Source organism: Hymenobacter frigidus (assembly GCF_014640435.1).
Taxonomy (GTDB): Bacteria; Bacteroidota; Bacteroidia; order Cytophagales; family Hymenobacteraceae; genus Hymenobacter; species Hymenobacter frigidus.
Genome location: NZ_BMGY01000003.1, coordinates 113935 through 171605 on the forward strand (window position 1 = coordinate 113935; position 57671 = coordinate 171605).

The following is a 57671-nucleotide window of genomic DNA, read 5'->3' on the forward strand; positions in this document are numbered from 1 at the left end:
TCTGCACTTCGTCGATTTTTTTGGAGTCATGCTCCGTGAAGAACCACAGGGTGCCGTTGGCTTCGGGCTCGTGCGTGAACATGGGCCGCGAGTGCAGGGTACCGTCGGGCTCGACAGTGGTCATCATGGCGATGCGGATGTCTTTGATTTTATCCACGAGTTTGGAAATGTCGTGGCTTACGGCGATTTGTTCGGCCATGGGAAAGAGTCGTTTCTGAAGGTGAAAATTCAGTTTTTGTTTACGGCCGGGTTGCCCGAAGGTTGGGAAGTGCCGGGCCCGCACTTTGCGCCATACCTTGCGTGGGTGAATTTTTTGGCCCATTTGCTGCTCTCCGGTCCGCGCGCGGCCCCCGCGTATTCCGACGTTCTGCTCGGCAACTTTATTGCCGATTCGGTGCCCGGCCGCCAGTTCGAAAGCTACGCTTCGGCGGTGCAAACCGGTATCCGCCTGCACCGCACCATTGATGCCTACACCGACCAGCACCCCATTGTGCGCCGCAGCACCCATCGCCTGCGCGAAGCTGGCCACGGGAAATATGCCGGTGTGATTTCGGATATGTTTCTGGACCATTTTCTAGCCCGAAACTTCCCTGCTTTCTCCCCTGAAACCCTGCTGGCCTTTACCCAGCGGGTGTATGCCCTGCTCACAGCCCGGCAGGCGGAGATGCCGCTCCGCGTGCAGCATTTTCTGCCCCATCTCACGCAACACAACTGGCTACTGCACTACGCCGACTTCGACGGCATTGCCAGTGCCCTCAGTGGCCTGAGCCGCCGGGCTACCCCCGGCTCGGGCATGGAAACGGCCGTAACGGAGCTGCAGAAGAATTACGGAGCTTACGAGGCTGATTTCCGGGAGTTCTTCCCGCAGCTTGAGCAGTTGGTGAGGGAGGAATTACAGTCAGAAACGTAACAAAAAGAACGTCATGCTGAGCGAAGTCGAAGCATCTCTGCCGCAGAAGTAATCATTTACTTACGCGGTAGAGATGCTTCGACTTCGCTCAGCATGACGTTCTGCTTTTTTCGTCAGCTGGCGCAATCAGCAACTTAGTGCTGGTGGCCGCCTTCGCCGTGCGCGTGGCCGTGGGCTAGTTCTTCAGCGGTGGCTTCGCGCACTTCCTGCACCTTGCCGGTGAAGTGCATCACCATGCCCGCCAGCGGGTGGTTGAAGTCCATTTGTACGGCCGTGTCGCCGATGCTTACCACTTTGGCTTGCATGTGGTTGCCTTCGTTGTCGGCCATGGGTAGGAAGTTGCCGGGCTGCAGCATGTCGTCGTCGAGCTTGCCGTCGATGAGGAAAACGTCCTTGGGGATTTCGACCAGCGCTTGGTCGTCGTATTCGCCGTAGGCCTGCTCGGGGGTGAGGCTGAACTGGAAATCGTCGCCGGCGTTTTTGCCGTCGAGCTGGATTTCAAACTCCTCGGGCAGGCCGCTGTGGCCAAAAAGGAAGACCATGGGCGAGTCGGCTTCCGCCGATTCAACCAATACTTTTTCCTGGTTTTCGTCGGTCACGCTGAGGTCGTAGGTGATGGTGACGACTTTTTTATCGCTGATTGCAGCCATGGGATGGAGGTCGGGCCGGTTGGGGCGGCCGTGAGAAGGAGGGTGGAACCAAAATTTTCAGGCAAGATAAGTACGTTGCGACGGTGGAAACGGCCGTCATTGCCGCGTTGCGCGACGCTCTACTCGTAATAACAGGCGTTAGTCCTGCAGCTCCCAGGCGGTGCGGTAGCCGCCAATACTTTCCACGTATTCAATAAGCGCCTTAAAAAATGGGTGCGCGCTCAGCGTCGAGGAGTCGCCGACGAGCAGTAGTTTTTTGCGCGCCCGGGTCATGCCCACGTTCATCCGGCGGATGTCGGAGAGGAAGCCGATTTCGCCGTGGGTGTTGCTGCGGGTGAGGGTGATGGCGATGATGTCGCGCTCCTGGCCCTGGAAGGAATCCACGGTGCCCACGCTGAGCTGGCGGTGCAGCATGAAGCCGCTGAGCTCGTCGTTTTCCTCAATAGCATCCTTTAGATAGTTAATCTGGGCGCGGTAAGGGGCTATTACCCCGATGCTGAGCGGGTCGCTTTCGTGGTCGGCGGGGTCGTAGGGTTCGAGTAGCTGGGCGAGGCGCTTGAGGAGCAGGTCGGCCTCTTCGGGGTTGGCGGTGGAGCGGCTTTCGGGGATGGTGATTTCGAGGAAGCCGAAGCCGGCGGTGTCGAGGAACTCCACGGGTAGGTCGGGGGCAAAGCGCAGGTCGTAGGCGTCGAGGCCGGCGTGGGCCACGGTTTCGTAGGCCGTCAGCTGGCCGTCGTAGAACTGGTCGGAGCTGAACTGCATGATTTGCTCGTGCATGCGGTACTGCACGGTAAGCATCCGGGCCGTGGCAGGCTGACGCTTGATGGCTTTCTCAAACAGCGTTTCGCGCAGGGCCCCGGCTTTTTCGCTTTTCACGGTGGGCGGCAGCTGGTGGTGGTCGCCGGCCAGTACCACGCGCTTGGCTTTGGCAATCGGAATCCAGCAGCCGGGCTCCAGCGCCTGGGCGGCTTCGTCAATAAACACCGTTTCGTAGGTGAGGTGACGGATGTTGCGGTTGCTCGCGCCCACCAGCGTGCAGGTTATCACCTGCACCGATTCTAACAAATCTTCGGTGATGTAGCGCTCCAAATCATCGGCCTGCTGAAAAAGCATCCGCGCTTCTTCCTTCAGCATTCTGCGCTGCTGCTGCTCTTCGTAGCCGAAGTTGCGCACGTGTTTGCTGGCAGTTTCGCGGTATTGGTTGGCCGTCTGGCGCATCGAGCGCATCTCGTTGTAGCTTTTGTGCGCCATCACCTGCGCATCGAGGGTGTGCTCGAGCAGCAGGTCGGAAACCCGGCTGGGGTTGCCTATGCGGATGACGTTGACGCCGCGCTCGGCCAGCTTTTCGGTGAGCAAATCGACGGCCGTGTTGCTGGGCGCGCACACCAGCACGCGCCGCTCGCGCCGGATGGTTTCCATTATAGCCTGCACCAGCGTAGTGGTTTTGCCGGTGCCGGGCGGGCCGTGGATGATGGCCACGTCCTGGGCCGCCATTACGTGGCGCACGGCGGCCAGCTGCGAGTCGTTGAGCGGGCTGGGGTAGAACAAGTCCGAGGCTTTTTCCTCGCGGAAACGGGCCTCTTTAGCTCCCAGAATGACGTCGCGCAGCTCGGCCAGCCGGTCGCCGTAAGCGCCCATCACCTTGCCCAGAGCATAGTCCATCTCGCGGTAGCTGACCTCGTCAAACGTGAGGTCAATACCCAGCTTGCCGCCTTCGGTCACCCAGTCGGGCAGGTCTTCCTTGGTGGTGGCGAGCAGCAGCTTGTTGCGGCGCACGCTGGTAATTACGCCGTTGAGGGTGGGCCGGTCGGTGGCCGAGCGGCCGGGCACGTTGCCAAACAGCGCGGCGTTCTTACCCACCTGAAACAGGTGCAGGCCCTGCTGCCCAGCGGGCCGCTCCAACTCCAGCACGACTTTGCCGCCGAAGCCAATGTCTTCCTGCGTGATGGTGACGGGGTACCAGGTGAGGCCGCGCTGCTGGCGCTCCTGAATGCTGGCCTTGGCGTTTTTGAGCTTGAATTGCACCAGGTCTTCCTGTTGCTCCAGCTTCATCAAGGTTTGAACTTGACGCAGCTCTTTTTCAAGGGCGTAGGGGTCAACGGGGGCGAAAGTGGGGACGGTATCGGACAAGAGAAAGCGGAATTGATTTCGTTAATCAGGATAACAACGAAACGGGGGAGAGAGTAACAAAAGCCGCGTAAGTTCAATAATGCACCGTGCGCTGCTGTTCAAGGTGTCACGCGAAAAAGTCGTCCGGGTCGGCTTGGCTCAGGTATTTCTGGAGCAGGGGCAAGGTGCCGAAATAGGGTAGCACGGTGGCCAAAAACCGGTCGGCTATCTCCGGACTGCTGGCGTAAACGACGAAGGTCTGGCCGCCTTCGCCAAATTCCAGCTCGTCGAGCAGCGCGGGTTGGTGCTCCTCAATAATGGTTTCGATGTGCTCGACCCAGGAATCGGCGGTGCCGCCAAAGCCGTAGTCCTGGAACAGCACATAATACTCCTCCAATCCGCCCACATCAGCGAAGATGACCAGCTGGTACTCGGGCGAAATGGGCGGCGGGGCGGGGGAGAGCTGAAACGGAAACGTTGAGGACATGCCGCGAAGGTACGGGGTGGGGCATAGCGCGGACTTTTAGTTCGAGGATAAACGAGTCGTCTGAGTCCGGATTCTGCGCGGACTAAAAGTCCGCGCTATTTGCTCCAGGTACGCACGTAGCGGCCCTGGGGGTCGTAGCGCTTGGCCTGCTGGGCCACGTCGAAGGCAGTATCGCGCACATCGGTGCCGGTGCCGGCGATGTACTTCCAGTTGCCCCAGTTGGAGGCCGCGTCGTGGTCGATGAGTTGGTGCTCGAAGAAAGCCGCGCCCCAGCGCCAGTCCTGGTGCAGGTCGTGGATGAGAAAGCTGGCGGCGTTCTGGCGGCCCCGGTTACTCATGAAGCCGGTAGCGGCTAATTCGCGCATGTTGGCATCCACAAAGGCGTTGCCGGTGCGGCCGGCGGCCCAGGCATCGAACACGGCGCGGTCGGGGCGGGTGGGCTTGGGCTGCTGGTCGCGCAGGCCGCGCCAGCGGAAGAAATCGGGGCCGGCCTTGTGGGCCAGCAGCCGGAAATAGTCGCGCCACAGCAGCTCCAGCCGCAGTTGCAGCGCGCCTTTGCTGCGGGCTCCGTGGGTGGTATCGTAGTCGTCGATAGCCGCCCAAATCTGGCGGGCCGAGAGGCTGCCATTGGCCAGCCAGGGCGAAAACTTCGTGCTGAAGGCTTCGCCCAGCAGCTGGTTGCGGGTGTCGTCGTAGCGGCCAATCAGGTGGCGCGCCACGGCGTAGTCGTGCAGGCGGGCCAGGCCGGCGGTTTCGCCCCCGCTCAGCGCGGGCAATGCTGAGCGGTGGTCGCGGGCCGAAACGGCGGGGGTGGGCAAGTCCAGCGCCGCCATCAGGGCCGCGGCATTGGGCAGCGGGGCTGGCACCAGGTCCGTTGGCAGCGGCGGCAGGCTTTTCGAGGTGGGCAGCGGAGGCCGCACCGGCGTGCGCGAAGCCACATCAAACCGAAACTTGCTGAACGAAAACGGCAGGTTTTGCACGTTGATGGACAGGTCGGCGGGGTGCAGTAGGGTCAGGGTTTCGAAGCGGCGTAACGGAATATCGGGGCCCAGCGCGTCGGTGAGGGCGTCCTCGGCTTCTTCCTCTTCGGTGGTGTGCTCGGTGCTGGCCCACACGGCTTGCAGGCCGAGCTGCCGGGCCAGGGCGGGCAGGGCTTCCTCGGGCCGGCCCACCACGAAATGAATATTTGAGCCGAGCGCGATGTAGCGCGCCTGCAAATCGGCCAGCGTTTCGAGCAGGAAAGGCAGGCGGTGCGGACCCACGCGGGGCAGGTCCAGGTAGGCATCGGGACCCAGCGCAACGGGGTCGAAGCAGTACACCGGCAGCAGGGCGGTGGCGGTGGATGGCAGGGCGGCCAGCACTTCGTTATCGTGCAGGCGCAGGTCGTTGCGCAGCCAGTAGAGGACGTTCATGGAAGAAAAATAGCGGGTTCCGTACCTAACACGCTGCCCGGCAATTCTTCTTTCCCAGAATGCAGATTTTCTTTTCGTCGTGCAGTTAAAAAACGGCTACTTCCCCCGCCGCAGTGCCACCAGCAGGCCCACGCTGAGCACGGCCAGCCCGGCAATGAGGGCATCGCGCACAAAGTGGCCCTGCTTGGCCTCGGTCACTTCGGCTTCGAGGTCGCGCATTTTGGTAAGGCGCTGTTTCTCGCGCTGGCGCAGGTTTTCGGTTTCGTTCTGCAGCTCGGATACGCGCTGGGCGGTGAGGTTGCGGTCGTCACGGCTGCTGTTTTCGATGTGCGTAGTGGTAGCCGCGAGGCGTACGGAAGTGGACTGGGCCGTTTGGGCCGTCTGGTTCAGCACATCCACGATTTGCTGGTCCTTATCGACAATGCCTTGCAGGGCGTCCACTACTTCCTCCAGGTCCTTTTTGGAAGGCTTGTTGCCGAACAGGCTGTGGCGCTGGGCGCTGGCGTCGGCGTACTGGCGCGTGAGGGTGGCGCGCTCCCGCAACAGGCCGGGCAAGGGGCTGTCGGTGGTCACGGCCGGATCCTGGCCGGCAGCCGACAGGACTGGCACCCAGGCGGCCATAACGCAGGCGGCCGCCGTCCGAAACACGGGCCGGAGCGCATGAAGTTGCGTTTTTAACGGTATCGATAAGACAGACATGTGGACTAGCGGAATAGGAGTAATGAAAAAAATCGGGTAATCAATAACCCTCGCCCGGCGCGGGCAGGGTAATGACGCCGTACCAAAACTCGTGCAAAGGTAGCCCCGGTGCTACTCGTTGGGCCAGCCGGTTTGCCCGGATTGCTGCGGCAAATCCGTTACTTTTATAGGCGCTGCCACTGATTTTCTACCCCGATGTCGACTCGTTACTATCCCCGCCTCGCTGCCCTGGCGGCTGACCCCGCCGCCGCGTCCGCCGACCAGCTGCCCAAGCTGCGCAAGCTGCTGGAAACCGTATTGCGCGACGACTGCAAGCAGCGGGAAGTGCCGTTTCTTGACCTCAACCAAGCCATTGGCCAGGTTACGTACGCGCACAGCCTGCCGCTGGGCTTGCGCAACCAGCTCCAGGCGTTGCGCCTCGCCGCCAACCTGGTTGTGCACGAAAGCTATGCCGGCACCCCGGCCGAAGCAGCGAGCGGCTTCGCGGCCGTGGCGGCGCTGGTACTCTACCTCACGGGGGAGGCGTACCCGGGGCCGTTGCTGCCCGTAGCGCCGGCTGCCTTCAGCGCTGAAACTGCCGAAACACCGACTGCTGCTTTGGCGGAAATCGCATTCGTCCCGGCTGCGGCTCCGGCCGGTATTGCGTGGCGGGTAAGGGTGCTGCACGCCGACTTAGCCACCGGGGAGCTGACGGTGGAAATGGCCATGCCTGCCAATGGCCGGCCCGGTGGCCCATTCCGCCTGCTGCTGCCTGCTGCTTATGAGAACGTGCTGCCGCTGGCCGCCGCCCTGCATCCCACGCTGCACCTCATTGGCCCGGTCGTGTTGGCCGATGGCAGCGTGCGCGCCCGCCGCGTGGTGCTCGAACCCGACTATTTGGTGAGCGTGACCACCATCGCGGAGTGCGCTCAAAAAGACGGCACCATCCCCGAGTGGGCCTTGTTGAATGCGTTTTTACCCGACGAAACCTCGCGCCCGCTGGTGGTCGGAAACCTGGTGAACCTGCTGCTTGATGAAGAGGTAAGCCACGCCGGAAGGAGTGAGGAATTGAGAGTTAAGAAAGCAGAATTTGAAATTCGAGCTCAGGATTTTGAAGTTGCGGAAGTGTTAAAAGAAGGGCCGAGTAAATTGGATTCCATCGAAGCGGAATTCAATCTGGAAAAATTCTTTCGGGGCCGCTTGTTCCGCTCAGCCCCGCTGGCCCTCAGCACCCTGCCCGAATTCCAGACCCGGACCGGCGTACCGGAATTGCTGAACGACCTGCGCCGCCATCACCGCACCCTGCGCGAAACCCGAACCCTGGGCTTCGTGGCCCAAAGCCGCACCGGCTACCAGCAGGAACCCCTGCGCCTGGCCGACTGCTTCCTCGAACCCACCTTTCTGTCGGCCACCTACGGCCTGCAGGGCCGTCTCGATTTGCTGCACGAAAGCGCCACCGGCTACGACCTGGTGGAGTTGAAAAGCTCGACCAAAGTGCCCCATGCCGAGCCCTGGAGCAATCACGCCGCCCAGGCCCAGCTCTACCGTTTGCTGCTCGAATCGGTGTTTGGGGCCGATGGCGAAACGGCGGGTCGGGGCCGCACCAGCATCCTGTATTCAAACGCGGCGAGTGGCCAGCCCGCCGTGCGCCGCGTCGACCAGGACCAGGACTTTATCGACCGCCTTATATCGGCCCGCAACCAATTGGTGGGCACCGAGCTGCAGCTGGCCCGCGCCACCGGCCCGCGCCAGACTGCTGCGCTGCTGGCCCCCGTGCTGCACCCCAACCTTGCGGCCTTGCCGCCCTTCGGCAAAGCCAAGGCCGAAAAAGTAGCCAACGCCTGGGCCGCCGCCGACCCCGTGGAGCGCGCCTATTGCCTGGAACTGGTCCGCTTTGCCGCCCGCGAAATGCGCCTGACCCTGCTCGGTGATGAGGCCCGGCCCGGCGATGCCGGCGGGCAAGCAGGCCTTTGGCTGCTGCCCCAGGCCCGCAAGCACCAGAATTTCAGCTTGCTCGATGACCTGGAATTAGTAGAAGACCACAGCAACGCCGACGATGATGCCCGCGACGGCCTGGGCCCGCACCTCGTTTTCCAGCGCGCCGAGGGCGGCCGCGAAGTCAACTTCCGGGCCGGCGACACGCTCATTTTGTACCCAAGGCGGAAAGTCCGCGCCGCCGCCGATGCTGCCGCCGCCAATTCACTCAGTCACTCATCCGCTCAGTCACTCAGTGTCTTGGATGCGCAGGTAGTGAAAGTCGTCCTCGCCGAAGACCTGGGGGCCGATGGCCGGGTCGTACTCAGCGTGCGCAACCGGCGCATGGCCCCGCGCTACCTGCACGGCCACTCGCACTGGGCCCTGGAGCCCGATACTTACGACACCTTCCGCCGCGAATGGGCCGGGCTTTCGTCCTTCCTCTGCCTGGCGGCCGACCGCCGCCAGCGCCTGCTGGCCCGCACCGGCCCGCGTCAGCCCGAAGGCTGGACCACGGAAACCGCGCCCGCTACCACGGCCGCCGAGGTAGTGGCCCGCGCCCTGGCCGCCCCCGATTGGTTTGTGCTGTGCGGCCCGCCCGGCACCGGCAAGACCCGCGCCGTGCTGCGCGAGCTGGCCGTGAACCTCTACAAAGAGGACAAGCAAGTGCTGCTGGCCGCCTATACCAACCGCGCCGTGGATGAAATCTGCGAGCAGCTGGTGCAGGCCGGCTTGCCGTTTATTCGGGTAGGTTCGCGGTTGGGCACCGCACCGGTCTACCGGCCGTACTTGCTCGATAACATGCTGCGCGACTGCAACAGCCGCCAGATGGTGCGTGGCCGGCTCACCACCTGCCCGTTCTACGTGGGCACGGTGGCCAGCCTGCTGGGCAAACCCGAACTGTTTCTGCTGAAGCAGTTCGACCTGGCCGTGGTGGACGAGGCCAGTCAGGTGCTGGAATCGCCAATGCTGGCGCTGCTGGCCAAAGTACCCAAGTTTATCCTCATCGGCGACCACCGCCAGCTGCCCGCCGTGGTAACGCAGGAGCCCGAAACCAGCGCCATCGCCCCGGAATGCGCCGAGCTGCTGCGCGCCGAGCTCGGCCTCACCAACCTGCGCAACTCCTACTTCGAGCGCCTCTTCCGCCGGGCCGAGGCCCACTGGCCCCACGCCCATGGCACCCTCGCCGACCAGTACCGCATGCACGAGGAACTGGCCGTGCTGGTTAATCAGGATTTCTACGACGGCCAGCTGCGTTGCCCCATGCCCTGGCAGGCCGCCCCGCTCGACCGGGCCGCCTGGCCGGCTCCAGTCGGTTCGTTTGCCACCGCACTGCAAAGCCAGCGGGTAATTTTCGTGCCCACGCGCCGCCAGCCCGAGGACTTGTCCATGAAGGAATCGGCGCAGGAAGCCGAGCTGGCTGGGCAGGCCGCCGCCTACGTAGTCCAGGGTTACGGCGATAAATTCAACCCCGAAACTACGCTCGGCATCATTGCCAGCTACCGCAACCAAGCGGCGCGCATCCGTGCCCGCCTGGCTCAGTTGGCCGTAGAGCTGGATTTGCCCGCCCTGGCCCAGGTCAGCGTCGATACCGTGGAGCGCTACCAGGGCAGCCAGCGCGAAGTCATCATCGTGAGCTTCTGCTGCCACCACGAGCACCAGCTCGAACTGATGATTTCGCCCGATGAAACCGGCCAGGTCGACCGCAAGCTGAACGTGGCCCTCACCCGGGCCCGCCAGCAGCTGGTGCTGCTCGGCAATGAGCAAATGCTGAGCCGAGCGCCGCACCACGCGGCGCTGCTGACGCGGGTAGGAGTGGTGGTCGCGTAAGAGCCGAACGCAACAACGTCATGCCGAGCCGAGGCTAGGCATGACGTTGTTGCGTCTGACCAGGGTCTCTATTTTACGTCCGTCAGCTCCACGTCAAAGCGTAGCACGGCATTGGGCGGGATGGACGACCCTGCTCCGGAAGAGCCGTAGCCTAAGGCCGAAGGAATTAGCAACTGCGCTTTCTCCCCCTTGCGCATCAGGGCAATGCCTTCGTCCCAGCCCTTAATAACGCGGCCAGTGCCCAAGACGAAACTGATGGGAACGTTGCCACGCTTTGACGAGGCGTCGAACACGCTGCCATCCATGAGCGCACCCGTGTAAAGCACCGATACGGTCCGGCCTGCGGTGGCGCGCATTTTGCTCGTATCAACCGCTACCGGCACGTAATACAAGCCGGAGGGCTGCCGTCGGGCATTGGTTATCTTATTGTCGCTGATGTACTTTTTGATTTGGTCTTCGTCGCTGAGCTCGTCTTTTTTGCACGCAGCAGTAAACAAGCCGGAAGTGGCCAGCAGCGCAACAAGCAAATAGCGGGATGCAATAGCAGGGAGTTGAAGTTTCATGTTCTGGGTTTTTTGGTAAAAATAAGTCATTCTTCGCTTGCGCTGCCTGATTTGCCAGCGGTAGATTTTGCCATTCGCTATGTTTGCTTGAATTCCACCCAACTGGACGGCTACTTGGTCAGTTCCCACGTCATTATGTCGACTGCTGCCTCACCCAAAATTATTATTATCGGAGCCGGTGTGGGCGGCCTGAGCGCGGGCATTAGGCTGGCGCGGCAGGGCCACGCAGTCCAGATTCTCGAAGCCCGGGACCAAGCCGGTGGGTTGGCCTCCGGTTTGACAGTGGGAGGCTTCACCTTCGATGCCGGGCCCTACATTCTGCTGGATAAGCCGGGGCTGGAATGGGCATTTGCCCACTTGGGTATTGCGGCCGGGGCATTGCCGCTCACGCCCATCGAAGCCGTGTACCACGTGCTGCACGAAGACGGTACCACCACCGCTTTCGACCGCAACCTGGAAGCCACGGCCGCTGCTTTTGAAGCGCAATATCCCGGTAGTGGGAAGCAGTACCAGGCTTTTGTAGAGAAAACCGGGGCCATTCACCGCAACGTGCAGCCGCTCACGTTTCACTCGCACCCCGGCGTGCTCGATGTCATTCGGAACGGCTCACTGAGCAGCGTGCCCTTCATGCTTAGCTCACTGGGCGGCGTGCTGGAAAAATCCGGCCTGCCGGCACCGGTGCGGGCGGGCATTGGCATCTGGACGCACATTGCCGGGCAGCCCATGGCGCAGGCCCCGGCCCCGATGGCCTTCGTACCCAGTCTATTTCACGGCGTGGGAGCCTACTACCCGCGCGGTGGTATGCGCGCCGTAGCCGAGCTATTGACGGAAACCGCGCTAGCCGCTGGCGTTGAAATCCGTTACGGCACCAAAGTGGCTGCCATTGAGGCTGACCGGGGAAGGACATCCGGTGTGGTGACCGCTGCCGGGGAGTTTCTGCCGGCTACGGCCGTCATGTCCGATGCCAGTGGCATTGGCACCTACGTGGAGCTGGTGGAGGATTTTCCCGCGCCGGAAAAAGAGAAGCTGCGGCAGCTGCCGTTGCAGTCGCCGGGTACCTGCGTGTATTTGGCCGTGAAGGGCCGTCGGCCGCCGTACTACGTGCGCTTCAAGCTGCGCGGTACCGGTTGCACGGCCTTCGTGCAGCCCGGCCTGCTGGCTCCCGAGTTGGCGCAGAACGGCTGGTATCCGGCCCGACTCATTTCCCCGCTGGCCCACGCCACGGCCGACGCCCTCGGTACCGAAGGCCAGCACCAACTCATGGACGAGCAGCTGGCCGAGCCTTGGTGGCAGGAAGGCATTGCCGAATACCGCGTGCTGCACCGGCGCACCACTTTCGAGTGGGGCCGCGACTATAACTTGTACCGCGACAGCATGAACCCCGTGATGACGGCTCAGCTCATGCGCAAAGGCCGCCTGGCGCACCGCAGTCCCACCATTAAAAACCTGTACCTGACCGGTAGCTCCACGCACCCCGGGCAGTGGGTAAGCTTCTGCGCCATTGCCGGCATCCTGGCCGCCGACTGCCTGACCCACGACCACCCCGTTCATGCTTGACACGACGCTGGAACTGCACCAGGGACACCAGCTGCGGGTAGCCCGCCTGGGCCAGGGCGAGGCCGTGGTACTGCTGCACGGATACCCCGATAATCTGCAGGTATTTAGTGCTATTGCTCCCGAATTGGCTATCGATAAGCAGGTTATTGTTTTCGACTGGCCCGGACAGGGCGACAGTGACGAGTGGCCCGGCGGCGCCACGCCCGTGGCGCTGGCCAAGCGCCTGCTCACGCTGCTCGATGCCTGGGGCCTGACCAAAATCCACCTCATCGGGCAGGACATGGGTGGGCAGCCGGCGCTGGTGTTCGCGGCCGCCTACCCCGAGCGCATCCGCAGCCTAGTGGTGATGAACTGCCTGGCCGGGGGCGACGCGCCCACCTCGTGGGAAATCCGCTGGCTGCGCCGTTTTGGGGTGAATAAATTGCTGCTGCGGCATCTGCCGTGGTTGGTGTTTCAGCGGGCGTTGCACACCTTTTTGCCTTGGGGCCGGGCCGGGCTGGCGGCTCCCTTGCGGCGCGAGCTGTGGCGCACATTCCGGCGGCCGGCCGTGCGCGAAGTGGTGGTGCGGATGTGCGCCGGCTACGAAGCCCAATTGCCGCGCCTGCCCGCCCGCTACCAGCAGGTGCAATGCCCCACGCTCATTTTGTGGGGTGAAAACGATAAGCATTTTCCGCCGTCTCAGGCACATTTTCTGGCTACCCAAATGCCCCATGCTAATCTGGAAATCATCCCAGGTGCCCCGCATTGGATGGTGCTGTCCCAGCCCGACGAAGTAGTGCGCCGGATACGTGCTTTCTACGCGCATTTGGAACAAGCTGAGCGCTAAAATCAGTCCTGACGAGCGGTTACACTAGTAATTGAGCGCGTACACCTCGCAAAACTGCCGCTCCGTGACCCACTGCGGCGCGGCGCGCATGGCAAAGTTGCGTAGCGCGCCGGCTGGCCCGGCCAGGTAGCCCACGCGCCCCAGCAGGCGGGAAGTGCGCACGATATGCCGGGCCTTGGCGCGGCGCAGCTCCTGCATGGCCGCAAACGCCTGGGCCGGGGCCTCCGGGTGCTGCTCCATAGCCAGGGCCAGGGTATAGGCATCTTCCACGGCCTGGCAGCCGCCCTGGCCCATGTAGGGCGTAGTGGCGTGCGCGGCATCGCCAATCAGGCAGGTGCGGCCCCGATGCCAGCGGGGCAGCGGGTCAAAATCCATGACTTCGTTTTTGATAATCGCGGGTTCATTGGCGGCCGCCAGAATAGCCGGCACGGGATAGGCAAAGCCCCGGAAAGCCGCCTGCAGCCGCGCCAGCAACCCGGCCCGCTCGCCCCCAAAACTGCCCGGCACGGCCGCAAACCAATCAACCAAGCCATCTTCGATTTCAGAAAAGCCAAACCGCAGCCCGTTCATCCAGGCTTCCCGAATGGCTTTTTTGAAGTGCGCAGCGAGGTGAATTTTCGACATGCCGCGCCACACCAGATGCCCCGTGCCGCTCGGCCGCACCCCCGGAAACAGGTGCTCGCGGATGGGCGAGTGGATGCCATCGGCCCCGACCACGAAAGCTCCGCGCAGCGTATTGCCGTCGGCAAACGTTACCGAAACCCCAGCGGCGTCCTCCACCAGATTTGTCCAGGTTTTGCCCAGTAACACGCGGGCCGGGTCGATTTCGGCCAGCAGAATCTGCTGCAGCGTAGCCCGCCGAATGGCCGTGGTGGAGTAGCCAAACCGCTGCCGGATGCGCGCCTGGTCGGTGCGCATGATGGGCCGCATCTGCCCATCCACTACCTCAATGGCCTGGAGCGGCACCCCGCCCGCGTTTATTTTGGCCGCCACGCCCAGCCGGTCAAATACCTGCATAGCGTTCGGAGCCATCCAAATGCCGGCTCCGAGTGGCAAAATTTGCGGGGCAGCCTCGCACACGAGGGCCGCAATGCCCCGCTGCTGTAGGGCGATTGCAGCCGTCAGGCCCGCAATTCCGCCGCCAATGATGATGCCCGGTAGCTGCATGTAGTGCGTGTGGTTGGGGCACTAAAGGTAGGCGGGCAACGCAATGCGAGAAACCGCTGCTGACTCATTTATTCACGAGTTGCTCTTCCGTCTTTACTTCACCCTGCACTATGCTTGGGTGCGTGCTGCCGCATTGGGCAGCGCAATTGCCTGGCGGTAGCTGCGTCAGGCTCGGAATGTTCCACCGGCTGCGCATCCAGGGCCTTGATGCGGGTTTGGTACTCGGTCGGCAGAAGGGCATTTTTCAACCATTGGCTCGCGGGCCACTGCTTGGTGCGCCCGTAAAAGGCCAGCGCGGGCCGCAGGAAGGCTCCGGATGGGAGTTGCAACTGCTGGCGCACTGCGGGCGGTACCACCCGGCCCTGAATGGCTCGCAACAGCTGGTAGCGGGGCCCACCCAAGTGCTTGCGGTACTGCTGGTACAAGTCGGTGGTGTAGGGGCTGACGGCCAAATCCTGCGCCAGGTGCTGTTCGCGGGCCAGCAACCAGGCGGGGTAAGATGGTGGCAAATCCGGGATGCCCATGCGTTGGCCCACGCGGCAAAACACCGCCGTGATTTCCTCGCATTCCGCCGTGGTTAGCGGCCGTTCCAGCACCTCAAATGCCTTGATGGAATACGCAATAAGCATAAAAAGCACGTCGCGGTACGCCCAATCGGGAATGGGCTGGCCGCGCTTGGCCTCCACGGCCCTGTGGATGGCGGCAATGGCATCAATGGCCCGCTCGGCCCCGGTACGGTCGGCAAACAGGATGCGGCGGGCGTAGTCCACCGTAGAAAACAGGCGGCCCAACGGGTCAGCGGGCAGGCGGCCGGTGAAGTAAAGCCAGTCCACGGCTTTGTTGAGGGCAAATTCGGCGGCCGCCCCGGCAAAGATGAACATCACCGTATCGGAAGTGCCCCAGATGCGGCGCACGATGGAATTGGGGGCAACGAAATTCGACATGGCAAAATTAACAGCACTTTGAAATACAAAGCCATTCAATAACCTTGAATGAAGCAAGCAAGTGGTAACTGGTACCAGTTAAGGCAATTGCGTGGCCTTGCTGCTGCTGCCAGCCTCCACTGCCACAACTACTTTCGGCCGCTTGTAGAAATACAGAATCAGCAGCGGTAGCAGCGTGAGCTCGGCCACTACGCCGAAAAGTAGCGTCAGGCCAATGAGCAGGCCGACGTAGAACGTGCCGTCGAACTTGGAAAAAAGCAGGGTGGAAAAGCCGCCCACCAGAATCAGCGAGGTAGTGATAACGGCTTTGCCGGCCAGTAAATACGTACGCCGCACGGCTTTGAAGATGTCGGGCTCTTTCCCCAAAATCAGCCGGAGCTTACTGATGAAGTGGATGGTGTCATCGACGGCAATGCCAAAGGCGATGGTGAAAATGATGCTCGTGCTCACCTTCATGTTCACCCCGGCCAGGCCCATTACGCCGGCCACGATGATGATGGGCAGAAGGTTGGGAATGAGCACGACCAGCGTCATGCGAAACGATTTGAACAGTACCAGCACGATGAGCGTGACCATGGCCACGTCGATGGCCATGCCCTGAATCATGTTCAGGGTCAGGTTTTCGTTGTTTTTGTCGATAAGATTGGATGAGCCCGTGAGGCGGGTGCGCAACACGGTGCTGTCGACGCTGGTGCGCAGGTAGCGGCGCAGCTGGTCGTTGAGGGCATCGGCGCGGACGCTGCCCACGTCGGCCATGCGGCCGGTGAGGCGGCCAGCCGTGCCATCGGGCAAGGCCAGCGCGCTGAATTCAGGCTTTTTGCGGAACTGGCGGAGCTTGCCGCGTAGGCTGCGCATTTCCAGTGTGTCGGCGGGCAGGCGATATTCGGCCAGGCCCCCGCCGTGCAGCGCCTTGCGCACCGATTTGACCAGCGTGACCGGCGAGGCGGCAAAGCGCAGGCCGTAGGTCTGGTCCAGGTAGCCTTCGATTTGCTCGGTTTGGCGCAGTACGGCCAGGTCGTAGATGTCGCGGCCGCCGGCCGGCTTCAACTCCAGCTCAAACGGGCGCACGCCGGCAAACTGGCGGTCGAAAAAGGCGAAATCCATGCGCACGGGGTCTTTTCTGGAAAGGTCGTCGAGCAGCATAGAATTGATGTGGACCCGCGTGGCCAGCCCAATGGAGGCCACCAGCACCAGCCCACTCACGGTGAACACCAGCCGCCGCCGCACCAGCACGATGCGGAAGAGGCGGCCTAGCACGCCGTCCCAGCTGTGGCCCTGGCGGCGGGGCTCGCGCAAGGCCGGTTTGCCCAGCAGCACGAGCATGGCCGGCAGCAGCGTGAAGCTGAGGATGAAGGCCAGAATAACGGCGACGCCAGTGAACAGACCGAAGTTGTGAATGGGCCGGATGGTACTGGTCATCAGCGTGAAAAAGCCCAGGCTGGTGGTGAGCGCCGACAGCCCCGACCCAAACCCCGATTCCTTGATGGTGACCCGCAGCGCGTCCTTCTTACTAGCCCCGTAGCCGAGCTCGCTCACGTAGCGGCTAATAATGTGGATGGTGTCGGACATGCCCACCACGAAGAGCATGAGCGGTAGTAGGGCCGTCATCAAATCAATGGTGACCCCACAAGCTGCCATGATGCCCAGGCCCCACGAAATAGTCCCCAGCACCACAATCAGTGGTAGCACCACGCCCCACCACGTTCGGAAGGTGAGCCACAGGAGCCCCGTGACCAGCAGCACCGACAGCGACATGAACACGACCAGCTCCCACTTCAGCCTATCCACAAATACGGACTGCGCCACGATGCGGCCCGCGAAATGCACCCGCGCCTCGGGGATGTTCAGGCGGGCCAGGCCACCGCGCAGGGCCGCGAATAGCGAGTCGCTAGGTGGCTTTTTGAGGTCGGGCGTGAGTTGAAGGACCAGGGCCAGGGCGCGGGCATCGGAGCTGAAAACGTTGCCCACTAGGCCGGGCGTTTGGTAAATCAGCAGGGAGTCGGCGGCGCGGCGGGCGGGGTCGGTGGCGTAGGTTTCGGGGTGCAGGTAGGGCAGGCTGAACACGCCCAGGCCCTCGACTACGGTATTGGCCAGGGTGGTGGGGGAGGTGACGTTGCGTACGTTGGGCTGCCGCCGGGCCAGCTGCGTCAGCGAATCAACCTGCGCCAGAAACGCCGGGTCGAACACCGTGCGGCCGGCGGGGGCTTCCACGCCCAGCAGCAGGTAATCGTTGTCGTTGCCGAAGCGCTTGGTGTAGCCCTGGTAATAATCCAGGTCGGGGTCGCCGGCGGGGTAGAAGTCGTTGAAATTGTAGTTGAACCGCAGCTGGGCCACGAAGTAGCCACTCACGGCCGTGAGCAGGCCCAGTACAATTAGGGTGAGGTGAGCGTAACGGCGAATTGACATCCGGGCGGCCAGCCGCCAGCCGCCGGCCGGGGCCAGCGCCCGGAAGGCAGCAATTGGTGAGCAAAAGGGGGAACTAAACCACGTACGGACCGGTATTGTAGTATGTGCCGACGCTGCGTACCTTAGAGCCTCAAAACCGCGCGTTTTCGCCTTTTGTTTCCCCACACCCCACTTCGTTTCCCATGAAAAAGTCCCTGTTCGCCATCGCCCTGTTTGCCTTCGCCGGCACCGCCGCTTTCGCCCAAGAAGGCCAGGCCAAAGTTGATAAAAAAGATAAAAAAGAAGCCTGCGCCATGAAAGGCGGCATGGCCGGTGGCTCGTCGTGCTGCATGAAAGGCGGCAAAACCGCCAGCGCCAGCGTGAAGCCCGTCGCCAAGCCCGCAGTAGCTGTAAAGCTGTAATTGCCCATCGCCGGCTTAGGCCGCCGCTGAGAAACGAAAAGCCGCTTCGGAAACGAGGCGGCTTTTTTATTCCTCATAATTTGCTGGTTGCCGGAGTTTCGTAGTCATACTCATCGCGAAGTGGAATGCGAAAATTGACTGGTGGGTGTAGAGACGCGACCCTTGAGAGTCGTTCAACGACAAGACGCGAACCGAAGGTCGGCGTAGCCAAGGGTCGCATCTCTACATCGTTCTCGCAGGCTGCTTCGTGACGAGTACAGCATCTTAGGTTAGGTATCGAGTTCTAAAGTCTTTCGCAACTGACTGTTTCCACTGAACCTTCCCCGCCGCCGATTGTAGCAATATCGCCAAATAATGCGCTTGCTATGTCGTCCGCCACTACCGAAATCCTCCTGTTGTTTCCCCATCAGCTCTACCGCGAGCACCCGGCCCTGCAAGCCGGCCGGCCGGTGGCGCTGCTGGAAGAGACTCTATACTTCACCCAGTTTCATTTTCATCAGCAGAAGCTGGTGCTGCACCGGGCCAGTATGCGGGCCTACAAGCGGCGGCTGGAGGGCCAGGGTTTTGCCTGCGAGTACGTGGAAGCCCGGCAGCCTACCGCCGATGTGCGCCAGTGGATTGCGCAGGCCGGGGCCAATGGCTTGCGCAACCTGCACGTCATCGACCCGGTGGACGATTTGCTGCGGCGGCGCATCGAAGCCGCCGCGGCCAAGGCCGAAATTACCCTCACGGTGCATCCCAACCCCAACTTTTTGAATGAGATGGGGGCGGCAAATGCCTTTTTTGACGGCCGCAAGAAGTATTTCCAGACCGATTTCTACGTGGCCCAGCGCAAGCAGCGCCGGTTGCTGTTGGAGCCTGATGGCCAGCCCACCGGCGGCAAATGGACGTTTGACACCGAGAACCGCGCGAAATTTCCCAAGGGTGAAACCGTGCCGGCGCTCACCTGGCCCACGCCCCCGGCCGAGGTGGCGGAAGCCATCGCCTACGTCGAAACCCACTTTGCCGACAATTACGGCCGAGCCCGTGATTTCCGCTACCCCACCACGCACGAGGCCGCCGAGGCCTGGCTGACCGATTTTTTGCAGCAGCGACTGGCCAAGTTTGGCGTGTACGAAGACGCGCAGGTGGCTCGCGAGCCGGTGCTTTACCACGCGCTGCTCACGCCGATGCTCAACATCGGGCTGCTTAATCCGCAGCAAATACTGGATGCCACGCTCGCGCACGCTGCCCGCCACGAGGTGCCTTTGAACTCGCTGGAAGGCTTTTTGCGGCAAATTGTGGGCTGGCGCGAATTCATCCGCATCGTGTACGAGCGGGAGGGGCGGCAGCAGCGCACCCGCAATTTCTGGGGCTTCGAGCGCAAGATTCCCAAGGCGTTCTGGACGGGTACTACCGGCATCGGCCCGGTCGATATCGTGATAAAGAAAGCCTTGGCCGGGGCCTACAACCACCACATTGAGCGGCTCATGGTGATGGGCAACTTCATGCTGCTCTGTGAGTTCGACCCCGACGAAGTACACCGTTGGTTCATGGAAATGTACATTGATGCCTACGATTGGGTGATGGTGCCCAACGTGTACGGCATGACCCAATTCGCCGATGGCGGCCTGATGACCACCAAGCCCTACATCAGCGGCAGCAACTACCTGCTGAAAATGGGCGACTGGCCCAAAGGCGACTGGCAGGCCACCTGGGATGGTCTGTTTTGGCGCTTCATGCATGTCAACCGCGACTTTTTTACCCGCAATCCGCGTCTGGGCATGCTGGTTCACACCTTCGATAAAATGAGTGAAGCCAAGCGCGATGCTCATTTGGCGCACGCGGAGGCCTTTCTGACGCAGCTCGATGCCTGGAATGAGAGTGAATAGCGTGGCCTTTTAGGCCGTGAACTTTCGGCCCTTGCGGGCGTTTGATAAAATTGAGCAACTGCATCCGGCGCGGACTAAAAATCCGCGCTACATTTCCACCGCATGAAAAACGCACCCATCAATTTCGACCACCTTTCTGAAGCTGATATCGACCGCATTATCGAAATGGGCTGGGAAGACCGCACGCCCTTCGAGGCCATCGAGCTGCAGTTTGGTCTGGCCGAAAAGGACGTCATCGCCCTGATGCGGCGGGAGATGAAAGCGTCCTCGTTTCGGATGTGGCGGCAGCGCATGGCGGGGCGCAGCACCAAGCACCAGGCCCTGCGCGAAGCGGGCATGGATACGTTCCGGAGCACCAGCCAGCGCAGCATTTCGATGAATAAGATTAGTAAGCGCCAGTAGGCGACAGGGGCGCCGGGGGCTGTCACGGCGCGGCGTTTTACCTTTGGCATCTTATGCGCCAATACCAAGACCTCCTTCGCCTAATTCTTAGCACCGGCACCGTGAAAACCGACCGTACCGGTACGGGCACCGTGTCCATTTTCGGCCCGCAAATGCGGTTTAATCTAGCCGAAGGCTTCCCGCTCGTGACCACCAAGAAGGTGCATTTGAAGAGCATCATCCACGAGCTGCTGTGGTTTTTGCAGGGCGATACCAACATTGCCTACCTCCGGGAGCACGGCGTGAAAATCTGGGACGAGTGGGCCGATGCCAACGGCGACCTCGGCCCGGTGTACGGCCACCAGTGGCGCTCCTGGCCCGACGGCCACGGCGGCCACATCGACCAAATCAGCCAGATTATTCAGCAACTCAAGACCCAGCCCGACTCGCGCCGCATCCTGGTTTCGGCCTGGAACGTGGCCGAACTGCCCGAGATGAAGCTGCAGCCCTGCCACGCGCTGTTCCAGTTCTACGTGGCCGATGGCAAGCTCTCCTGCCAGCTCTACCAACGCTCGGCCGACGTGTTTTTGGGCGTGCCGTTCAACGTGGCCAGCTACGCGCTGCTCACCCTCATGGTGGCCCAGGTAACGGGCCTGCAACCCGGCGAATTTATCTGGACTGGCGGCGACACCCACCTCTACAGCAACCACCTGGAGCAAGCCGAGCTCCAGCTCACCCGTGAGCCCCACGCGTTGCCCCAGATGCGCATTAATCCCGAAGTGACGGATATTTTCGGGTTTAAGTACGAGGATTTTCAGTTGGAGAATTACGAGCCGTGGCCGGCAATAAAAGCGCCGGTTGCCGTTTAGCGTCAGGTTTCGCGAAGTAAAAAAGTGAGTTCCGCGAGGTTAAAGCTTCGCGGTAGGGTCATTGCATCAAATGCGTAGTTAGTCTTTTATATAGCTTGCATAATACTGTTTTTCAATGCCTTGTATCTGTTTCTGATTGGTTGACACGAAATGGGTGCCACAAAAATGTTTTGATTAAAAAATGCCCTCAGATGCTGGAATTGAAGCACCGATTTTTTAGCCCAACAGTCAAAAGAGCTAAGTGTGCGTTTGGTGCAATCGCCCTACTTCGCGGGACCTGCCTTTTTACTTCGCGAAACCTCGCGCTAAAAAATCGGGGATTTCGGTCTGAGAAAAGTGGGATTGTCCGAGTTGAGTAATCTGGCGAATTGCCGCTGCATTGGAGACAAAAGCTGCATCAGCATCCAACAGCTGTTCTTTTAAAAATAAGCCCTCGCGGCACTCCGCGCCCGCCGCTTGCGCCACCCGCAGCACCTGGGCCCGGCGCACGCCTGCCACGCAGCCGCTTTCGAGCGCTGGAGTGAACAGCGCGTCATTTTTCATCCAGAAAATTGCGGCCGCGCCGGCCTCCGCTACGTGCCCGGCCGCGTTGCAGAGGATAATTTCATCAAGGCCGCGCCGCTGCCGTTCGTGCGCCGCCCGCACGTAGAGCCACGCCTGCGGGCCCTTGCAGAAGCTGAGCGGCGAGTAAATGGAATGGGTTTCCAGGGCGAAATCAGCCGTTGCAATGGGGGATTCATCGGCTACAAAAGGCTCGGCGGTGGCCAGCCAGTCGGCGGCATCAGTGGGGGGCGCGTAGCGGCCGCCGCCGGCGCGCCAGAGTTGCAGGCGCAGGCGGGCGGCGGGTAGGGCGTTGGCTTGCGCGAGGCGGGCCAGGGTAGTTTCCAAGGCTTCGGCGGTGGCCAGGGCCGCGGGCAGCGTGAGGTAGAGGGCGGTGGCGGCCTGCTGCATCCGGGCCAGGTGGTCGGGGGCGAGGCGCAGGCGGCCGGCGGTGAAAATCAGGGTTTCAAAGAAGCCATCGCCGAAGGCTAAGCCGCGGTTAGGCAGGGGCAGGGCAACGGTTGGCAGCAGGTTGTCGTTGAAAAGCAGCATGGGGCGCAAGGTAAGCCGGGGGTAGGACCGGCGCATAAAAAAAGGACGAACCAGCGGCTCGTCCTTTTTTCAACAGTGGAAGTAGTCAGACACAAGTGGTCAGTAGTCAGATTTCAGCCAATAATCTGATGTCCAAACTTTTCATGTCTGACTACCCACTTAGTTTGTTCTATTGCACCTGGATGCGACGCGCCACAAATCCTTCGGCGTAGCTCACCCGCAGCAGGTAGGTGCCTGCGGGCAGGTCGGCTACCGGCAGGGTGACCGGGGCTGCGCTTGTTAGTGCTTGGTGGCGCACGGTGCGGCCCAGCAGGTCGAGCAGGTCGAGGGCTTGGGGGCGGGCGCTGGCATCGGGGGCTACCGTGAGGTTGGTGCGGGCGGGCACGGGCCAGACTTCGGTGCGGGCGGCCACGGCACCGGGGGCCCGCATGGCCAGTACGTTGGGGGCCGTGATACGGGCCAGGGCCTGGGCCGACAGCCCGCCGAGCGTGCTGAACGAGCCGCCGACCACAATGGCCCCGTTCGGTTGCACGAGCAGGGCGCGTACGGAGCCGTTGGGCACCGCGGTGGGCCCGAACGAGGCATCGGCCGGGCCGGTGGCCAGCAGCCGTGCCAGGTTGGCCGGCAGCCCGGCACCCGTGAACGAGCCCCCCAGCAACACCCGGCTGTTGGGCTGCACGAGCACGGTGCTCACGAAGCCGGTGATGGTGGGGGGCACGAAGCCGGCATCGAGCGCGCCGTTGGGGTTTAGGCGCAGCAGGTTGGGGCGCGGGGTGCCACCGTAGCCGCCGAAGTTACCAGCCACCAGCAGCTTGCCGTCGGGTTGCAGCGCCACGGCGGAGAAGGGGCTGAACGTAATGTTGTCGAACGCCAGCCCCACGAAGCTGGGGTCGACGGCACCGGTGGCGCTTAGGCGCTGCACGGTGGCAACATCGGCTTGGCCGCCGCCTGGCTGGACGGTGCCGGCGGCCAGCACCCGGCCGTCGGGCTGCAGGGCCAGGGCCGCCACGCGCCGCAAGCGTGCGCCGCCGCTGCTGGTGGCCGGGGCAAACGAGGCATCGGGGGAGCCATCGGGCAGCAGGCGAATCAGGGGCGCGCCGTTGCTCAGGGGCTGGTTGCCGGCCACCAGCACCCGGCCGTCGGGCTGGAGCACGAGGCTGGTCGGGGAAAAGATATTAAATGTAGTAAAGGAGTTGTCGGCCCCCCCGGTGGTCAGCAGGCGCTGCACACCGAACGTCGTGGCCATCAGTACCCGGCCGTCGGGTTGCAGGGCCAGGGCCACCACGGACGCGGCCAGGGCGTTGCCGGCCGCAAACGAGGCATCGGGCGCGCCGCTGGCCAGGAAGCGGGCCAGGCGGCGCACCGGCTGCCCGTTGATTTCCGAAAAATTACCGCCGGCCAGCAGCTTGCCATCGGGCTGCCGCACCACGCTGGCCACCGAGCCGTTGATTTGCAGCACGGGCTGAAAAGTCGGGTTGAGGGCCCCGGCGCTCGTCAGTTCCACCAGTGAACGGTCGTAGGTGCCGTTGAAGTCGGTAAACGAGCCGCCCGTCAGCACGTTGCCGTTGGCCAGCAGAGTAATCGTGCGGGGCCTGCTATCCGGGCCCGGGCCCGCCTGAAAAGTAGGGTCGAGGGTGCCGTTGGGGTTGAGGCGAGCCACCCGGCCGTAGCCGCTCACGCCCGGCCCGGAGCGGCTCAGGAATACGATTTTGCCGTCGGGTTGTAGCTGCATGGCATCGCCCACGTAGCGCGCGGCCACGGTGCCGGCCGTGAGGCCCGCGGGCGGGGTGAAGCCCTGGTCGAGGGTGCCGGTGGGCAGCAGCCGAACGATGCCCCGGCCGTCGACGGTGCCGGCTATTTCCAAATCGCCGGCCGCCAGAATGCTGCCGTTGGGCTGCACCACAAGGTTCGTGACTTCGCTGTTTGGGCTGAGCCCGGCCGTAAAAGTGGGGTCAAGGGTGCCGTTGGGGTTCACGCGGACCAGGCCGTTGCAGGCCACGCCATTGTAGGTGTCGAAGTCTCCGCCGACCAGCAGCTGGCCGTTGGGCAGGGCCACGATGGCTTCCACGTCGCCGTTCTGGCCCACCCCGAGTCCGGCCGAAAAGGTGGGGTCCACGGCCCCGGTGGCCGTGAGCCGCACCAGCCCGCCGGCCGGGGTGCCGTTGAAGGCATCGAACAAGCCCCCTGCGATGAGCTGCCCATTGGGCAAAGGCAGAAAGTCGTCGACGAACCCCGTGAAGCTCCCGGATACCGGCCCCGTGCCGGGGTTGAAAGTGGTATCGGCGGTGCCGTCGGGGTTCACCCGGAGCAGGGTTTCGCGGGTGAGGCCGCCCACTGTGAGTGCCCCAAACGAGGAAGTGAGCAGCAGCTGACCGTTGGCGAGCAGCCGCACCCGGAACGCGCCGCTGGCCGCGCCCACGTTTTGCTGAAAGGCCGCGTCCAGGATGCCAGTGGGGCTAAAGCGGCTCAACGAGGTGGCTGCCGTGCCGTTGACCCGCCCGTAGATGCCGCTCACTACGCGCTGGCCGTTGGGCTGCTCCACGATGCTGAACACCCCGCCGGGCGCGTACACGGCGTTCGGGGCAAAAGTGGGGTCGAGGGCCACTTGCGCGGCGGCCCGGTGGCCGGGCGTGGGGGCAGCCGCCAGGCCAAGCCCGGCGGTCAACAGTAGTAGTTTTTTCATGAAGTCAGCAGGTGAAAAAATTGAAAAGGATGTAAACGCTATCGAACGCTCAAGTTAGTCAGCAGTCAGTGGTCATTAGTTAGTAGTCGGATTTTACTCGGTAATTACCCACTTAAACCCTTGCTGCCCCACTACTTGCCAGACTTGTTCATGAATAAGAAATGGTTGAAATTTTTAGCAGATTTTGACAACTGAACAGTCTTTTTTGCTTGACCAAGCCGGTATTCCTTGGCTCTTTAAGCAGCCACCGTTTTCGGCTCCAAATACGGCCTGGAAAACATCCGACTTTTTATTGAGGAACGAGTTTACTATTTAATTCCAACTATCGGCTCACACCAACGCAAACTTCTTGCCCGGCAACGCCCGCACCACGCCCCGAAACTCCAGCGCCAGCAGGAGCGAAGCCACGGTGTAGATGGGCAATTGCGCTTTCCAGGCCAGCTCATCCATCTGTTCTTCGCGGCCCCCGGCCGCCGCCAGCACGGTTATCAGCGCAAATTCGTCGGGCGTGAAATCCTCGGCTGAGTGAGTGGTTACGCGCTTGAACTTGCCCGACTGGTCTAGGGCCGCGTCCCAGTTCAGCAGCTGTTCCAAATCCAGCGGTTCGGCATACAGGGCGGCCTTGTTATTTTTAATCAGCGCATTGCAGCCTGCGGAGGCGGCCGAGCCCAGGTTGCCGGGCACGGCCAGCACGTCGCGGTCGTAGCTCAGGGCTAGCTCGGCGGTGATGAGCGCGCCGCCTTTAATGGCGGCCTCTACCACCACGGTACCATCCGAAAGGCCCGCGATGATGCGGTTGCGGGCCGGAAAGTTGTAGCGGTCGGGCGGCGTACCGAAGGGGAATTCGGTGAGCAGACCGCCCTGCTCGCGCATTTTTTCGGCTGTTTTTCGGTGCACGGCGGGGTAAATGATGTCGAGCCCGGTGGCCATCACGCCCACCGTGTCCAGGCCCTCCTGCAGAGCGGCGCGGTGGGCCATGATGTCGATGCCGTAGGCTAGGCCGCTCACCACCAGCGGCCGGTGCGGCAGCAGTCCTTTGATGATGCGCTCGGTTTGCTCGCGGCCGTAGTCGGTGGCCTGGCGGGTGCCTACGAGGGCCACGGTTTTGAGGGCGTTCAGGTCGGCCGTGCCCTGGTAGTAGAGGATGGCGGGGGCGTCAGGAATCAGCTTGAGGCGGCTGGGGAAGCGCTTGCTGGTATAAAAGATGATTTCGACCCCATCTTTTTCCGCCTTCTTTAAATCCGCTTCCGCTTTCCGAAAAGCCGCTTCGCGGTCCTTGCCCGTGAGGATTTTAACGGTGGCGTCGCCCACGCCGGGAATGCGGCGGAGCTTGCCGGGCGGCATCATCAGCACGTTTTTGGCCGAGCCGCCGTAGCTCATCAGCTGCCGTGTGAGCTGCGGGCCGATGCCGGGCAGCAGCGTGAGGGCCAGCTCGTGGAAAAGGGTGTCGTTGGTAGAAGGGAGCATCGGAAATTATTCAGCCGAATCCGGGTCAGCTTTGCCAGCGGCCTCCACTTCCTTCTTCAGGCTCATCAAAAACGCCCGCACTTTCTCCAGGCTCTGCACCACGTCAATCTTTTCCTTCAGCTGCGGGCCTTTTTGCTTGAGCATGTCGCGCGCGCCGGGGATGGTGTAGCCGCGCTCCTTCACCAGGTGGTAGATGGTGCGGAATATTTCGATGTCCTGGGGCGTGTAGAGGCGGTTGCCTTTCTTGCTGCGGCGGGGGCGCAGCTCGTCAAATTCGGTTTCCCAGAAGCGGACCAGCGACTCGGCCACCTTAAATTGGGCGGCTACTTCGCCGATGGTGAAGTACTGTTTCTCGATGCTGCGCTCTTTATAGGGCATATGGCTACCTTTGCAATTACCCCGAAAAGTACCTAAAAAATCGCATTGGCCGCTGTTTCGGTCGCATTGCCCTCTTTCTATGTCGCTCCCCACCGCCGCGCACGTGCGCCAGCAATTCCTCGATTTCTTCGCCAGCAAAGGCCACCACATCGTGCCCTCGGCCCCGATTGTGGTGAAGGACGACCCTACGCTGCTGTTCATCAACAGCGGTATGGCCCCGTTCAAGGATTATTTCCTGGGCAACAAGCCCGCGCCCTACAAGCGCATTGCCGACACCCAAAAGTGCCTGCGCGTGAGCGGCAAGCACAACGACCTGGAGGAAGTGGGCTACGACACCTACCACCACACCATGTTCGAAATGCTCGGCAACTGGTCGTTTGGTGACTATTTCAAGAAAGACGCCATCAACTGGGCCTGGGAGCTGCTCACGGACGTGTATAAGCTGGAAAAAGACCGGCTTTACGTGACGTATTTCGAAGGCGATGCCGACGATAAAACCGGCCCCGACACCGAAACCCAAAACCTCTGGCGCCAATACACCACCGACGACCGGATTTTGCCCGGTAATAAGAAGGACAACTTCTGGGAGATGGGCGACACCGGCCCCTGCGGACCGTGCACCGAAATTCACATCGACCTGCGCTCCGATGAAGAGCGCGCCGCCACGTCCGGCCGCGACTTGGTGAACGCCGACCACCCGCAGGTGGTGGAGGTTTGGAACAACGTGTTCATGGAATTTCAGCGCCTGGCCGATAAGTCCCTGGTGAAGCTGCCCGAGCAGAGCGTGGACACCGGCATGGGCTTCGAGCGCTTGATGATGGCCGTGTCGGGCGTGAAATCGAACTACGACACCGACGTTTTCCAGCCCCTCATCCAGTTCATCAGCAAAGAAGTAGGCGTGGAGTACCACGGCACCGCCCCGGCCAAGGTAACCGACCAGCCCACCACCGAAAACGAGAAAACCGACATCGCCATCCGGGTTATCGCCGACCACATCCGGACCATCGCCTTCACCATTGCCGACGGCCAGCTGCCGAGTAACGTGAAGGCCGGCTACGTAATCCGGCGCATTTTGCGGCGGGCCGTGCGCTACGCGTTTTCGTCGCTGAGTCAGAAGCAACCCTTCCTCTTTAAGCTGGTGCCGGTGCTGGCCGACCAGATGCGCAACATTTTCCCCGAGCTGAAAGCCCAGACGGCCTTCGTGCAGCGCGTGATTGAGGAAGAAGAAATTGCCTTCCTGAAAACGCTGGAAACCGGCCTGCGCCGGCTGGATGCCCTGGAAGAAACGGCCCGCGCCAACGGCAACCGCATCGACGCCAAAACGGCATTTGAGCTGAGCGATACGTTCGGTTTTCCGCTCGACCTCACGGCTCTTATTGCCCGCGAAAAAGGCCTGACTGTGGATGAGGAAGGCTTCCAGAAGGAGCTGGCGCAGCAGAAGAACCGCAGCCGCAACGCTCAGGAAACCGAGCAGTCGGACTGGACCGTGGTGGTCGAATCGGCTGAGCAGCCCGCTTTCGTGGGTTATGATTTGGATTTTGCCCCCGCCCGCATACTGCGCTACCGCAAGACCACGGCCAAAGGCAAAACCGAGTATCAGCTGGTGCTCGACCAAACGGCTTTTTACGCCGAAAGCGGTGGGCAAATCGGTGATACCGGTTTCCTGGAAGGTGATTTTTCCTCGCTGCGGGTGATTGATACCAAGAAGGAAAACGACCTCATTGTGCACACCGTGCTGGAGTTGCCGACGGACCTGACCGGCGAATTCATCGCCCGGCCCGATGCGGCCCGGCGCACTCAGATTCGCCAGAACCACTCGGCTACGCACCTGCTGCAAGCCGCCCTGCGCGAGGTACTCGGACAGCACGTGCAGCAGAAAGGGTCGTTGGTGAACGAGAAGCTGCTGCGCTTCGACTTCTCGCATTTTACCAAAGTGACCGATGGCCAGCTGCGTGAAATTGAGCAGATGGTGAACGGCCGCATTCGCCAGCAAATCCCGCTCGATGAGCGCCGCAACGTGCCCATTGCCGAAGCCAAAAGCTTGGGGGCGATGGCGCTCTTCGGCGAGAAATACGGCGAGTTTGTGCGCGTCATCACCTTTGACCGCGACTATTCGGTGGAGCTGTGCGGCGGCTTACACGTGCCCAATACGGGCACCATCGGCTACCTCAAAATCACGGCCGAAAGCGCCGTGGGGGCCGGCGTGCGCCGCATTGAAGCCGTGACCGGTGTCGGGGCCGAAGCATACGTAGACCAGCAGCTTGAGTTGCTGGCGCAGGTGCGCGAAACGCTGGGCAACCCGCAGCACCTGATTACCAGCATTGAGAAGCAAACCGAAGAAATTGCCACGCTCCGCAAGCAGCTTGAGCAGTTCGAGCAACAGAGCATTAACCAACAAAAGGACCAACTGGTAGGCCGGGTGAAAGACCTGAACGGCGTGAATTTCCTGGCTGCCGTGGTGCAGGCTGGCAGCGCCGATGCCCTCAAAACCCTGGCTTTCCACCTGCGTCAGGCCGTGCCCAACCTGGTGTTGGTGCTGGGGGCTGAAGTCGACGGCAAACCCCAACTGGCTGTGATGCTCGATGATGAAATCGTCAAAGCCGGCAAGCTCAACGCCACCACACTGGTGCGCGAGCTGGCCAAGGAAATCCAGGGTGGCGGCGGCGGGCAGCCTTTCTTCGCCACGGCCGGCGGCAAGAACGTGGCCGGGCTGGCAGGGGCCATTGCCAAGGCGGAGGGGTTAGTGGGCAACGCATCGGCTTAAAATTAGCGTAAGGAAATAGCGCTGCCGATAGCTCGATATTTTGGGTTGTCGGCAGTATTTCTTTTGTTTTACTCCACTCTTTTTCTGCTGCTCTCAGACAATGACTACTCAGTAGCTGAGAGCGTTATAATCCCTTCGTTTTTATGTTGCTTTTCCGAACATGCTTGTTACTGGGCCTGCTATTTGCTGGCAGACAGTTGCAGGCGCAGCATATTGCCTCACCCGGCACGCTGCTCAGCAAAGTGGAGTTTCTCAACGAGAATAGAACAGTGCTGCCGTCTGAAGTCGGCGCGGTTCTGCGAATTGAAACCACGTTGCGCGACAGTGTGAGTGGCACGGTTCGGAGCTACTAGACTTGTTCCTAAATAGTCTTTTTCTTTTTGGTCAGATGCCAGTTCCAGATACCACAAGCCAAGGCCATCACCCGGTCGTTGAAGGCCAGGGACTTGTTGCGGTAGACTTGCGTGACGCAGCCCAGGCGTTTGGCCCCGCTGATGGCGTGTTCCACCTTCACGCGGCGGCGGGCGTGGGCGTGGTTCTCGGCGCGTTGCGTATCGGTCAAGGCCGTGGCCGGTGTCTTTTTGCTGCGCCGGGGCTTGCGGTGGGGCAAGCTTTCAGGGGCCACGTCGTAGTCCCGGACCAGGCCCAGGTACCCCAAATCGGCCAGCCAGGCGAACAGGTCCAATAGGCCCAGGTTGACGTCCACTTCGTTTTTCAGCATCTGGTAGTCGTGGGTCGCCCCGCAGGTGGTCGGCCCCAGGTAGTGGATGTACCGGGTGGGGTCGGCGATGAGCGTGTTTTTACGGGTGGGCCTTTTTTTTGCCCGAGTAGTCAGCCGGCCGGTCCACCGCGGCGTGCGCCCGGCGGTAAGGTCGTTCGGTGGCGTCGAGCAAGAGCACCGGCACGTCGGCAAAGAGGGCCTGCATTTGGGCCAGCGAGTCGATGGCCCGCGCCGGCAGCACGCCCAGCGTGCGCAAGCAACGCTCCAGGGCCTTGGCCAGGCGATGGGCGTGTTCGCAGGCTTTGGAGCGGGGCAGGCCAAAGGTGGCCCCGAGTACGTCGAAGGTGGGGTAGGTTTTCAGGTAAAACAGGATGAATAATAACTTCTGTTCCGGGCTGGCCAGCACGCCTTTGCGCCCCCCGCCGGACCGGCGTTGGCGCGGCTGCTCCACCGAAAAGCACGCATCCGCTTCGGCCTGGCAGCCCGCCGTGAACGGCTCGGCCAAGGCGCAAAAAGTGACTAAATCCAACCCTGTCAGCGCCCGCATTTGCCGGTCATCCGTAATCGTATTTACATCAAGCATCCCCAAAAATACTATTTGGGAACAAGTCTACTACCTACCCTCAGGCAATCCTAAGGCCTCCACCTCTTTTGCTAATGTGCGGAAGTTTATTCGCCAAGGCAGCAGCAGCGAATACTACGAAAGTGGCCAACTTCATTCTCAAGCTACCTATGAGGTGGGCAAATGCGTGGGCGATTTTACCACATATTACCCCAATGGCACGCTGAAGCGGCGCGACCAGTACTCCACCGCGGGTGAGTTAGTCAAGGGGACGTGCTTCGGGCCCGACGGGCAGCCCATTGCCTACTTCGCTTATGAGCAAATGCCGGTTTATCCGGATGGAGCGGGCAATAGTGCCGCCGCTGCGCAGGCTATCGCGCAGAATGTGCGCTACCCCTCAATAGTCCTGCGGAACCAGTTGTCAGGCGTTATTAAGGTGCAGTTTGTGGTGGATGCTAACGGACGTGTGCAAAATGTGATGGCGATGGAACCTGCCAAGAACGAGGTGCCTAAAAAACAGTTGATGGCCTATAAAGCCCTCCAGGAATCGGCAATGAGTGCTGTGCGCCAACTCAAGCCTTTCATACCAGGCTATCGGGATGGAGTGCCTGTGGTTGTTTCCTACACGGTTCCCGTTACCTTTCGAATCCAATAGTACCTACCAGTTAGCCTATCGGCAGGATGCATTACGAGCTTCCACCAAGTACTTTATTTTCACACTCCCATGTCCACCTTCGCCTTAGTTCTGCTCGGCCTCGTCGTGCTCACTCTGTTTCTCAGCTACGTTATTGTGCCGCAGGGCACGGTGGCGGTCGTCACGATTTTTGGTAAATACCGGCGCATCATGGGACCGGGGCTGAATTTTAAAATCCCGTTTATCGAAGCGGTTTACAAGCGGATTTCCATTCAGAATCGCTCGTTGGAGCTGAATTTTCAGGCCATCACCATCGACCAGGCCAACGTTAATTTCAAGGCCATGCTGGTGTACGCGGCCTTCGACCAGAGCGAGGAAGCCATCAAGAACGTGGCCTTCAAGTTTGTGGACGAGACGAGCCTGATGCAGGCACTGGTGCGCACCGTGGAAGGTAGCATTCGGGCGTTTGTGGCCACACAGCGACAGGCCGCCGTGCTCAGTCTGCGCGGCGAAATTGTGCTCCACGTAAAAGACCAGCTCGACTCTACGCTCGAAGGCTGGGGCTACCACCTGATTGACTTGCAGCTCAACGACATCGCCTTCGACGAGGAAATCATGCGCTCGATGGCCAAGGTGGTGGCCTCGAATAACCTAAAAGCCGCCGCCGAAAACGAAGGCCAGGCCCTGCTCATCACCAAAACCAAAGCGGCCGAGGCCGAAGGCAACGCCATCAAAATCGCGGCCGAAGCCGAGAAAATCGCGGCCCAGCTGCGGGGCCAGGGCGTGGCCCTGTTCCGCACCGAAGTAACCAAAGGCATGGCCGCCGCCGTGCAGGAACTGGCCGATAACCACCTCGACGCCTCGCTGGTGTACTTCTCGATGTGGACCGAAGCCATCAAGCATTTCGCCGAGCAAGGCAAGGGCAACGTCATCTTCCTCGATGGCTCGAACGAAGGCATGAGCAAAAACCTGGAGCAGATGATGGCCATGCAGCAGCTGCATCGCCCAGTGCAGTAGGGCTGCGGGCCAACCAGGCGCATCAGTTGTCAGACCGAGCGCCACGCCGGACCTTGCGTGGCTTGAATGACGCCCAGGAGTCACTTGCCGCTACCTGTTCCTCGGGGATATGGTCCGGCGCGGCGCGGACGACCGATGGAGATGCCGGGCGGTGCGGCGTTACCTTTAAGGCCAAATAATCCAGTACCACCCCCGCTTTTTAGTAAGATGGACGAAGCTACCCTTGCCAAATACCAGCCCGTAATCGGCTTGGAAGTTCACGCCCAGCTGCTCACGCACAGCAAGATGTACTCGGCCGACGAGAATGAGTATGGCGTGGCCCCTAATACCAATCTGTCGGTCATTACCCTCGGCCACCCCGGCACTTTGCCCAAGGTGAACCGCACGGCCGTGGAGTTTGCCATGAAAATGGGCCTGGCCACCAATTGCCAGATTCGGCGCGACAACCTGTTTGCGCGCAAAAACTACTTTTACCCCGACCTGCCCAAGGGCTACCAGATTACCCAGGATAAGACGCCGATTTGCCACGACGGCCACCTCGACGTGCGCCTGCCCGATGGCACCACCAAGCGCATCGGGGTCACGCGCATTCACATGGAGGAAGACGCGGGCAAATCGATGCACCTGGCCGGCGAAACCGAAACCCTGGTGGACCTGAACCGCGCCGGGGTGCCGCTGATTGAGATTGTGAGCGAGCCTGATATTCGGACCGGCGAAGAAGCTTACGCCTACCTCACCGAAATCAAGAAGCTGGTGGAATACCTCGGCATCTGCGATGGCAACATGGAGGAAGGCTCGCTGCGCTGCGACGCCAACATTTCGGTGATGCTGCACGGGTCCAAGGAGTTCGGTGTGAAGGTGGAGGTGAAAAATATGAACTCCTTCCGCAACGTGCAGCGCGCCATTGCCTACGAAGTGGAGCGCCAGATTGCCATCATCGAAGCCGGCGAAGCCTTGGACAGCGAAACCCGCGGCTTCGACGCGGCCACCGGCACTACTAACGGCCAGCGCAGCAAGGAAACCCTCAACGACTACCGCTACTTCCCGGAGCCGGACTTGCCCCCGCTCATCATCTCCGACGAATGGCTGCACCGCGTGGCCGCCGAGCTGCCGGCCCTGCCGCAGCAGCTCTACTCGCGCTTTACCGGCGAGCTGGGCCTGAGCGATTACGACGCGTCCGTGCTGGTCGACCAGAAGGAAGTAGCCCTGTTTTTTGATGACCTGGCCCGTCTCACGCCCAATGCCAAAGCCGCCGCCAACTGGGTGATGGGCCCCGTGAAGTCCTACCTCAACGAGCGCGCCCTCACCATGGCCGACTTCCCGCTCGACGCCGCCCAGGTGGCCGGTATTATCGAGCTGATTGACGCGGGCAAGCTGAACTACTCAGTAGCCAGCAAGCAGCTGTTTCCGCACCTGCTGGAGCACCCCACGGCCAATGCCACCGGCGCGGCCGAGAGCCTGGGCCTGCTCACCCAGGCCGATAACGGTGAACTGGCCGGCCTGGTGCAGCAGGTACTAGACGCCAACCCGGCCAAAGTAGCCGAGTACCGCGCCGGCAAGAAGTCGCTCACCGGCATGTTTATGGGCGAGCTTATGAAGCTGACCGGCGGCAAAGCCGACCCCAAGCTGGCCAACCAGTTATTGCGCGCCGGCCTGGACGGCTAGGTGAGCAGTACGTCGTGCTGAGCGATGTCGAATTGGAGGTCGCTCAGCTGGACAGGTCATTTTTGGAACAATAATTTCTCCGGCCCGCGTTAGGCCTTTTTACGCACAGGCTCAAGCTTATGCCACAACCCATCACCATGATAAAATCTGTTTTCCTGGCCGCCACGGTGCTCGGCATGGCCAATGCCTGCCAGAACGCGGTTGCGGCCGATGGCTATGAAGTTTCGGGCCAGCTGAAAAACGCCCCGGCCGGCACGGTCGTCCACCTGTCGGAGCTCACCGCCAACCAGTTTGTGGAAAAAGGCCAGACTAAGACCGATGCTAGTGGCAACTTTACGCTCAAGGGCACGTCCGCCACGCCCGGCATCTACCAGTTGAAGCTGGACGAGGCCAACCAGGTGCTTTTGCTGCTCGACAACAAAACCCGGGTGCAAGTTGGCGGCGACGCCAAAAGCCTGCCTGCCACCTACACCGTGAAGGGCAGCAAAGACGCCGAAGTGCTGCGTCAGCTTTCGCAGGTGATGGAAGGCAGCAAGGGCCAGCTCGAAAGCGTGGGCAAGCGCTACAACGCGGCCGGGCAGGCGGGCAAAACCGAGGAAATGAAGGCTATCGAACAAGAATACTACACCATCCAAGGCCGCAACACGGCAACTATGAAGTCGCTGATTCGGCGCAATTCTACCGCCTTGGCGAGTGGCTTCGCGGTTGGGGCGTTCATGAATCCTGAGGAGCAATTTCAGTTTGTTGATTCGGTGAACACCGTGCAGCGCAAGGCCAATCCCAACTCGCCCTTCGTGAAGGAGCTGACGGCCCGCCTGGAGCCCATGCGCGCCACCGTGCAGGGCGCCATGGCTCCGGATATCAACCTGCTGACGCCGGAGGGCAAGAAATTGGCCCTAAGCAGCCTGCGCGGCAAATACGTACTCATTGATTTCTGGGCCAGTTGGTGCGGCCCCTGCCGCCAGGAGAACCCCAACGTGGTGCGTGCTTACAACCAGTTCAAGGACAAGGGAAAGGGCTTCACCATCTACTCCGTGTCGCTGGACCAGGACAAGGGCAAATGGGAAAAAGCCATTGCCGCCGATGGCCTCATCTGGTCCCACGTATCGGACCTGGCGGGCTGGAACAGCGTGGCCGGAGCCGCTTACGGGGTGAAATCCATTCCGCAGTCTTTCCTGTTGGACCCGCAGGGAAAAATCATCGCCAAAAACCTGCGTGGCGAGGCGTTGGCGGCCAAGCTGGCCGAAGTGCTCAAGTAGCAGCGATTACCGATTTCAAACGCAAAAGGCGCGGCTTAACTAAGCCGCGCCTTTTGCGTTGTTTGCCGTTCGGCAGCGCGTTGCACCGTTTCAGGCTTTGCCAAACATGCGTTGCAGGCCCGGCCAGAGGCGTTTTTTCAGGCTGACATCATACTCCACCAAATCAACGGTGGCGGAGGCCAGGTAGGAGAGACCCAAGCCGGGAAACTGGACTGGCTCATAAATCTGGGTATTGCGGATGGTGACATCCAGCAGGTTTTTGCCGAAGGCGATGATATCAGCCGCTGCCAGTTCTTTGCGCAGGTTAGCCAAGGCTACCGGCAGTTCCGCTTCCACGTTCACCAGCAGCACGTCTTCCATTACGTAGCCCAGTGCCTGCAGCATCTTGTTGAGAAACACGTTGCGATGCAACCGCAGGAATTGTTCGTGCGGCATCCGGAACAGCAGCACTACGCCCTGCATGTTGTTACCCAGCACGCTGAACGGCGTGAGCAGCACCGGCGGTACCGCGGGCGTTGCGGGAAAAGCAGCGCCTGCAGCAACGGGTGCTATCGCCGCCACCGCAGGCGCTGGACTAGCCACCGGCACTAGCTCTTTCGCCACCAGGCGCTCCAGTCCCGCCGAAGGCTTGCTAAAGGCCATGGACGGTTGGCTCGATAGCCGGGAAGGGGCCACAGCTATGGGGGCTAAGATGGGGGCTGCAGCCGGTGGTGGGGTGGGACGTGCCGGTTCGGCGGGGGTAGCTTTTGCCAGGGGCACTTGCTCCGCAACTGCGCTGACAACGCCCGCAGCAGCCGGCTCGGCCGGTATGTAGAGCGTCACGTCGGTGTAGAAATTTTCGAGAAAAGCCAGCTTTTTAGCAGTCATGACGGAGAAAGCTTGATTGTGGAATCGAAACGCGGTACCTGAAGCTACCAAGATACTAATGGCTTACCGGTACCTAAAATAAGCGTCCGGACTAATCCAGTGCAAACAACGCTTTCAGCTCCTGGGCCTCGGCGGGCTTCATTCGGCCGGCCAGCACCAGGCGGAGCTGACGGCGGCGCAAGGCTCCGTCGTAGAGCTTGATTTCCTCATCGGTTTCGGGCAGAGCTTCGGGTACATCGATGGGCCGTCCGGCTTGGTCGACGGCTACGAAGGTGAAAAAGGCTTCGTTGGTTTTCAGCTTCGTGCCACTGGGAATATCCTCGGCCCACACATCGATGTGCACTTCCATGCTGGAACTGAACGACCGCGTCACCTGGGCCTGCAGTGTGACCACGTTGCCCAGCCGAATGCTGTCGCGGAACGACACGTTATCGACCGAAGCGGTGACCACAATGCGGTTGGAGTGCTTTTGGGCGGAGATGGCGGCGGCGATGTCCATCAGGTGCATCATGCGGCCCCCCATCAGGTTATTGAGGGTGTTGGTGTCGTTGGGCAGCACCAGCTCGGTCATGATGACGAAGGAGTTGGAGACGGGTTTTTGCTTGCGCACGGTGTAGTTTGGGTAAATGGTAAGCGGCCGGCCCAACCGAATAAACCCCGGTAGCCTTGGCACAAAGGTACGGCCGCTAACAGGCCAGCCGAAAGGCTACAAAAAAGCCCCAACGGTACGCTGGGGCTCTCGAACCGTGAGAAAGCTTGCTGGTGAAAAGGCCGTAGCTTATTCCACCGTCAGCTTGCTGCTGTACGTTTCGCCGTCGAGCGAGATACGCACCACATAAATGCCGGCTGGCAGCGTGCGGCCAGCGGCCAGCAGAGGCAGGGTTTGCTGGCCGGCCCCGTAGGTCTTGGCTGGCAGCGTGAGCACATCGCGGCCGAGCAAGTCGGTCAGGCGCAGCTGGATTTTGGTGCTGGCCGTCAGGTTCACGTGCACGGCCGTGGCGTTGGTCATCGGGTTGGGGTACACGCTTATGCCCCGGCTGCTCAACGCATCGGCCTTGGTGGCCAGCGGGCTGCTGATGCGCAGGTTGTCCAGGTAGAAGTTGTTGCCCTGGGGCGAACCGTTCACTATTTGCAGGCGCAACTTAAACAGGCCGCTGCCCTGGTACTGGCTTGGAATCGGCACGGTAAGGTCCTGCCACTCGCTGCTGGATGCGGGCGTGTAGCCGTCAATCGGCGTCAGGCCCTGGGTGGAAAGGGACGCCGGGTAATATACTGTGGGGAGCGACCAGGTAGTGCCGCAATCACTGCTGAACGAAATGCGCAGCTGGTCGTTGGCGCCGGCCGTGCGAAGGGCGTAAGCGCGGGCAAACGTCAGCACTGTGCCCGCCGAAGCCGAAGCTAAGTTGATGTTGGGCGAAACCAACGTCGTGATGGTGCCAGCGGGGTAGCTGCGGTTGCTCACTACTAAATACGCACTGCCAGTGGCCGCCGAAAAAGCCGTCTGTCGGCGCCAGGCAAACGAGCTGGAAGCCAAGCCCGTACTGGTGACACCAGCCGTTTCGTAGTTGCGCAAGGAAGGGGCCGCAAAAGTATTGGGGAAGTTACTGTCCTCGAATGACTCAGCGTAGGGAGCCGTCTCGCCCCCGGTGGGGCCCTCCACGCGGATGTAATCCGTGCGGGTTGACGTGCTGCTGCCCACACCGTTGGACACCGTTTCGGTCACCGGGTAAATGCCGGCCGTGGCATAGCTCACCGTGACAGTAGGTCCGGTGGCAGTAGCGGGCGTGCCGCCGGGAAACGACCAGCCATACGTGATGGTACTACTAGTCGCGGTGGTGTTGTAGGAGTAGTCGCGCAGCGTGACGGGGGTATTGATGCAAACGCTGGTTCCCGTGATGGCGGCAAAAGCCGCGATAGGAGCACAGTTGGGAGCCACAAAACCATCGGTGGTACCGGTAGAAACCAGGTTCGCCGGGGTGGTGAGCCCCGTGCGGATGGTGTTGAGCACGTTGCGCATCAGGGCTTTCTGCCCTTGGGTAAACATGGTGGGGCAGGACGCGTAATCCATAAAATTCTGCACGTTGGCCAGGGTGGCGCAGGGCGAGTAGCTCAGGTCGCAGTTAAAAGTGCCATCGGTCGGCGGCGTGTCGGCCACGAAGTCCGTGCCGCTGCAGTTGCCGGTGCCAGGATTGTTGGTTTGGCCCCAGGGGTGCGACAAACCGAAATAGTGGCCGATTTCGTGAGTGGCCGTGCGGCTCAAGGCGCGGCTGGGGTTGCTGGTGCCCTGGTTCCCGAACCAGTCGCCGCGCACCACGAAGCCATCGCGCTGGGGCGTCGAGTTCTGCGGCAGGTTGGAATAGCCCAGCACAATGCCCCCCGCCGACGGGGTTCCGATGCTGCCGACCACCCAAATATTGAGGTAGCGGTCACGGTCCCAAATGGATACGGCCTGCACCGAGCCACTCTGGTTGTCATTAACGAGGTTGGGGGCGTAGTGACGGGTAATGCCCGTGGTGCAGCTGCCATTGGGGTCCACTTTGGCCAGCCTGAACTGGAAGCCCAGCGAGGCCGCAATTGGGCGGAACGGCGCTACCGTATTAGCCGTGTCGGCGTTCTGTTTCTGATAGTCAATGTTAAGTTGGTTAATAGCGCTGGCAATCTGTTGGTCACTAATGTTATTAGCGCCGCCAGAATGAATGACGTGGACTACCACTGGGATAGTCACATCGGGCGTGGCAGCCATGCCGCGCTGCTGCAGGCTCATGGTAGCCAGTTTTTGGTAGAGTGCCTGCTGCGCTTCTCTGGCACCCGGGTGCTCGGCAAAGTAGCGCTCCTGCTCGGCTACGGCCCCGCACCAATTACGGCCGCGCTCACTGGCTACATTTTGAGCGCTAGCTCCTAAACCCATCAGGGCCAGGGCTAGAGTCAGCACCGAGGGTAAAACTTTTTTAAACATATGGAGATGTTGGGGGAATAAAATGCCGGAAAAGGAGGAAGGGGGGAAACGGGTGGTAAACTCAAAAGCGGATTTAGCCAACGGATACGGCGCTCACCACTACCGGACTTATCAAAAACACACACGCTACAAGGTCAACTTCAGGAATAATTTCCTTATTCTACCACGAGCTTAGTGGCCCAACGTGCAGTTGCTGAGCGCAGTTCAATCAGGTAGATGCCGGGCGCAGGGCGCGGGGCACCCGCCAGCAGGGGCAGGGTTTGGCGGCCCGCCCGGCCCTGCAGGCGCGTGGCGGGCCGCACCAGGCGGCCCAGCACATCGGTCAGGCGCACTTCGACCATCCCCGCGAGGGGCAGCGTGAATTCTATTGCGGTTTCAGCCGTGAGCGGATTGGGAAAAACGAGGAGCGGGGCGCCCGCCGAATTGCTGCCGCGGCTGGCCAGCGTCGTGGCTGCCCCGATGGCCAGTTTGTCGACGTACAAATTATTGCCGCCGTTGCTAATCAGCTGCAAGCGGACCTGAAAACGGCTGGTATAGTAGCTGGCCGGAATATCCAGGCGCAGCTGCTTCCAGTCGGCGGCGACTTTAGGCGTGAAGCCGTACACGCGCAGCGTGTCGCGGGTGTTCAGGTCGCCCGGAAAGTAGTTGCGCTGATTCAGCCAAGTCAGGCCGCAGTCGGTGCTGAACTGCACGCTGAGGTAGTCGTTGGTCGTCACGGGGCGCAGGGCGTACGACCGGTCAAACGTGAGCACGGCCGGGTTGGCGGCCGAGTAGCCGCTCAGGTTAATGTTGGGCGAAGCAATGCGCGTTTGGGTGCCCAGGGGAACCAACGAATTGCTTACCGTGACGCAGGCGTTGCCATCGCTCGATTGCAGGCCGCCGGCCACGTTCACGACGCGCCGCCAGCGCGCCGCGCCCAGCGTGGAGCTGGACGACGCCTCCCAGTTGCGCAGGTCAGGAACCGCGAAGTTGAGCGGGAACGCGGCCGCCTCGAATGATTCTGCCACCGGGCCAGCCAGGCCCGCGTTGCCTCCGGTCACTTGCATCAGGCCGGCGCGGGTGGCGGTGCCACTGCCGCCGGCCGTGGTCACGGTCAGCGTTACGCCGTAGATGCCGCCGTTGGGATAAGTTACCACCGGGTTGGCCAGGGTGGAAGCAGCGGGTACGCCGCCCGGGAACTGCCAGGCGTAGCTCGCGCCACCGCCCGTGAGGGCAGCGTTGTAGGAGTAGTCGGTAAACGCTACGGACGAGCCTTCGCAAACCATCGTAGCCGCGGGCCGAAACGCCACTATCGGCGCGCAGGGGCCGCCCGCGAAGCCGCTATTGGTACCCGTAGCCAGCAGGTTGGCCGGGGTGGTGAGCTGCTGCCGGCAGCTCAGCTGGAGCGAAGCCCGCATCACGGCGCGCTGGCCCAGCGTGAACATGCGCGAGCAGCTCGCATAATCCATGTAGTTCTGGGTGTTGGCCAGCACGGGCTGGCCGGTTTGCGGGTCGGTGCAGGGCGCGAAGGCCAGGTTGCAGCCGCTTTGGGCCCCGGTGGTGGTGGGCGTATCGGCAATGCCGTCGCTCAGGCCGCAGTTGCTGGGCAGGCCCGGCGTGTTGCTGCCGCCCCAGGTGTGGGGCAGGCCAAAGTAGTGGCCAATTTCGTGGGTCATCGAGCGCACCGCCAGGTTGCCACCGCCCGAAGTGCCGATGCTGCCAAACTGGACGTTGCGTATCACAATGCCGTCCACGCTGCCGCCCGAGCAGGGCAGGTAGGCGTAGCCGCCGGCCCCGTTGGCACTGGTGCAAATCCAGACGTTCAGGTACTTGCCCTGGTCCCACTTAATGAGGTTCTTCACCCGGTCGTCGCCGATGCTGGTGTCGGTGGAGTACGTGCGGGTGATGCCCGTGGTGCAGTTGCCGTTGGGGTCCAGCTTGGCCAGCTTCATCTGGAAGCCGACGTTGGCATAGCGGGCCCGAAAAAACGGGATGACATCGGCGGTGTCGCGGTTGGTCTTGCTAAAATCCTCGTTGATAACCCGCATGGCATCCAGCACCTGCGCATCGGAAATGTTGCTGCTGCCGCCGTTGTGAATGATGTGCATCACCACGGGTACTGTCACATCGGGGGTGGCCAGCAGGCGGGCCTGGGCGGCGGGGCTCATCTGAGCTACTTCCCGCAAAAACGCCTTGTAGGCCTGTTCCGCGCCCGGCTGCCGGGCAAAGGCCGCCTGCTGGGCACTGTCGAAGGCGCAACGCAGACCGGTGCGGTGTTCGGGGTAGGCGCGGGTCACGCCTTCGGGCGTTTGCGCGGTGGCCGCGTGGGCCAGGGTTATCACTCCAACTCCCAGCAACCAGCGCCGGGAAGCGCGTAACATTTTCAGCATAAACAGAAAAAAAGTGTGCTTGCTTCTTGGCCGCCAGCGCGGGCTTACTGCCCCGCGCCCTTTGGCGTGGGGTTCCCCGGCGGGGCCTAACAAGAAGCAAGTTACGCGGTCATCGCCCGGCCAGCGCCATCGTGAATTCAGGTCGGCCAGCCCCCGGCCCCGAGCAAGGGCACAAACCGAAATTCCTCAAACTCCTCGCGCACGAATGCTTCCGGCCCCTCACGGGTCACGCGCACCATGCGTTGAGATTGGCTGTCGCCCACCGGAATCACCAGCCGACCACCTACGCGCAACTGGCGCAGCAAGGCCGGCGGCAGGCCCGGCGCGCCGGCCGTGACCAGAATGCCATCGAAGGGCGCGCGGGCGGGCAGGCCCAAGGTGCCGTCGCCGCAATACAAACTAGCTCCGCCCGCGCCCATGGCCGCCAGCCGCTGTCGGGTGCGCGCAAATAGCACTTCGTTGAACTCAACGCTGTCGACGTGGGGAGTGAGGCGCAGCAGCACCGCGCACTGGTAGCCCGAGCCCGTACCGATTTCCAGGACGTGGTCGGTGGGCTGCACGCCCAGGAGCTGGGTTTGGAAGGCCACCGTGTAAGGCTGCGAAATAGTCTGGCCCTCGCCAATGGGAAAGGCCTTGTCCTGGTAGGCGTGGGTTTCGAAGGCCGGCTCGAAGAACAGGTGGCGCGGCACGGCCCCCAGCGCCGCCAGCACCGGCTCGTTGTGAATGCCCTTTAGGCGCAGCTCGCGCACCAGCGCCCGCCGCTGGCCCTGGTGGCGGTAAGTGTCCGGAAGTGGTGAGATGGCGTGCAGATAAATGAGTGAACAAAAAGGAGGGAGCGAGGCGCGAGTGAAAAAATCGCCTCTTTGCCAATGTCAGCGTCCGACAACTACCCGCAGGCTCATACCTTTGCCAGGTGCGGTGCTCCTCCACAGGCCGCGAAAATACTACCCAATTTGTCGTTTTGCAGCTAATTCGCCGCTTTCAGTACATCAAGCTCGTGGCTGCCGACTTTGGCGCGGCGCTGGTAGCATGGATGTGTTTTTACCTCGTTCGCAAATATTTGCTCAACGAACTGACGGGCTACCGGTTCACCGAAGGTGCCTTGTTCGACCTCACGGGTTCGGCCGTGTTCATCGCCGTATTCTGGACCGTGCTCTACACGCTGGTGGGCGAATACCGCGATATCTACCGCAAGTCGCGCCTGGCCGAAATCATCCGGCTGGCGCGGGTGTCGGTACTCGGGGCAGTGGTCATCTTCTTCACGCTGCTGCTCGATGACCAAGGCGTAATGAACTACCGGGCTTATTATAAGACCTTTACGGCATACTACCTGCTGCATTTCTTCATCACGGCCATTTTGCGCACCTGGGCCGTGAGTAGCGTGCAGCGTCAGATTTATAAGGGCCGGATTTCATTTCCCACGCTGCTGGTGGGCTCCAATGCGCTGGCTTTGAATACCTTTCACGAGTTAGCTCGTACCAGTCGCCACCTGGGCCTGCGCCTGATTGGATTCACGCCCGTGGGCGATACCGTGGACCCTGAGCTCGCGGCGGAGCTGCCCGCCAACGGCCCGTACCAACGCCTGCCCGCTCTGGTGCGCGCGCTCAAAGTCGAGCAGATTGTTATTGCCCTCGAGCCCAGCGAGCACCGGCTTATTCAGGATATCCTGGCGCTGCTGGAAGGCACGCCGGCCCGCGTGAGCATTCTGCCCGACCTCTACCAGATGCTGCTGGGCTCGGTGAAGGTGAACCACTTATTTGGCACGCCACTCATCGAAATCAAGCAGGATTTGCTGCCGGTGTGGCAGGCGGTGCTCAAGCGGGTGATTGACGTGGGGGGCTCGGCGCTGTTTCTGGTCCTGGCCTGGTGGGTGTATGCCTTCACGGCCGTGATGGTGAAACTGTCCTCGCCCGGACCGGTATTTTACCGGCAGGTGCGAATCGGACGTAATGGCCTGCCGTTCAATATTATCAAGTTTCGCTCGATGTTCACCGACGCTGAGAAAACGGGCCCGGCCCTGAGCTCGGACTACGACCCGCGCATCACCAAGTGGGGCCGTTTCATGCGCAAGGTCCGCCTCGACGAGCTGCCCCAGTTCTGGAACGTAATAAAAGGCGACATGAGCATTGTAGGTCCGCGTCCGGAGCGCCAGTTTTTCATCGACCAGATTGTGAAAATCGCGCCCCACTACCGCCACCTGCACCGCGTGCGCCCCGGCCTCACCTCGCTGGGCCAGGTGAAATACGGCTACGCCGAAACCGTGGCGCAGATGGTGGAGCGGCTCAAATTCGATATTCTCTATATCGAAAACATGAGCCTGGCCATGGACTTCCGGGTCCTGCTCTACACGCTGAAGATTATCATGGAAGGACGGGGTAAGTAGGGTTGAGGATGACCAACGCTTCCTTCTTTTAGCACGCGTACCTTTGCCAGTGCCGGCCGGAACCATTCAAGCTCCGGGCGAATTGCACCACTTATGAATACCGAAGTAAAAGGACGCGTACTCGTCGCGATGAGCGGCGGAATCGACTCCAGCGTGGCCGCCGTGCTGCTGCACGAGCAAGGCTACGAAGTAGTCGGAATGACGATGAAAACCTGGGATTACGCCAGCGCCGGCGGCTCCAAAAAGGAAACCGGCTGCTGCTCGCTCGACAGCATCAACGATGCCCGCGACATTGCCGTGCAGCTCGGTTTCCCGCACTATATTATTGACATCCGGGACGAGTTCGGCGATTTTGTCATCGACAACTTCACCGATGAATACCTGGCCGGCCGCACGCCCAACCCTTGCGTGCTCTGCAACACCCACATCAAGTGGGACGCCCTGCTGCGCCGCGCCGACCAGCTTGGCTGCGAGTTCATCGCCACCGGTCACTACGCCAACATCCGCAAGGATGCCGAAACCGGCCGTTTTGTGGTGAGCAAGGGCTTCGATGAAAACAAGGACCAGAGCTATGCCCTGTGGGGCGTGAGCCAGGCCAGCCTGAGCCGCACGCTGTTCCCGCTGGGTGGCATGCGCAAAACCGAAATCTATGACGAAGCCCGCCGGCGCGGTTTCACCGAGCTGGTGAACAAGCCCGAGAGCTACGAAATCTGCTTTATTCCCGACAACGACTACCGGGGTTTCCTGCGCCGCCGCGTGCCGGGCCTGGAAGCGCGCGTGGCCGGCGGCAACTTCGTGACCAAAAACGGCCGCGTCATTGGCAAGCACGAGGGCTACCCGTTCTACACCATCGGGCAGCGCAAGGGGCTGGGCGTGGCGTTGGGCTACCCCGCATTTGTGCTCGAAATCCGGCCTGATACCAACGAAGTGGTGCTGGGCAACTACGAAGAGCTGGCCAGTACGGCCACGGTAGTGGGCAAGCTCAACATGGGCAAGCAGGCCAACCTCATCGGCCAGGGCCTGGTGCCGGCCGTGGTGAAAGTGCGCTACAACCACGACGGCGCCCCGGCGTTTCTGGAAGAAGTGGACGGCAAAATTCGCGTGTATTTCGAGGAGCCCGTGCACGCCATCACGCCCGGCCAGGCCGCCGTGTTCTACGACGGGCCGGACGTGCTGGGCGGCGGTTGGATTGAACGCCACGTAATCGGGGAATTCCCCTTACCTTTTACCGCTGCGGAAGCGACCCACTAGCGCTTTTTGCCCGTTTCTCCCCCTTCTTTCCCGCGCTTATGTTCCGGATGCTATCAACCTTAAATCAGTGTTTCAACGCTCGTCACTTCGCCTTTGCCGCCGCGGCATTGGGTCTGAGTCTGACGGGCTGTAAGGACACTGTGGAAGTATTGCCTGACTCGGGCACCGACTACTACCCGGTGGCAGTGGGCAACTTTTGGGTCTATGCCGTGGCTGATACTACCTGGAGCCTGGCTTCGCAGTCGACGCCCAGCGTGCGCACGGCCAGCGCCTTCCAGTTCAAGGAAACCATCACGGAAATCATCACCGACGCGGCCGGCCAGAAAGCCTACCGCCTGGTGCGGGCCAAGCGCCTGACCCCGGCCGATGCCTGGCGCAACGACAGTGTGTTCATTCTCAGCGCCAACTCCAAGTTCGTGACGCTGAACCGCAACAATGCCCGCACGCTGGAACTGGTTTTTCCGGTGAAGGAAGGTCGTTCGTGGAATTTTAATGCCTTCAACAATAACTCGAACGACACCATAACAGCCGAAACCCGCCAGTACAGTCGCATTGGGCAGCCATTTACTTCAAGGGTCGTGGCTGGCAATCCGGTCATTACGTACCCCGCCACGATTACAACCGAGAACACGGGCACGGCCAACCAGAATACGCTCCTTAAGATTCTTAACTACCAGCAAGTATTTGCCAAAAAAGTAGGGCCGGTACATCGCCGCCGCCGTTACTTGCTTCCTTTTAATTACACAGATTCACGTAATGGCAACCAGATTTACATTCCGGGTTCGTACTTCAGCGCTTCCGTCCGGCACGAAACTCTGATTGATTACGGCCCACGCTAACGCCACGGCGCTCACTCCTTTCCTACACGTTGCATACTATGGTTTTCTCTGCAAAAAAGTGGCTGGCTGCGTTTTCGATGGTAGGAGCGTGGGCTGCGCTGGCGGCCGCACCGGCCGCGGCTCAGGGTACGGTGCGGCGGCATTTGGTGTATTTCCGGGATAAAACGGGCACGCCGTATTCGGTAGCGCAGCCGCAGGCGTTTTTATCGGCCCGGGCCGTTGCCCGTCGCAGCCGCCAGGGCATTGCCGTGCTCCCGCGCGACCTGCCCGTAAACCCTGCCTACGTGAACCAGATACGCGGGCTAGCGGGCAGTCCGCGAGTACTATACACCTCGCGCTGGTTCAATGCCGCGGTAATTTCCTGCGATTCGACCACGCTCACCCGCATTACGCAGCTGCCCACGGTGCGCCGGGCCAGCACGCTCAACCGCCAGCTGGTGGCCAAGCCCGTGCCGTCGGCCCCCGTGCAGGTGCCCGATGTGGTGGCCCGCGGCACCCAGGCCACCCGGGCCCAATACGGCTCGGCCTACCGCCAGAACCTGCAAATCGGGGCCCTGGCCATGCACGACGCGGGTTTCCGGGGCGAGGGCATGCACATTGCCGTATTCGATGCCGGTTTCCCCGGGGTAAACCAGATTTCGGCGCTACAGCCCCTGTTTCTGCAGCAGCGGCTGGTGAGCACGCGCAATTTCGTGGATGGCGGCACCAGCGTGTACCTGCGCAACCCACACGGTACCAACTGCCTGTCGACAATGGCGGGCAACCAAACCGGGTTCTACATCGGTACCGCGCCCAGGGCATCGTATTCGTTGTGCATCACGGAGGACACCGGTTCGGAACACCCCGTGGAGGAAGCCAACTGGCTGGCGGCGGCTGAATTCGCCGATTCTAGTGGCGTCGATGTTATCAGCTCCTCACTTGGCTACACCACTTTCGACCCGCCCTCCGTTTCCTACACCTACGCCGACATGAACGGCCGCAACGCCATCAGCACCCGGGCCGCTACCATGGCCGCCCGCGTTGGTATGATGGTGGTGAATGCGGCCGGCAACGAGGGCGACGACCCCTGGCACTACATCTCGGCGCCGGCTGATGCCGATTCGATAATGTCGGTGGGAGCAGTCGACTCGTTGGGAAGCCACGCTTTTTTCAGCTCTTACGGCCCCACGGCCGATGGGCGCATCAAGCCGACCCTGGCGGCCATGGGCTTTGCGGCCGCGGTGCTTTCAGCCAATGGCTCGGCTTTCCGGGGCAGCGGCACTTCCTATGCCTGCCCCATTTTGGCGGGCATGGCGGCCGGGTTCTGGCAGGCCAACCCCACGCTGACGGCCCAGCAGGTAATTGCCGCCCTGCGCGCCACGGCTTCGCAAGCCAACAATCCCGATAACGTTTTGGGGTATGGCATTCCCAACTTCCTCACGGCCTATAACGTGCTGCACCCCAATGCGCCGCTGGCCACAACCGCCCGCCAACTGAACAGCGGCGAACCGCTGGGAATCTTCCCAAATCCCAACAAGGATGGCCCACTTACCCTAGTGCTGCCCGTGGTGCTGCGCGGCCATGCCCTGCGCCTACGGGTGTTCGATGCCCGCGGAGCAGTAGTGGTGCAGCAGGAGCTGCCCGCTGGCAGCAGCGGGGAGGTTCCGTTGCGGCTGGGGCGCTTAGCCAAGGGCGTATACACCTGCGAAGTAAGCGGAAACAGCACTCGGCGAACGGTCAAGTTTGTGCAGCAGTAACTACTGTTGAGAAGATTAAGAAAGGGTGCTTCGCGGCACCTTTTTTTATGTGGTTTTAGCGGGATATACGCTTGCGTATGAGGTCGTTTTTTTGTAATTTTAAAGCCTCAACACACCCCATTTTAGTGCAGTAGAATGTTGCAAATGATGATTACCAAGCGCATCGGGCGCCGCCAGTTTCACTTCACGGTGCAGGGCAGTAACTTTCACGAAACCGTGGCCGAATACGACCGACTCAGCTTTCCCGACGTGCCCACCTGCGGCCTTTGCGGCTCCGATAATCTGGACCTGACCAGCCGCGTGTCGCAGGACAAGTTCAAGTACACTTCCGTGAAATGCATCGACTGCCGGGGCGACCTCACGTTCGGCAAAACGCAGAAAGACGACCAGACGGTTTTCCTGCGCCGCCGCGAAAACGGCGACCTCGATTGGAAGGCCCTCGACAAAGCCGACAAATAATCTTTTGGCCGCTCCGTCGGTTATTCTTCCGTCAACGCGAACGGCACTCCGGCTTCAGGGTGCCGTTCTTTGCGTTTGGAAGCAGCGCGGCCATGGTTTGAGCCCGCCTGACGTTCTGAAATTTGCATAATCCGACTAACTCCGCTATTCATGTTCACTGGAATTATTGAGGCTTTGGGCACCATTGTGGCCGTTGAAAACCAAGGTAGCAACCGCCATTTCACCGTTTCCTCGCCCTTCGCGGCCGAGCTGAAGATTGACCAGAGCGTGGCCCACGATGGCGTGTGCCTGACCGTGGTGGCCGTGGATGCCGCCGCCGGTACGCACGTTGTCACGGCTATCGACGAAACCATGCGCGTGACCAACCTGGGCCAGTGGCAGCCCGGCCGCCACGTTAATCTAGAGCGCTGCCTGGCTGCCAACGGCCGCTTTGACGGCCACATCGTGCAGGGCCACGTCGACGCCACGGCCACCTGTCTGAGCGTGGCCGACCAGGCCGGGTCTTGGCTGTTTCGGTTCGGCCACGCGCCCGGCCCCGGCCGCCTCACCGTCGAAAAAGGCTCTATTTGCGTGAATGGCACCAGCCTTACCTGTTTTGAGAGCACCGATGAAGGCTTCACGGTCGCCATCATTCCCTATACGTACGAACACACCAGTTTTCAGCAGCTCAAAGCCGGGGAAACCGTAAACCTGGAATTTGATATTGTGGGCAAGTACGTGGCCAAGCTGCTGGGCCGGTAGCGGGTTGGGTTTACAGTTCGATAGCAACCGTTTAAGCAGTCGCGCACAAGTAACCGTAGTCAACCAAAAAGAACGTCATTCCGAGCTTGCCGAGGAATCTTGCCGGAGTCATCCGCGCCGCCCACTGGCGCGAGCGAGATTCCTCGGCAAGCTCGGAATGACGTTCTTCTTTATCCGGTTACTTATGCGTGGGCACTTAGCACCTTAAAATTTCTGTCATCCTGAGCGCCGCGAAGGACTTTACCACCGCTTGCCAGAATCAAACTGGCGTAGTGGTGGTAGGGTCCTTCGCGGCGCTTAGGATGATAAATGCTTAAAAAACCGAACCACTGAACAGCCGCAGATTACTAGTCAGGCTTAGGTAATGCCCCGTCGGACTGGCGGTGGCGCATACGCACAAATAGCGTGGCCGCGCCCCAGCCCAGCAGCCCGCCCACGGCGGCGCCACCCAGCACATCGGCTGGATAATGGGCTCCCAGGTACATGCGACTGTAGGATAGCAGCGTAGCCCACAGAATCACCAGCCACTTCAGCGCCCGAAAACGCTTGGCCGGCAATGCCAGGGCTAAAAAAACCGCTAGGGCCACCGAGTTGGCCGCGTGCGACGACAGAAAGCCGAACTGCCCGCCGCAGCCATCGGGCAGGTGTAGCAGCTGGGCCAGCTGCAAATCATGACAAGGGCGAAGGCGCGCAAACAACGGCTTGAACAAGCGGCTGGTGATGCTGTCAGCCAGCGCTACGGCCATAATAATCAAGGGCAAAACCAGCAACGCTCGCTGGCGGAAATAATAAATCAGCCAGCCAATGAGCAGCGCATAGGCCGGAAACCACACCGTGCGGTTAGAGGCGAAAACCATAATGGCGTCCACCACCGGCGTGTGGGCCCGGTTGATGGCCAGCAGGAGTTGGCGGTCGAGGGCTTGGAGGTAATTAAAAATTAAAAATTGAGAATTAAAAATGGGCATGATGGCAAGCCGGCGCGGCCGGGTTTCTTAATTCTCAATGAGGTAATTAAAAATTAAAAATTGAGAATTAAAAATGGGCACGATGGCAAGCCGGCGAGGCCGGAATTTTTGATTTTTAATTCTCAATTTTTAATTGATTCAGCCCAGCCAGTCTACGCCTTTGCGGAGCCAGCCCAGGGTATTCGCCTCGGGCGTGCCGGGCGCGGGCGGGGCGGGATTGTAGGCCCAGCCAGTGCGCGGGGGCAGGCTCATGAGAATGGATTCGGTGCGGCCACCGGTTTCGAGGCCGAAGCGGGTGCCGCGGTCAAAAGCCAGGTTGAACTCGGCGTAGCGGGCGCGGCGCTGGCTTTGCCAGGCTTCTTCGCGCTCGGTGTAGGGCAGGGCATGGTTGGCGGCCATCAGGCCGGTGTAGAACGGGCCGAACAGCTCGGCTACGTCGCGCATAAAGGCGAATAATTCTTCGGCGGTACCGTCCTGGCCCACCGTCAATCGGTCGTAGAAAATGCCGCCCACGCCCCGGGTTTCCTGGCGGTGCGGGAGGTAGAAATAATCGTCGGCCCAGCGCGTGAACTTGGGGTAGTAGGCCGGGTTGTGGCGGTCGCACACGGCGCGCAGCTGCGCGTGGAAGGCGTGGGCCTGGGCCTCGTCCACGTAAATCGGGGTCAAATCGATGCCGCCGCCGAACCAGGCTTCGCCGTTGCCGGCCTCGAAATAGCGCACGTTCATGTGGATGATGGGCACGCGCGGGCTGCGCGGGTGCAGCACCACGCTCACGCCGGTGGCGTAGAAATGCGGGTCGGGCATGTGCAGCTGGCGGGCGGCGGCCTCGCTCATCTCCCCCCAGACGGCCGAGCAGCCCACGCCGCCTTTTTCGAGGATGCGGCCGTTTTCCAGCACTTTGGAGCGGCCACCGCCGCCGCCTTCGCGCTGCCAGGTATCAGTAAGGAAAGTGGCCGGGCCAGCATCGGCGGTTTCGAGCTGCTGGCAGAGGCGGAGCTGGAAATCAGCCAGCCAGGCTTCAATTTCGGGGCGAGTGGTAGGGGAGGAAGCTGGGTTCACGAACTGTTGGCCGTAAGGGGCCCGGCAGAAATACCCTGCTCGGGAACCCGGAAGAGTGCGCAAATGAAGCGCAAAGCGGGATTATGGTGAGGCAAAGATACAGACGAGGGCGCGGGGCGTACTTTTGTGGAATCACCCGCTCCGTGTTTCCGATGTCCGATTTTGCAGCGCCCGCCGCTTCCGATACTGCTGACTTTTCCAATACCCGCGTGGCCGCTGCCGCTGCGGCTGCCGCCGTGGCCTTCACTACGCCCGCTGCTCCGGCCTCATTCCCGGCCGCTGATACCGGCTTGCTTACCCGCGCTTACCACCTGATGCACACCGCCGCCGAAATGGCCGCGCTCTACGAAGAGAAGAAAACCGTGGCCTCGCGCTACGTGCACGCCACTGCCCGGGGCCACGAGGCCGTGCAGCTGGCGGCCGCCTTTCTGCTCATCGAAACCGACTACGCCGCGCCATACTATCGCGATGATGCCCTGCTGCTGGGTCTGGGCCTGCGCCCGTATGAGCTCATGCTGCAGCTGCTGGCCAAGGCCGATGACCCGTTCAGCGGTGGCCGAACCTATTATTCGCACCCGTCGCTGCGGCGGGCCGGCATCCCGGTTATTCCGCACCAGAGCTCGGCCACGGGCATGCAGGCCATTCCGGCTACGGGCATGGCCCACGCGCTGGCTTATTTCGAAAGCCAGGGGCTGAATTACCCGCGCAATGGCGAAGCGGGCGTGCAGGCCGCCAGCAGTAAGCCCGTGGTACTGTGCTCCATTGGGGACGGCGCCATGACGGAGGGCGAAGTGGCTGAAGCCCTGCAAATGGCCATTTTGCATCAATTGCCCATTATTTACCTGGTGCAGGATAATGACTGGGGCATCTCGGCCACCGGCCGCGAAATGCGCGCCATGAATGCCTACGAGTTTGCCGCTGGCTTTCCCGGCCTGCGCCGCATTCAGGTGGACGGGGCCGATGTGGAGTCGTCGCACGCCGGGCTGGCCGAGGCCTTTGCCCACGTGCGCGGCCGGCGCGGCCCGGTGCTGGTGCACGCCAAATGCCCCTTGCTGGGCCACCACACCAGCGGCGTGCGCCGCGAGTGGTACCGCAACGACTTGGTCTCGCACCAGGAGCAGGACCCGCTGCCCCGCTTGCACCAGCGCCTGTTAACGCTAGGCGTGGCCGAACAGAAGCTCGATGAGCTGCGGGCCCAGGCCCGTGCCACCGTGCGGGCCGACTGGACTCAGGCCCTGGCGGCCCCCAATCCCGACCCCGCCACCTTTGCCGACCACGAGTTTGCCCCAACGGTCGTGACGGCCGAAGCGGGCGAGCGCAGTCCCGCCGGGGCCGAAAAAACCCTGATGGTGGATGCCGCGCTGCACACGGTAGACGATATTTTGCGGGAGTTTCCGGAGGCCCTGTTCTACGGGCAGGACGTGGGCGGCGAGCTGGGCGGGGTGTTCCGCGAGGCGGCGCTGCTGGCCAAGAAGTACGGCGATTCCCGGGTATTCAATACGCCTATTCAGGAAGCCTACATCGTGGGCAGCACGGCGGGAATGGCGGCGGTGGGGGCGCGGCCCATCGTCGAAATTCAGTTTGCCGACTACATCTGGCCAGCGCTCAACCAACTGGTTGAGGAGTTATCCAAGTCGTGCTACCTCACCATGGGCAAGTTTCCCATTCCGGCCCTCATCCGGGTGCCGATTGGGGCCTACGGCGGGGGCGGGCCCTACCATTCGGGTTCTATCGAGAGCACGCTGCTCACCATTCGTGGCATCAAGGTGGTGTACCCCAGCAACGCAGCCGATATGAAAGGCCTGATGCGCGCCGCCTTCCTCGACCCCAACCCGGTGGTGATGCTGGAGCACAAAGGCCTGTATTGGAGCAAGGTGCCCGGCACCGAAGAGGCCAAAACCATTGAGCCCGCGGCCGGCTACGTAATTCCCCTGGGAAAGGCGGCCATTGCGCAGGCTGCCGATGCGGAGAAGCTGCGCCGGGGCGAAACCGCGCTGGTTGTGACCTACGGCATGGGCGTGCACTGGACGCGGGCTGCCAGCCGCGACTTTCCCGGCCAAATCGAAATCCTCGATTTGCGCACCCTTAATCCGCTGGACTTTGAGGCCGTTGAGGCGGCCACCCGCCGCCACGGCAAGGTGCTCGTCCTCACCGAAGAGCCGTTGATGAACAGCTTTGCGGAAAGCCTGGCCGGGCGCATCCAGCGCCACTGCTTCGAAGTGATGGACGCGCCGGTGTTCACTCTTGGGGCAGCCAATCTGCCCGCCATTGCCCTCAACGTGGAGCTGGAAAAGCAAATGCTGCCCAGCGCCGCCAAAGTAGCGGTGGCGTTAGCAGAATTACTGGCGTATTAGCGAGCGGAAGCGTTTTGTCATCCTGAGCTTGCGAAGGACCTTCTCACCGGCGAACAGTTTACAGTAGCTCAACCGATGCGAGCGTGAGAAGGTCCTTCGCAAGCTCAGGATGACAGCCGCTCCTACCTGCTGCTCGCTGCTCGCTGTTCGCTAGAACGGGTAGCCAATGCCGAGGTTAAAGGCAATGGGATTGGCGCTGGTGTCGAAGTTGCGCAGGGCCCAGCGCTGGGTGGGCGGTGCGGTGGGGTCGTAAATCTTGGTGGCGACGTCGAGCCGCAGGATGAGGAAGGTAAAGTCGAATCGAACGCCGAAGCCGGAGCCCACGGCAATCTGTTGGTAGAACTTGTTGAACTGGAACTGAGCATCGGGCCGCAGATAGTTGCCGTCCTTGTCCTTGCCTTCCTGCAAGCCCCACACGTTACCAAAATCGGTGAATACCGCGCCTTTTATGAAGCTGTAGATGGGGAAGCGGTACTCGGCGCTACCCTCTAGCAGCAACTCTCCCGGTTGCTCGGTGAGGTAATCCCGGATGAGTTGCGGCTGCTTATTCGAATCAGTAATGAGGCGCTGGGGCGTGTAGCCGCCCGGGCCTAAGCGGCGTGGCGACCACGCCCGCAGGCTGGTGGAGCCCCCCGCGAAAAATGACCTGTCGTAAGGTATGATGAACTGAGAGGCCCCGGTGGACGGGTCGGGGGTACGGGTGAGGGCGTGGACCACGCCGCCGTTGAGCCGCCACACGAAGTAGGTGTTGGGCGTGAGGTGGTGGTAGCGGCGATAGTCGGCGCTGAAGCGGGCAAAATTGTACACGCTCAGGCTTGTTTTATCATACAGTGCTTCCCGGTAGAGGCCCCGGGTGAGGCCGCCCAGCTCGGCAAACAGGCGCAGGTAGCGGGCATCGCGGGTTTGGTTGAAGTCGTTGGAATTATAGAGGGAGGTGAAGCTGATGCTGGGCACAATCTGCTTGCTGAACGAGCGAAATAGCGATGAACCCTGCGTGGTACGGAGGGAGTCGAGCAGCACCCTGAAGAGACTATCGGTCCGGATGGTATTGACCAGGGTGATAACCACCGGCGAAAAAACATACTGGTGGAAAGCCGAGCGCTGCCAGATGTAGTCGTAAGTGAATTCGAAGTTGGAGCGGGTATATTCGGGCCGGTCCACGAAGGTTTCCGAGAGGGAGAAGCGCGTTTTGGGGCTGTAGCGGGTGAGGAATTTGTTGGGCCGGAAGGGAATCAGGAACTGCGGCAGCACAAGGCTGGCCGTGGCCCCAAGCTGAGTAGTGTACACGGCGGGCAGGCCGGCCACGCGGGTAAGCTGGCCTTCGAAGCCAGCCCGTACGCCCAGCTCCAGCACCTCGGCCCCGCCAAAGGGGTTGCGGGCTTTAAGCCGCAGGTTGATGAAAGGGCCCGGTAGGTAAGCGACGTAGGTGACGCCGCCCTCCACGGTTTCGCCGAATTTGGGCGCGGGCGAGGCGTTGATAACCGCCAGCAGCTCGCCGGTGCTCGGGTGCAGGCCGGAGCTGTCGGCAGCGGGTGGGTCGGGCACCTTGCGGTAGTTCACGGTATTGAACCGGAACATGTCGAGGTCGGCCAGCTGGCGCTGGGTTTGCAGGGTGCGGACCAGGCTGTAGCGCTGGCCGGGGCGCACCAGCACTTTGCGGGCCAGCAGGCTGGTGCTGTATTTCTGCTCGTAAGCCGCAAAGCTCACCGAGTCGGTCTCCACAGTATCGGTGCGCACACCCAGGCTGGGCCGGGTGGCCTGGCCCCCGGGCGTACCGGCCCGGCGCAGGGTGTCGCCGGTGGTGCTGCGCAGGGTGCGGCCCACGCCGGCATCGGTCACAAAGCGCACACGGCGCACGCTGTATACGCGGTGGCCCTGGTCTGGCCCGGGGTTGGCAATGAGCGTGCGCAATCGCACCCGAAATTTCTCGTAGCTGGTATCGGCCTCGAAGGTGATGTACTGCTGGCGGAAATCAAAGTAGCCGGCGTTTTTCAGCAGGGTTTCCAGGCGGGTGCGCTCCTGGCCAATCAGCGTTTCGTTGTAGCGCTCCTTGTCCTTAAACAAAGAAGCACCCGCGCCTTGACGCACCACGGCCGCTACGCCCGAATCGGGAATGCTGGGGGATTGCAGCTGGGTGAGAAACGGCTGATTTTCCCGGATGGTATACGTCACCGTTGTCCGGCGGTACTTTTTGGCGGCATCCAGCGAGTCGGGCTTGTCGGGCAGTACCGAGCCCAGGCCGCTAAAGATTCGGACCAACATACTGCGCTGGTAGCGGGCCGTATCGGTAGCGGCCACCCGCGCCCGAAAAAAGCCCTGCGAGTGCAGGTACGTCGTCATTTGCTCTACCGAGCGGCGGGTCAGGGCCGAGTCGTACACCACCGGCGCTTCGCCGAGGCGCATGATGGCGTTGCCCTTGTCGAGGGCCAGCTGCTTGCGGTTCACCCGGCGTTCGCGCTTGATGAGCAGCTTGCCCAGCTGCACCGAGTCGGTGCCGGCGGCTTTCATGCTGGCCACGTAGCTGGCCTGGATGTCGCGCAGCCTGCTTTTTATGCGCGCCGAGTCGTAGAATCGGTAGCCTAACTGGTAAATGGCCAGCTTGGGCAGCGGGAAGCGGGTGTTGGGTTGTTGTTGGGCCAGCGCGGCGAGCCGTTCTTTGTCGGCGCGTTCCACCCCTTTAATTTCGACCCGGCTCAGCAGGCGTTGGTTGGGCCGCAACAGGCCAAAAGGCGAGCACGCCCCCAGCAGCAGCAGCCCCAGCACGGGGGCCGCGCACCAGCCCAGCCCGCCCAATGGCCGTAGCTTCGCGGTATAGTCAGACAACAATGGTTTCAAAAGCACTTGGCAAATATGTGCAGTCCCTGCACCAAAAGAAGTATCGGCAACGCCACGGTGCCTTTTTGGTGGAAGGCGGCAAAAGCGTGTTGGAGCTGCTAAGTTCCGACCTGGAAACGGAACACGTGCTGGTCACGGCCGAATTTGCTTCCCAAAACCATGCCCAGCTCCCGGCCCGCCTGCCCCTGAGCATCGCCACCGAGGCCGAGCTCACCCAGCTGGGCACGCTGGCCACCAACACCACCGCGCTGGCCGTGGCCCGCCTGCCCGAGGAAAAGCCGCTGCCCCCAACGCTGCCCGAAGCCGCCTTGTTGCTCGCCCTCGATGAAGTGCGTGACCCCGGCAACCTGGGTACCTTGCTGCGCCTGGCCGACTGGTACGGCCTGCCCGGCGTGGTGCTCAGCCTCGGCTGCGCCGATGCTTACGCGCCCAAGACGGTGGCCGCCACCATGGGCGCGTTTGCTCGGGTGCGGGTGTGGGAACGTGATTTGGCCGACTGGCTGCCCACGCTGCCGCCCGGCGTGGGCATCTTCGGGGCCGACCTGGCCGGCGACAATGTGCACCGCCTCACGCTCCGCCCGGCCGGCGTGCTCGTCATGGGCAGCGAGTCGCACGGCCTCACGCCGGGCGTAGCAGCGGCTCTCACGCGCCGGCTGCACATTCCGCGCGGGGCCAGCGGCGGGGCCGAAAGCCTGAACGTGGCCATCTCCGCCGCTATTCTGCTCGACAATTTCTTCCGCAACCAGTAAGCGCAAAGCAGGCAGCTTGCAGCGGTTTCCAGGTCAGTGGGCGGGCAGCAGGTTGTAGTCTGCCCTTGGAAACTACCGTAAAGCCAACAAGCCCCGCCTCGGAATGAGGCGGGGCTTGTTGGCTTTTTCACGTACCGGACGCTGGTTAGTTGCCGGCGATGCGGATGCCGAAGCTCAGCACCTGGGTGTCGGGGCTGGCCCCCGTCTTGAATAGGCTGTTCATATTGTACTTGCCGAAAAACTCCAGGCCGCGGTAGCCAATAGTGCCCTGCAAGCCATAGAGGAAATTCTCCATGTTGTAGCTGCCGTCCTCCTTTTCTTTGTTGGTCGAGCCCTCGTTGGTGTATTTCAGCTTGGTCCAGGACTTGATGCGGTAGCCCACAAAGCCGCCGGCGCTCAGCATGAGGGTGGGCTTGTAGTGCGAGTCGCGCAGGCGCAATTGAAGCATCAGGGGCACATTGATGGAGGAGGAGGCGAGCTTGGTTTTTTGAAACTGGCGGCCATCGGTTTCGCGAATCACGTCGGTGCGGCCATTGGTATTCACCCAGCGGTTGTTGCCGCTCAGCATGTAGTTATTGAAGGAAAGTTCGGGCCCTACCACGATGCTAATCGGGCTGCGCTTGCCGCCGAGGCGGGTAACCCAATCTAAGCCGAAGTTGACGTAGCGCGAGCCTTCGGTGCGCAGGTCTACCGTGCCGGCTTGGTCGGGGGGCATAGTGTTGCGGACTTTCTGGTTGACCAAGGCGTTCAGGCCCAAGTCAAAAACAAAGTTGACGGTACTCCGGTCACGCTCAATATTCTTCAAACGGGTGGAATCTCGGTGGGCCTGAC

47 protein-coding genes (2 of these 47 only partly in view) are annotated in these 57671 nt (G+C 61.5%); 22 read left to right on the plus strand and 25 right to left on the minus strand.

Annotated elements, in window-relative coordinates:
• Positions 1–199: the 5' end (the start) of a pyridoxamine 5'-phosphate oxidase family protein gene (locus IEW17_RS02510; protein ID WP_188560440.1), read on the minus strand. Its footprint begins 308 nt before the window's first position; the window shows 199 of its 507 coding nt (coding positions 1–199); it begins with the start codon at positions 197–199; the stop codon falls past the left edge of the window.
• 114 nt (positions 200–313) lie between these two features.
• Between IEW17_RS02510 and IEW17_RS02515 the strand changes: the two genes are divergently transcribed.
• A complete protein-coding gene (locus IEW17_RS02515; RefSeq protein ID WP_373286149.1) occupies positions 314–910 on the plus strand; it encodes an acyl carrier protein phosphodiesterase in 597 nt (198 codons plus the stop codon).
• A gap of 134 nt (positions 911–1044) precedes the next feature.
• Here the strand turns inward: IEW17_RS02515 and IEW17_RS02520 are convergent, their stop codons facing one another.
• From IEW17_RS02520 to IEW17_RS02540, 5 genes are all read right to left on the minus strand, one after another.
• Positions 1045–1560 carry an FKBP-type peptidyl-prolyl cis-trans isomerase gene (locus IEW17_RS02520; RefSeq protein WP_188560441.1) on the minus strand — a complete coding sequence of 172 codons (516 nt, stop codon included), beginning with the start codon at positions 1558–1560 and terminating at the stop codon, positions 1045–1047.
• Between the two features lie 138 nt (positions 1561–1698).
• Complete coding sequence (locus tag IEW17_RS02525) at positions 1699–3690, minus strand: AAA domain-containing protein (RefSeq protein WP_229748766.1); 1992 nt, start codon at positions 3688–3690, stop codon at positions 1699–1701.
• A 106-nt stretch (positions 3691–3796) separates the two neighbouring features.
• Entirely contained in the window at positions 3797–4156 is a 360-nt protein-coding gene (locus IEW17_RS02530) for a hypothetical protein (RefSeq protein WP_188560442.1), read from the minus strand.
• A 95-nt stretch (positions 4157–4251) separates the two neighbouring features.
• Positions 4252–5568, minus strand: coding sequence for a DASH family cryptochrome (locus tag IEW17_RS02535; protein WP_188560443.1), 1317 nt, complete (start codon positions 5566–5568; stop codon positions 4252–4254).
• A gap of 96 nt (positions 5569–5664) precedes the next feature.
• Positions 5665–6267 carry a hypothetical protein gene (locus tag IEW17_RS02540; protein WP_188560444.1) on the minus strand — a complete coding sequence of 201 codons (603 nt, stop codon included), beginning with the start codon at positions 6265–6267 and terminating at the stop codon, positions 5665–5667.
• Positions 6268–6462: 195 nt separating this feature from the next.
• Here IEW17_RS02540 and IEW17_RS02545 point away from each other — a divergent pair, with 195 nt between their 5' ends.
• Positions 6463–10050, plus strand: a complete 3588-nt coding sequence (locus IEW17_RS02545) for an AAA domain-containing protein (RefSeq protein ID WP_188560445.1) — start codon at positions 6463–6465, stop codon at positions 10048–10050.
• A gap of 68 nt (positions 10051–10118) precedes the next feature.
• Here IEW17_RS02545 and IEW17_RS02550 read toward each other — a convergent pair whose 3' ends face one another.
• The gene (locus tag IEW17_RS02550) at positions 10119–10613 is read right to left on the minus strand and encodes an FKBP-type peptidyl-prolyl cis-trans isomerase (RefSeq protein WP_229748767.1); all 495 of its coding nucleotides are present in this window, start codon (positions 10611–10613) and stop codon (positions 10119–10121) included.
• A gap of 135 nt (positions 10614–10748) precedes the next feature.
• On the opposite strand from IEW17_RS02550, the gene IEW17_RS02555 reads away from it, so the two are divergent.
• Both IEW17_RS02555 and IEW17_RS02560 read left to right on the plus strand, forming a co-directional pair.
• On the plus strand, positions 10749–12170 hold the full coding sequence (locus IEW17_RS02555) for a phytoene desaturase family protein (RefSeq protein ID WP_229748768.1): 1422 nt from the start codon (positions 10749–10751) through the stop codon (positions 12168–12170).
• Positions 12163–12996 carry an alpha/beta fold hydrolase gene (locus tag IEW17_RS02560; RefSeq protein ID WP_188560448.1) on the plus strand — a complete coding sequence of 278 codons (834 nt, stop codon included), beginning with the start codon at positions 12163–12165 and terminating at the stop codon, positions 12994–12996. Before IEW17_RS02555 ends, IEW17_RS02560 begins: the two co-directional genes overlap by 8 nt.
• Positions 12997–13020: 24 nt before the next feature.
• Here IEW17_RS02560 and IEW17_RS02565 read toward each other — a convergent pair whose 3' ends face one another.
• From IEW17_RS02565 to IEW17_RS02575, 3 genes are all read right to left on the minus strand, one after another.
• On the minus strand, positions 13021–14163 hold the full coding sequence (locus IEW17_RS02565) for an FAD-dependent monooxygenase (protein ID WP_188560449.1): 1143 nt from the start codon (positions 14161–14163) through the stop codon (positions 13021–13023).
• Between the two features lie 98 nt (positions 14164–14261).
• Positions 14262–15107, minus strand: a complete 846-nt coding sequence (locus IEW17_RS02570; RefSeq protein WP_188560450.1) for an oxygenase MpaB family protein — start codon at positions 15105–15107, stop codon at positions 14262–14264.
• A gap of 78 nt (positions 15108–15185) precedes the next feature.
• Positions 15186–17513, minus strand: coding sequence for an efflux RND transporter permease subunit (locus IEW17_RS02575; RefSeq protein ID WP_188560451.1), 2328 nt, complete (start codon positions 17511–17513; stop codon positions 15186–15188).
• Between the two features lie 182 nt (positions 17514–17695).
• Between IEW17_RS02575 and IEW17_RS02580 the strand changes: the two genes are divergently transcribed.
• From IEW17_RS02580 to IEW17_RS02595, 4 genes are all read left to right on the plus strand, one after another.
• Positions 17696–17914, plus strand: a complete 219-nt coding sequence (locus IEW17_RS02580; protein WP_188560452.1) for a hypothetical protein — start codon at positions 17696–17698, stop codon at positions 17912–17914.
• Positions 17915–18279: 365 nt separating this feature from the next.
• The gene (locus tag IEW17_RS02585) at positions 18280–19785 is read left to right on the plus strand and encodes a cryptochrome/photolyase family protein (protein ID WP_188560453.1); all 1506 of its coding nucleotides are present in this window, start codon (positions 18280–18282) and stop codon (positions 19783–19785) included.
• A gap of 102 nt (positions 19786–19887) precedes the next feature.
• Positions 19888–20187, plus strand: a complete 300-nt coding sequence (locus tag IEW17_RS02590; protein ID WP_188560454.1) for a TIGR03643 family protein — start codon at positions 19888–19890, stop codon at positions 20185–20187.
• 53 nt (positions 20188–20240) lie between these two features.
• A complete protein-coding gene (locus tag IEW17_RS02595; RefSeq protein ID WP_188560455.1) occupies positions 20241–21035 on the plus strand; it encodes a thymidylate synthase in 795 nt (264 codons plus the stop codon).
• 285 nt (positions 21036–21320) lie between these two features.
• Here IEW17_RS02595 and IEW17_RS02600 read toward each other — a convergent pair whose 3' ends face one another.
• The 4 genes from IEW17_RS02600 to IEW17_RS02615 all read right to left on the minus strand — a co-directional run bounded on the left by IEW17_RS02600 (position 21321) and on the right by IEW17_RS02615 (position 26655).
• Positions 21321–22127 (minus strand): aminotransferase class IV, encoded by an 807-nt coding sequence (locus tag IEW17_RS02600; RefSeq protein ID WP_229748769.1) that lies wholly within the window; start codon positions 22125–22127, stop codon positions 21321–21323.
• A gap of 169 nt (positions 22128–22296) precedes the next feature.
• Entirely contained in the window at positions 22297–24810 is a 2514-nt protein-coding gene (locus tag IEW17_RS02605; RefSeq protein WP_188560457.1) for a T9SS type A sorting domain-containing protein, read from the minus strand.
• A 330-nt stretch (positions 24811–25140) separates the two neighbouring features.
• Complete coding sequence (dprA, locus tag IEW17_RS02610; RefSeq protein WP_188560458.1) at positions 25141–26277, minus strand: DNA-processing protein DprA; 1137 nt, start codon at positions 26275–26277, stop codon at positions 25141–25143.
• Positions 26278–26283: 6 nt separating this feature from the next.
• Complete coding sequence (locus IEW17_RS02615) at positions 26284–26655, minus strand: MerR family transcriptional regulator (RefSeq protein ID WP_188560459.1); 372 nt, start codon at positions 26653–26655, stop codon at positions 26284–26286.
• A 79-nt stretch (positions 26656–26734) separates the two neighbouring features.
• On the opposite strand from IEW17_RS02615, the gene alaS reads away from it, so the two are divergent.
• Positions 26735–29419: an alanine--tRNA ligase gene (alaS, locus tag IEW17_RS02620; RefSeq protein WP_188560460.1), complete on the plus strand. Its 2685-nt coding sequence runs from the start codon at positions 26735–26737 to the stop codon at positions 29417–29419.
• Between the two features lie 143 nt (positions 29420–29562).
• The gene (locus IEW17_RS20790) at positions 29563–29772 is read left to right on the plus strand and encodes a hypothetical protein (protein WP_229748770.1); all 210 of its coding nucleotides are present in this window, start codon (positions 29563–29565) and stop codon (positions 29770–29772) included.
• Between the two features lie 8 nt (positions 29773–29780).
• Here the strand turns inward: IEW17_RS20790 and IEW17_RS02625 are convergent, their stop codons facing one another.
• Together IEW17_RS02625 and IEW17_RS02630 are read right to left on the minus strand one after the other, a co-directional pair.
• Positions 29781–30332 (minus strand): transposase family protein, encoded by a 552-nt coding sequence (locus IEW17_RS02625; RefSeq protein WP_188560461.1) that lies wholly within the window; start codon positions 30330–30332, stop codon positions 29781–29783.
• Positions 30220–30645: a helix-turn-helix domain-containing protein gene (locus IEW17_RS02630; protein WP_229748777.1), complete on the minus strand. Its 426-nt coding sequence runs from the start codon at positions 30643–30645 to the stop codon at positions 30220–30222. Before IEW17_RS02630 ends, IEW17_RS02625 begins: the two co-directional genes overlap by 113 nt.
• A gap of 154 nt (positions 30646–30799) precedes the next feature.
• Here IEW17_RS02630 and IEW17_RS02635 point away from each other — a divergent pair, with 154 nt between their 5' ends.
• The 4 genes from IEW17_RS02635 (at position 30800) to IEW17_RS02650 (ending at position 35277) form a co-directional block, all read left to right on the plus strand.
• On the plus strand, positions 30800–31357 hold the full coding sequence (locus IEW17_RS02635) for an energy transducer TonB (RefSeq protein WP_188560463.1): 558 nt from the start codon (positions 30800–30802) through the stop codon (positions 31355–31357).
• Between the two features lie 69 nt (positions 31358–31426).
• Complete coding sequence (locus IEW17_RS02640) at positions 31427–32353, plus strand: SPFH domain-containing protein (RefSeq protein ID WP_188560464.1); 927 nt, start codon at positions 31427–31429, stop codon at positions 32351–32353.
• 207 nt (positions 32354–32560) lie between these two features.
• Positions 32561–34018 carry an Asp-tRNA(Asn)/Glu-tRNA(Gln) amidotransferase subunit GatB gene (gene gatB / locus IEW17_RS02645; RefSeq protein ID WP_188560465.1) on the plus strand — a complete coding sequence of 486 codons (1458 nt, stop codon included), beginning with the start codon at positions 32561–32563 and terminating at the stop codon, positions 34016–34018.
• A 137-nt stretch (positions 34019–34155) separates the two neighbouring features.
• On the plus strand, positions 34156–35277 hold the full coding sequence (locus IEW17_RS02650) for a TlpA disulfide reductase family protein (RefSeq protein WP_188560466.1): 1122 nt from the start codon (positions 34156–34158) through the stop codon (positions 35275–35277).
• Between the two features lie 90 nt (positions 35278–35367).
• Here IEW17_RS02650 and IEW17_RS02655 read toward each other — a convergent pair whose 3' ends face one another.
• The 5 genes from IEW17_RS02655 to IEW17_RS02675 all read right to left on the minus strand — a co-directional run bounded on the left by IEW17_RS02655 (position 35368) and on the right by IEW17_RS02675 (position 42218).
• Complete coding sequence (locus IEW17_RS02655) at positions 35368–36144, minus strand: hypothetical protein (RefSeq protein WP_188560467.1); 777 nt, start codon at positions 36142–36144, stop codon at positions 35368–35370.
• Positions 36145–36235: 91 nt separating this feature from the next.
• Positions 36236–36754 carry an acyl-CoA thioesterase gene (locus IEW17_RS02660; RefSeq protein WP_373286150.1) on the minus strand — a complete coding sequence of 173 codons (519 nt, stop codon included), beginning with the start codon at positions 36752–36754 and terminating at the stop codon, positions 36236–36238.
• Positions 36755–36922: 168 nt separating this feature from the next.
• A complete protein-coding gene (locus tag IEW17_RS02665; protein ID WP_188560468.1) occupies positions 36923–39100 on the minus strand; it encodes a M43 family zinc metalloprotease in 2178 nt (725 codons plus the stop codon).
• 155 nt (positions 39101–39255) lie between these two features.
• On the minus strand, positions 39256–41469 hold the full coding sequence (locus IEW17_RS02670; RefSeq protein ID WP_188560469.1) for a M43 family zinc metalloprotease: 2214 nt from the start codon (positions 41467–41469) through the stop codon (positions 39256–39258).
• Between the two features lie 137 nt (positions 41470–41606).
• Positions 41607–42218, minus strand: a complete 612-nt coding sequence (locus tag IEW17_RS02675; protein WP_373286151.1) for a protein-L-isoaspartate(D-aspartate) O-methyltransferase — start codon at positions 42216–42218, stop codon at positions 41607–41609.
• Positions 42219–42430: 212 nt separating this feature from the next.
• On the opposite strand from IEW17_RS02675, the gene IEW17_RS02680 reads away from it, so the two are divergent.
• The 6 genes from IEW17_RS02680 to IEW17_RS02705 all read left to right on the plus strand — a co-directional run bounded on the left by IEW17_RS02680 (position 42431) and on the right by IEW17_RS02705 (position 48878).
• Entirely contained in the window at positions 42431–43852 is a 1422-nt protein-coding gene (locus tag IEW17_RS02680) for a sugar transferase (protein ID WP_229748771.1), read from the plus strand.
• Between the two features lie 93 nt (positions 43853–43945).
• The gene (gene mnmA, locus IEW17_RS02685; RefSeq protein WP_188560470.1) at positions 43946–45103 is read left to right on the plus strand and encodes a tRNA 2-thiouridine(34) synthase MnmA; all 1158 of its coding nucleotides are present in this window, start codon (positions 43946–43948) and stop codon (positions 45101–45103) included.
• A 47-nt stretch (positions 45104–45150) separates the two neighbouring features.
• The gene (locus IEW17_RS02690) at positions 45151–45942 is read left to right on the plus strand and encodes a hypothetical protein (RefSeq protein WP_188560471.1); all 792 of its coding nucleotides are present in this window, start codon (positions 45151–45153) and stop codon (positions 45940–45942) included.
• A 38-nt stretch (positions 45943–45980) separates the two neighbouring features.
• On the plus strand, positions 45981–47678 hold the full coding sequence (locus IEW17_RS02695) for a S8 family serine peptidase (protein ID WP_188560472.1): 1698 nt from the start codon (positions 45981–45983) through the stop codon (positions 47676–47678).
• Between the two features lie 144 nt (positions 47679–47822).
• Complete coding sequence (locus IEW17_RS02700) at positions 47823–48137, plus strand: hypothetical protein (RefSeq protein ID WP_188560473.1); 315 nt, start codon at positions 47823–47825, stop codon at positions 48135–48137.
• Between the two features lie 150 nt (positions 48138–48287).
• Positions 48288–48878 carry a riboflavin synthase gene (locus IEW17_RS02705; protein ID WP_188560474.1) on the plus strand — a complete coding sequence of 197 codons (591 nt, stop codon included), beginning with the start codon at positions 48288–48290 and terminating at the stop codon, positions 48876–48878.
• Between the two features lie 347 nt (positions 48879–49225).
• On the opposite strand, the gene IEW17_RS02710 is transcribed toward IEW17_RS02705, so the two are convergent.
• Positions 49226–49843, minus strand: coding sequence for a phosphatase PAP2 family protein (locus IEW17_RS02710; protein ID WP_188560475.1), 618 nt, complete (start codon positions 49841–49843; stop codon positions 49226–49228).
• A 138-nt stretch (positions 49844–49981) separates the two neighbouring features.
• Positions 49982–50902 carry an oxygen-dependent coproporphyrinogen oxidase gene (gene hemF / locus IEW17_RS02715; RefSeq protein ID WP_188560476.1) on the minus strand — a complete coding sequence of 307 codons (921 nt, stop codon included), beginning with the start codon at positions 50900–50902 and terminating at the stop codon, positions 49982–49984.
• A 152-nt stretch (positions 50903–51054) separates the two neighbouring features.
• Between hemF and IEW17_RS02720 the strand changes: the two genes are divergently transcribed.
• The gene (locus IEW17_RS02720) at positions 51055–53256 is read left to right on the plus strand and encodes an alpha-ketoacid dehydrogenase subunit alpha/beta (protein ID WP_188560477.1); all 2202 of its coding nucleotides are present in this window, start codon (positions 51055–51057) and stop codon (positions 53254–53256) included.
• A 150-nt stretch (positions 53257–53406) separates the two neighbouring features.
• Here IEW17_RS02720 and tamL read toward each other — a convergent pair whose 3' ends face one another.
• On the minus strand, positions 53407–56079 hold the full coding sequence (gene tamL, locus IEW17_RS02725) for a translocation and assembly module lipoprotein TamL (RefSeq protein WP_188560478.1): 2673 nt from the start codon (positions 56077–56079) through the stop codon (positions 53407–53409).
• A gap of 29 nt (positions 56080–56108) precedes the next feature.
• Between tamL and IEW17_RS02730 the strand changes: the two genes are divergently transcribed.
• Positions 56109–56840: an RNA methyltransferase gene (locus IEW17_RS02730; protein ID WP_308420589.1), complete on the plus strand. Its 732-nt coding sequence runs from the start codon at positions 56109–56111 to the stop codon at positions 56838–56840.
• A gap of 145 nt (positions 56841–56985) precedes the next feature.
• Here IEW17_RS02730 and IEW17_RS02735 read toward each other — a convergent pair whose 3' ends face one another.
• Positions 56986–57671, minus strand: partial view of an outer membrane beta-barrel protein gene (locus IEW17_RS02735; protein WP_188560480.1) — the 3' portion only. Its footprint extends 463 nt past the window's final position; 686 of the gene's 1149 nt are visible here — the last part of the coding sequence; its start codon lies beyond the right edge, outside the window; it ends in the stop codon at positions 56986–56988.

Coding starts and splice junctions, on each gene's coding strand:
- IEW17_RS02695 (WP_188560472.1), top strand. CDS start 45,981: ATGGTTTTCTCTGCAAAAAAGTGGCTGGCTGCGTTTTCGATGGTAGGA.
- IEW17_RS02580 (WP_188560452.1), top strand. CDS start 17,696: ATGAAAAAGTCCCTGTTCGCCATCGCCCTGTTTGCCTTCGCCGGCACC.
- IEW17_RS20790 (WP_229748770.1), top strand. CDS start 29,563: ATGTTGCTTTTCCGAACATGCTTGTTACTGGGCCTGCTATTTGCTGGC.
- IEW17_RS02550 (WP_229748767.1), bottom strand. CDS start 10,613: ATGAAACTTCAACTCCCTGCTATTGCATCCCGCTATTTGCTTGTTGCG.
- IEW17_RS02600 (WP_229748769.1), bottom strand. CDS start 22,127: ATGCTGCTTTTCAACGACAACCTGCTGCCAACCGTTGCCCTGCCCCTG.
- mnmA (WP_188560470.1), top strand. CDS start 43,946: ATGAATACCGAAGTAAAAGGACGCGTACTCGTCGCGATGAGCGGCGGA.
- IEW17_RS02595 (WP_188560455.1), top strand. CDS start 20,241: ATGCGCCAATACCAAGACCTCCTTCGCCTAATTCTTAGCACCGGCACC.
- IEW17_RS02520 (WP_188560441.1), bottom strand. CDS start 1,560: ATGGCTGCAATCAGCGATAAAAAAGTCGTCACCATCACCTACGACCTC.
- IEW17_RS02615 (WP_188560459.1), bottom strand. CDS start 26,655: ATGCCCTATAAAGAGCGCAGCATCGAGAAACAGTACTTCACCATCGGC.
- IEW17_RS02710 (WP_188560475.1), bottom strand. CDS start 49,843: ATGCCCATTTTTAATTCTCAATTTTTAATTTTTAATTACCTCCAAGCC.
- IEW17_RS02665 (WP_188560468.1), bottom strand. CDS start 39,100: ATGTTTAAAAAAGTTTTACCCTCGGTGCTGACTCTAGCCCTGGCCCTG.
- IEW17_RS02555 (WP_229748768.1), top strand. CDS start 10,749: ATGTCGACTGCTGCCTCACCCAAAATTATTATTATCGGAGCCGGTGTG.
- IEW17_RS02650 (WP_188560466.1), top strand. CDS start 34,156: ATGATAAAATCTGTTTTCCTGGCCGCCACGGTGCTCGGCATGGCCAAT.
- IEW17_RS02530 (WP_188560442.1), bottom strand. CDS start 4,156: ATGTCCTCAACGTTTCCGTTTCAGCTCTCCCCCGCCCCGCCGCCCATT.
- IEW17_RS02605 (WP_188560457.1), bottom strand. CDS start 24,810: ATGAAAAAACTACTACTGTTGACCGCCGGGCTTGGCCTGGCGGCTGCC.
- gatB (WP_188560465.1), top strand. CDS start 32,561: ATGGACGAAGCTACCCTTGCCAAATACCAGCCCGTAATCGGCTTGGAA.
- IEW17_RS02565 (WP_188560449.1), bottom strand. CDS start 14,163: ATGCAGCTACCGGGCATCATCATTGGCGGCGGAATTGCGGGCCTGACG.
- IEW17_RS02655 (WP_188560467.1), bottom strand. CDS start 36,144: ATGACTGCTAAAAAGCTGGCTTTTCTCGAAAATTTCTACACCGACGTG.
- IEW17_RS02570 (WP_188560450.1), bottom strand. CDS start 15,107: ATGTCGAATTTCGTTGCCCCCAATTCCATCGTGCGCCGCATCTGGGGC.
- IEW17_RS02575 (WP_188560451.1), bottom strand. CDS start 17,513: ATGTCAATTCGCCGTTACGCTCACCTCACCCTAATTGTACTGGGCCTG.
- IEW17_RS02585 (WP_188560453.1), top strand. CDS start 18,280: ATGTCGTCCGCCACTACCGAAATCCTCCTGTTGTTTCCCCATCAGCTC.
- IEW17_RS02540 (WP_188560444.1), bottom strand. CDS start 6,267: ATGTCTGTCTTATCGATACCGTTAAAAACGCAACTTCATGCGCTCCGG.
- IEW17_RS02545 (WP_188560445.1), top strand. CDS start 6,463: ATGTCGACTCGTTACTATCCCCGCCTCGCTGCCCTGGCGGCTGACCCC.
- IEW17_RS02690 (WP_188560471.1), top strand. CDS start 45,151: ATGCTATCAACCTTAAATCAGTGTTTCAACGCTCGTCACTTCGCCTTT.
- IEW17_RS02720 (WP_188560477.1), top strand. CDS start 51,055: ATGTCCGATTTTGCAGCGCCCGCCGCTTCCGATACTGCTGACTTTTCC.
- IEW17_RS02535 (WP_188560443.1), bottom strand. CDS start 5,568: ATGAACGTCCTCTACTGGCTGCGCAACGACCTGCGCCTGCACGATAAC.
- dprA (WP_188560458.1), bottom strand. CDS start 26,277: ATGCTCCCTTCTACCAACGACACCCTTTTCCACGAGCTGGCCCTCACG.
- IEW17_RS02700 (WP_188560473.1), top strand. CDS start 47,823: ATGATGATTACCAAGCGCATCGGGCGCCGCCAGTTTCACTTCACGGTG.
- IEW17_RS02590 (WP_188560454.1), top strand. CDS start 19,888: ATGAAAAACGCACCCATCAATTTCGACCACCTTTCTGAAGCTGATATC.
- IEW17_RS02670 (WP_188560469.1), bottom strand. CDS start 41,469: ATGCTGAAAATGTTACGCGCTTCCCGGCGCTGGTTGCTGGGAGTTGGA.
- IEW17_RS02705 (WP_188560474.1), top strand. CDS start 48,288: ATGTTCACTGGAATTATTGAGGCTTTGGGCACCATTGTGGCCGTTGAA.
- IEW17_RS02640 (WP_188560464.1), top strand. CDS start 31,427: ATGTCCACCTTCGCCTTAGTTCTGCTCGGCCTCGTCGTGCTCACTCTG.
- alaS (WP_188560460.1), top strand. CDS start 26,735: ATGTCGCTCCCCACCGCCGCGCACGTGCGCCAGCAATTCCTCGATTTC.
- IEW17_RS02560 (WP_188560448.1), top strand. CDS start 12,163: ATGCTTGACACGACGCTGGAACTGCACCAGGGACACCAGCTGCGGGTA.